The organism is Lentzea kentuckyensis (assembly GCF_002150765.1).
Classification (GTDB): domain Bacteria; phylum Actinomycetota; class Actinomycetes; order Mycobacteriales; family Pseudonocardiaceae; genus Lentzea; species Lentzea kentuckyensis.
In genome coordinates this window covers 1-49527 of the sequence record NZ_MUYM01000059.1, presented here as the reverse complement: position 1 = coordinate 49527, position 49527 = coordinate 1, and the positions used below count along the sequence as shown (strand labels likewise).

Genomic DNA, 49527 nt, shown 5'->3' with positions numbered 1-49527 from the left:
TCGTCGATCCCAGCGCCCGGCCCAGCCATGTTCGGCAACTGACGAACATGTTGGGTGTAGTTGGCGGCGATTTGATCAAGAGTTGGTGGTACTTGCAGACGCCCACCAGCAGAAACGACTTTGCCGGGGCCTTGCCTCGACCCGGGAACCCCTACATCTCAACGTACTCACACCCCGACAAGATCGAAACCCAAACCGAAACCCCTCGTAAGCCCCCGTAAGCCCCACGTAACCCCACAAAGGGAACACCACCCACCCCAAAGTGGTTGGATCGGATCGTGAGGCACTTCGACCTGGTCATCATCGGCACCGGCTCCGGCAACTCCATCCCCAACGACGCGATGGCGGACTGGAAGATCGCCATCCTCGAAAAGGGAACCTTCGGAGGCACCTGCCTGAACGTGGGCTGCATCCCCACCAAGATGTTCGTCCACACCGCGGACCAGGCCGCAGCCCCGGCCAACGCCAAGAAACTGGGCGTGGACGCGCACACAGACGCCGTCCACTGGCCGGAAATCCGCGACCGCATCTTCAACCGCATCGACCCGATCGCCGAAGGCGGCCGGAACTGGCGCGCGAACGAGAACGCGAACGTCACGGTCTACGAAGGCACGGCCAAGTTCATCGACGCGCACACGATCGACACGGGCACCGGCGAGACCATCACCGCCGACCGGATCGTGATCGCCGCGGGCAGCCGGCCCACCGTCCCGGACATCGCCGACCTGGAGACCACCGGTTTCCACACCAGCGACAGCATCATGCGCCTCGACGAGCTTCCCGAGAACCTGATCATCCTGGGCAGCGGTTTCATCGCCTCCGAGTTCGCGCACGTGTTCAGCAGCTTCGGCGTCAAGGTCACCCTGATCGCCCGCTCGAACCTCCTGCTCCGGCACGAGGACCTGGAGATCGCCGAGCGCTTCACCGAGGTCGCGAAGCAGAAGTGGGACGTCCGCCTGCAGCGCAAGACGATCCGCGCGGAGAAGACCGCGTCCGGCGTCAAGCTGCACATGGAGGGACCCGACGGCGAGGAAACCGTTGAGGCGGCCCAGCTTCTCGTCGCCGTGGGCCGGCAGCCGAACACGGACCTGCTCGAAGTGAACAACGCCGGCGTCGAGACCCACCCGGACGGCCGCGTCAAGGTCGACGAGTACCAGCGCACCAGTCAGCAGCACATCCTCGCGTTGGGCGACATCAGCTCGGACTACCAGCTCAAGCACGTCGCCAACCACGAGAGCCGCGTCGTGCAGCACAACCTGCTCAACCCCGACGACCAGATGAAGAGCGACCACCGGTTCGTGCCGGCAGCCGTGTTCTCCAGCCCGCAGATCGCCACCGTCGGGCTCACCGAGGAGCAGGCCAAGGCCAAGGACATCCGGTACGTCACCGCGAGCCAGGCCTACGCGAGCATCGCGTACGGCTGGGCCATGGAGGACACGACCGGTTTCGCGAAGCTGCTGGCGGACCCGGCCACCGGACAGCTCATCGGCGCGCACATCATCGGCCCGCAGGCCTCGACGGTGATCCAGCCGCTCATCCAGGCGATGAGCTTCGGGCTGGACGCGAAGTCCGTGGCACGTGGGCAGTACTGGATCCACCCGGCGATGCCCGAACTGGTCGAGAACGCGCTCCTCAACCTGCCGCTGGACTGAAGGCCTTAAACGACAGGGCCTTCCGCAACTGCCGGAAACCCGAACTACCAACCACGATGCAGCGATGACTGACAGAGTCCTCGTCGCGTACACCTCGAAAATCGCCGCCACCGACGAGATCGCCGAGATCATCGGCACCGAACTCGCGGGCTGCGGGTTGAGAGTCACCGTGCTCTCGGTCGCCGCCGCGGACACGCTGCACGGGTTCGGTGCCGTGATCATGGGCGACGCCGCGGCGCGTGACGCGCATCGGTTTGTCCGGCGGCACAAAGCTTCCCTCAAACACACGCCGATGTGGTTGTTCCACCGCGGCGCTCCACCCGTGCCGAACGACGTCACGCGCATGGTGCGCAGGCTCGGCGCCATCGGGCCGGTGAGTTTCGGCGGTGCCGCACCGGACTGGGATCGGGCGAAGGCCTGGGCCCGGTACCTCGCCGACCAGCTCACGGTGCTGCACCGCGGATTCGCCTCGAACTGACGTGAACCAGTGCCGCACTAGGCCTGGATGATGCGGACGTTGTTGCCGGCCGGGTCGCGGAACACGCAGTCACGCGCGCCCCACGGCTGATCGGTCGGCTCCTGCACGACGTCAGCGCCACTCGCCTGCAGCTTGTCGAACACGCCTTCGAGATCAGGCGTGGACAGCTGGATGTACCCGTACGAGCCACCGTCGATCATCTCGGCGACAGCGGTCTTCTGCACGTCCGTGAGCCCCTCGGCCATGGCCGGCGGTTCGAGCACGAGCGCGGAGCCCGAACCCACGGGTGCGACGGTGATCCAGCGCATCGTGCCCTGGCCGACGTCGGCGCGGACCTCCCAGCCGAGCAGGTCGCGGTAGAAGGCCAGCGAGGCGTCGGGGTCGGTGTGCGGGAGGAACGTGGCGTGAATGTTGATGTCCATGCCGGCAACGCTAGAAGCAGCGCAAACGCACCGCTTCTCGATTCCTGACCAGCTTGAGCGGAGCTGGCGGCTGGTCACGCCACTAGACGTAGCGCGGACGGCCCGCGATCACGCCCAGCACGGTCAGCGCGGCGAGCAACGTCAGCTGCAGCACGAGCGACACGGTCCACGTGCCGGTGGCCTCGCGCAGCACACCGAACGCGAACGGGCCGGAGGCCGCGATCAGGTAGCCGAGGCTCTGCGCCATCGCGGACAGCCGCGCGGTGTCCGAAGTGGACTTCGTGCGCAGCGACATGATGAGCAGCGCCAGCGGGAACATGCCCATGCCGAACCCGATCAGCACCACCCACAGGCCGGGCGCGGCGGCAGGCGCCACCAGCATGCCCAGGATGCCCGCGAACGACAGCGCGCCGAGAGCCAGCACCATCGGGCCCTGGTTGGAGAACCGCGCGGCGATCGGCGGTACGAACAGGCTCACCGGGACGCCGAGCAGCATCGACACCGCGAGCAGCATGCCGGCGGTGTTCCGGTCGACCCCGGCGTCCACCAGCATCGCGGGCAGCCAGCCCATCACGGTGTAGGCGAACAGCGACTGCAGGCCGAAGAACACGGTGATGACCCACGCCAGCGGGCTGCGCAGCAACGAACGCTTCTCGGCCGGCGCGGCCGAGCGGACCACGGTCGACGAGGAACCGTGCCGCGCACCGGCGAACCACACGATCACCGCACCGGCCGACAGCAGCGCCCACGCGCCGACGGCGAGCCGCCACGAGCCGAGGTAGTCCTCCAGCCGGGGCGTGAGAGCGGCGGCCACCGCCGCGCCCGCGGCGAGCGTTCCCGTGTAGACACCGGTCAGCAGGCCGACCTTGTTCGGGAAGGACGCCTTCACCACGACCGGGATCAGCACGTTGGACACGGCGATGCCCGCACAGGCGATGAAAGTGCCGCCCAGCACGACCCACGGACCGTCGATCACGCGCAGCACCAGGCCGAGCGTGAGCACCCCCAGGGAAAGTCCGATCGCACGGGCCATGCCGAGGCGGCGGCCGAGCCACGGCGCCGCGAACGCCGCGAAGCCGAAACAAAGCGCCGGAACGGCCGTCAACGCACTGGTCCAAGCGGCCGAAACCCCAAGGGCGGCGCGGACATCGCCGAGCACCGAGGCCAGACTGGTCACCGCAGGGCGGAGATTCGCCGCCGCGAGGGCGACCCCGATCGCGAGCAGCGTGGACCCGACCAGCGGAACGTGACGATTCTTGACGACAGTCACCCTGCGACCTGGATCGGTGGCAGTCTGTGCGACATAAGTCGTCTGCTGAATCGTCATGCGCACCACTATCGCAGACGTAGGATGTTCGGATGAAAGGATGACGCTGTGCCGTTGGCCACTACCCGACGGGCGGGCCTCGTCGACCAGGTGATCGAGCAGATGCGCAGCGCGATCACGACTGGTGAATGGCCCGTCGGGCAGCGCATCCCGCCCGAGCCCGAGCTGGTCACCGCGCTCGGGGTGGGTCGGAACACGGTCCGGGAGGCCGTGCGCGCGCTCTCCCACGCCGGACTGCTGGAGGTGCGGCAGGGCGACGGCACGTTCGTCCGCGCGACCAGCGAGATCTCCGGCGCGGTCCGCCGCATGTGCGGGACAGAACTGAAGGAAGTCCTCCAGGTCCGCCGCACCCTGGAGATGGAGGGCGCGCGTCTCGCCGCCAAGCACCGCACCGACGCCGAACTGGCGCGCCTCACCGAGTTGCTGCACAAGCGCGACGCGGCGATGGAGGCCGAGCAGTGGGCCGAGGTGATCGAGCACGACACCGCGTTCCACGTGCTGCTCGTGCAGTGCTCGCACAACACGCTGCTGGCGGAGCTCTACCAGGGCTTGACCGAGGCGGTCAAAGCTTCGGTGGCGGCATCTGTCGACACCAGCCAGCCGGGGACCGACCAGGTGTCGCACACCGGCCTGCTGCACGCGGTCAGGGATGGAGACCAGGAGAAGGCGGCGATCGAGGCGGGCGGGTTCTTCGAGGAGTTGATCGAGAAGTTCTGCTGATCGCGAACCAACGCGGACCGAACCTGTCCGCATGAGCTCATAGCGTGGGGGCCATGGAGATCACGCCGTTTCGCATCGAGATCCCGCAGGCGGAGGTCGACGACCTCCGCGCCCGCCTGACCGGCACGCGGTGGCCGGAGGAGGACATGCCGGGCGTCGGCTGGTCCTACGGCATCCCGCTGAGCTATCTCCGCCCGCTCGCCGAGTACTGGGCGACCGGGTTCGACTGGCGCGCGCAGGAGGAGCGGCTCAACTCCTACCCGCAGTTCACGACCGAGATCAGCGGGCAGCGCATCCACTTCCTGCACGTCCGCTCGCAGAACCCGGACGCGGTGCCGCTGCTGCTGATCCACGGCTGGCCCGGCTCGTTCGTCGAGTTCCTGAACGTGATCGAGCCGCTGTCGGAGAACTTCCACCTGGTGATCCCGTCGATCCCCGGTTTCGGCTTCTCCGGGCCGGTCAAACGGCCCGGCTGGAACGTGCTGCGCGTCGCGTGGGCGTTCGCGAAGCTGATGGAGGGTCTGGGCTACGACCGCTACGGCACGCAGGGCGGCGACTGGGGTTCTGGCATCGCGCAGGAGATCGGCCGGGTCTTCCCCGAGCAGGTCATCGGCGTGCACGTGAACATGCTGCTGACGTTCCGGCCCCAGGGCGTCAACGACCTGGCGCCGGAAGAACTCCGGGCGCTGGAGACGCTGGACCACTACCAGAAGGAACTCTCCGGCTACATGCACATCCAGCGCACCCGGCCGCGGACGCTCGGGTACGGGCTGACCGACTCGCCGGCCGGGCAGCTGGCGTGGATCGTGGAGAAGTTCCACGACTGGACCGACAACGACGGCGTGCCCGAGGACGCGGTGGACCGCGACCAGATGCTGACCAACGTGTCCATCTACTGGTTCACCGGCACGGCGGGTTCCTCCGCACAGCTCTACAAGGAGCAGTCGGCGTCGTGGGGCCAGCAGCAGCCGACCACCGTGCCGACCGGGGTCGCGGTCTTCCCGCACGACATCGGCACGCCGGTGCGATCGCTGGCGGACAAGCTGATCCCGACGATCGTGCACTGGACGGAGTTCGACCGCGGCGGCCACTTCGCCGCGATGGAGGAGCCGGACCTGCTGGTCCAGGACATCAGGAAGTTCTTCGGATCGCTGTGAGCACAACACTTTCGAACCGCACCCTCAACCGCACGCTGCTGGCGCGGCAGATGCTGTTGCAGCGCACGTCCATGCCGATCGTGCAGGCCGTCGAACACCTCGGCGGCCTGCAGGCCCAGGCACCGATCCCGCCGTACCTGGCGCTGTGGACCCGGCTCGAGGCGTTCCAGGTCGACGCGCTGAGCAGGCTGATCATCGACCGCTCGCTGGTGCGGATGACGCTGTGGCGCGGTACGTTGCACCTGATCTCGGCGGACGACGTGTTCCTGATGCGCACGGCGTTGCAGCCGGAGCTGACCAAGTGGGCGCGCAACGTGATGCCGCCGGCCACCAGGGTCGAGATCGACCTGGACGCGCTGGCGCGGATCACCCGCGAGTACGTCGACTCCGAACCGCGCACCGTCGCGGAGGTCAACGCGCACCTGGAACAGCACTTCCCCGGGGCGACCGGGCTGTCGACGCAGGCGCAGATGCTGGTGCCGATGGTCCAGGTGCCGCCACGCGGGATCTGGGGCGTCGGCGGGGTGCCGCAGAACATCGCGCTGGCCACGTGGCTCGGGCGGGACCTGCCGGCGCAGGCCGCGGTGCCCGAGCTGATCACGCGGTACCTGCGGGCGTTCGGGCCGTCGACGCTGGCGGACGTGCAGGCCTGGTCGCGGCTGACCGGGTTGAAGGAGCACGCGGCCGGCCTCGATCTGGTGCGGTACCGCAACGAGGACGGCAAGGTGCTGCTGGACGTGCCGGACGGCGTCATCGTGTCCGAGGACGTACCGGCGCCCGCACGGCTGTTGCCGGCGTTCGACAACGTGTTGCTGGGGCACGCGGACCGGACGCGGATCATGAACGAGGACGCGCGGTCGCGGTGGGGTGCGGTGCGCAACGGCGTGTTCCCGCCGACGTTCCTCGTGGACGGGTTTCTGCACGGCACGTGGAACGTCGTGGAAACCAAGGACACCGCGACGCTGAGGATCGAGCCCTACTTCAAGACCATGAAGAAGGACCTGGCGGGCGTGGTCCGCGAGGCCCAGGCGGTGCTGAAGGTGATGGCGCCGAAGAAGGACCACGTGATCACTGCCCCATAGGGCAGTTTTTCGTGCCCTCAAGGGTGCCTCGCGGTCGTTTTCCACGCGTAGTGGGTCGATCAGGCTCGGTCCATGGTCGTCGCACGCCGGTCAGCCGACGCCGAGGTCACGGGCGCTCTCACCGACGCCAAACGGAAGACGGGTCCCGGTCCCGCCGTCGGCCCGCACGCCCTGCTCGCGCTGCAACGCGACGCGGGCAACGCCGCCGTGGGCGCACTGATGGCGGCCAAGCAGAAGCAGCCGGACGCGGCGCACGTCGACGCGGCGCTGAAGGAGGTCCGGCGCGGCGAGCCGGACATCGACGTGGTCGAGAAAGGCCTCAGGGAAGCGCAGTCGGCGGGCGTGCCGGTGACGCTGGAAGGCCCGAAGCCGCCCGCGTCCGCGCTGGCCGTGACGACGACCGGGTTCGGCCCGAACGCGGTGCAGCCCAAGAAACCGACGCCGCCCGCGAAACCGGTGCCCGCGAAGTCGAAACTCGGCACGGCGGGCGCTCGTCCCGCGGCGAAGTCCGGTGGTGCGCAGGCGAAACCCGCCGCGGCGCCGGCCGTTCCCGCGCCTGCCGCGGCCGACCCGGCGTTCACGCAGGTCACCGAGAAGGTCAAGGGGTTCGCCGCGGCCAAGAAGGCGCATCCGCCCGCCGCGGCGAAGGCCAAGGAGGCGCAGGACGCCGCGCAGGCGCCGGCGGACGACCTGGCCGGGCAGGCGAAGGCCTCGAAGGTCGACTCGATGGACGCGCAACAGGCGGGTTCGTTCGACAAGCAGGCGTTCATCGCGGCGGTGAAGACGGCGATCGAGGCGAAGTCGCCCAAGACGCTGCAGGAGGGCACCTCACCGCAGGGCAAGGCCGACGGGGTCGCCACCGAAGTGAAAGGCATGGTGTCCCAAGGCAAAGAGGGCCAGGCCAAGGACATCACCGCCGCCACCGACGCGCCGCCGGACCAGTCGAAGGCGGTGCCGAAGCCGGTCACGCCGATGGCGCAGGAGAACCCCGGCGCCGCCGTGACGATCCCGGCCGCGGGCGCCGCGCCGAAGCCCGCGCCGCCGTCGCAGACCGATCTGAGCGCGGGCAAGCAGCAGGTCGCGCAGGAACAGGGCGACGTCACCGACGAACAGATGCGGCAGTCCAACGAGCCGCAGTTCCAACAGGCGTTGGACGCCAAGCAGACCGCCGCCGCCCACGCCGACACGGCACCGGGCCAGTTCCGCGCGCAGGAACAGCAGGTGCTCGGCCAGGCCAAGGCCGACGCGGGCGCCGTCACGGCCGAGGGTGTCGCGGGGATGCAGGGCGCCAAGGGTGCGGCACTGGCGAAGCTGGTGGCGGACAAGGGAAAGACGAAGAGCAAGGACGAGACCAAGCGCGCCGAGGTGACGACGAGGATCCAGGGCATCTTCGCGGCCACCGAGGCCGAGGTGAAGAAGATCCTCGACGGCATCGACCCGAAGGTCGAGCAGGAGTTCACGAAGGGAGAAGGCGAGGCGCGCAAGGCGTTCGAGTCCTTCGTGGCCGCCAAGGTGAACGCCTACAAGCAGGACCGCTACAGCGGCTGGCTCGGCGGCTACCGCTGGCTCAAGGACAAGGTCCTGAGCATGCCGGACAAGGTGAACGAGTTCTACACCGCCGGCCGCGAGCTGTACCTGAAGCAGATGGACGGCGTGATCTCCCGCGTCGCCGACATCGTGGGCGGCGACCTCTCCCTGGCCAAGCAGAAGATCGCGTCCGGCAAGGCGGAGATCGCCGCGTTCGTCAAAACCCTCTCACCGGATCTCGCGAAGGTCGGCGCCGAAGCGTCCGCCGAGATCAACGAGAAGTTCGACCAGCTCGAAAGCGACGTCACCGACAAGCAGAACTCGGTCGTGGACACGCTGGCCACCAAGTACGTCGAGGCACGCCAAGCCGTCGACGAACGCATCGAGGCGTTGCAGGCCGAGAACAAGGGCTTCGTCGACGCCGCGATCGACGCGGTCAAGGGCGTCGTCAACACGATCCGCGAGCTCGCCGCGATGCTGCGCGACGTGCTGTCCCGCGCCGCCGGGGTGGTCGGCGACATCATCAAGAAGCCCGTCGAGTTCCTCGGCAACCTGATCGCCGGCGTGAAGGGCGGCATCCTCAAGTTCAAGGACAACATCCTCGACCACCTGCGCAAGGGCCTGATGGGCTGGCTGTTCGGCGCGCTGGCCGAGGCCGGCATCGAACTGCCGGAGAAGTTCGACCTGCGCGGCATCATCAAACTGCTGGCGTCGATCTTCGGCCTCACCTGGGCGAACATTCGCAACCGACTGGTGATGCAGATCGGCGAAACGGCCATGGCGGCGGCCGAGAAGGGCGTGGAGATCTTCCAGGTCCTCACGTCCCAGGGCGTCGCGGGCCTGTGGCAGATGCTGATGGACAAGCTCGGCGACATCAAGGAGACGATCCTCGCCCAGGTGAAGGACTTCGTGATCACGAAGATCATCACCGCCGGCATCACCTGGCTCATCGGACTCCTGAACCCCGCCGCCGCGTTCATCAAGGCCTGCAAGCTGATCTACGACGTCGTGATGTTCTTCGTGAACAACGGCAGTCGCATCATGAAGTTCGTCAACACCGTCATCGACTCCGTGGCGGACATCGTGCGCGGCAACGTGAGCGGCGTCGTCGACAAGATCAACGACGTGCTCGGCCAGATGGTCCCGATCATCATCGGCTTCCTCGCGAGCGCCATCGGGCTGGGCGGCATCGGCGCGAAGATCCGGTCGATCATCGAGACCCTGCAGAAGCCGGTGAACAAGGCGCTCGACTGGGTGATCAAGAAGGGGCTGACGCTGGCCGCGCCGCTCATCAAGGCCGCCAAGGGGATCAGCGGCAAGGTGAAGGCGAAGGTGGCCGCGGGCAAGGCCTGGGTGAAGGGCAAGGTCGACGCGGGCAAGAAATGGGTCAAGGGCAAGGCGGCCGCGGTCAAGGCGAAGGTCACCGGCGAGCCCGCCGACCCGAAGGAGGCCGCGATCAAGGCCGCCGGGAAGGCGCTGCGGGCCAGCAAGTCGCACGCCGACGCGGAAAGTCGCCTCGCCAAGATCCGCAACAAGTACAACGTGCCGCTCAACCTCGTCGTGGAACGCAAGGAGTCGAAGTCCGAGCACGTGCACGTGCAGACCATGAAAACGGACAGCTACGACATCCCCGCCGAGGAGGAAGAGGACGCGGAGGCCGCGGCCAGCCTGTTTGAGTCCACGGCAGCCCGGACCATGAAGGATTACCTGAACAACTTCGCCAACTGGAAGAGCCCGAAGCCCGGCCAGGAGATGGGCCAGGTGAGAGCTGTACCGGTGCACCTGTCAGATCACGCGGTCGGGTTCAACCGGCGAGCCGTGGACAGGGCCGTGAACGAAAGCACGGCATCTGCGACTCGCAAGAACAACGCGACCAGAGATGCCAACGCGCGCATCGACAGTGCGGCAGCTTCTCAGGAAGAAGCCTCCGTGTACCGGTATCTGCGCGCGGCGGCCTCAAAGCTCCAGAACCTCCACGGTGGACGCAAGAAGTACGGTCTGGACGTCGAGCACCTCACCGAGGTGGGACGACACCCCGCCGTCTTCGTTCGCAGCAAGATCAGTCGCATGTACAGCGCGATCGTCGACCGCATTCGCAAGAACAAGCCCGCAGCCGGCACTGCGGAAGTCGAGATCGCCAACATGAAGGCGCCCATGGCTCACAAGCGCGAAGTCGCCCGCTTGTACGCCGAATCGATCGTCGAGGACATGATCGACGACGTCGGCGAGGTGAGAGCCGACCAGGAGCCCGTCGAGATCGACCTGCTCATCATCTCGCAGGAGGCACACGCCGCGCTGACCACCCGGCGCGCCCGCGACCGTGCCGCAGGCGTCTACGACGAGGGTGAGGACATCTGATCGGCAACGGACTGTTTGATCACGTCCAGCGCGGCCGTGATCGCCGGCCGCCTCGAAGCCTGGGTGCGCCACACCGCGTACAGCCGCCGCGTCGGGGTGGGCCGCAACGGCAGGACACGCACGGTGTCCGGCACCTCTCCCCTGCCGAGCCGCGGGATCAGGGCCACCCCGATCCCCTTGTCCAGCAGCGCGATCTGCGTCCGGTACTCGCTGATGCGGTACGCCACCACCGGTTCGATGCCCGCGCCGTGGAACGTCCGCTCCAGCCAGTCGTAGCAGATCGACCCTTCCGTCTGGCAGATCCACCGCTCGCCGGCCAGGTCGGCGGGTTCGAGGAACTCCCGGCGGGACAACGGGTTCGTGGCGGGTACCAGGACCTCGGCGACGTCCTCGACGATGAACGCGCGGGACAGCGACTCCGGCACCGGCAGTGGCGTGTTCGCCCAGTCGTGCACGATCGCCATGTCGAGCTCGCCGCGCGCGACCGCCTCGGTGGCGTGGGGCGGGTCGATCTCCGTCAGCCGCACGTCGAGGGCGGGGTGCTGCTCGGCCAGCCTCGCCAGGACCTCCGGCAGAAGGCCGCGCGCCGCCGTGGCGAAGGAGCCGACGCAGAGGCGGCCGATCGCGGCGCCGCGTTGTTCCTCCAGGGCGACCTCGGCCTCTTCGACGAGCTTCAGCACCTGGCCCGCGGTGTCGGCCAGCAGGCGGGCGGCGTCGGTGAGGCGGACGCCCCGGCCGCGGCGTTCCAGCAGCGTGGTGCGGGTCTCGCGTTCGAGCTTGGCGATCTGCTGCGAGACCGCGGACGGCGTGTAGCCGAGCACCTCGGCCGCGGCGCCGACGGTGCCGTGGATGGCGATGGCGTGCAGGGCCTTCAGTCTGCCGAGATCGAGCATGTAGCGATGCTAAACCAACGACCGTAGTAAGCGGAACTAGTGCTAAATAGTTAGCACGTGCAAGCTTAGTGGCATGAGTCCCCGCCACGTTCTGCTCGCCGTGCTGGTCGCCGCCATCTGGGGCTTCAACTTCGTCGTGCTCAAGATCGGTCTCGACGAGTTCCCGCCGATCCTGTTCTCGGCGCTGCGGTTCCTCGCGGCGGCGGTGCCCGCGATCTTCTTCGTCGGACGGCCGTCGGTGGCGTGGAAGTGGGTCATCGCGGTCGGGCTCGTGCTCGGCGTCGCGAAGTTCAGCTTCCTGTTCATCGGCCTCAAGGTGGGCATGCCGGCCGGGCTGTCGTCGCTCGTGCTGCAGAGCCAGGTGATCTTCACGACCGTGTTCGCCGCCGCTGTCCTGCGGGAACGGCCGAAGCCGGTGCAGATCACCGGGATCGCGCTCGCCGTCGCGGGCATCGGGGTGATCGCGTGGGACTACGGGCTGAGCTCGCCGCTGCTCGGGTTCCTGCTGCTGGTCGGGGCGGGGGCGTGCTGGGGCGTGTCGAACGTGCTCATGCGGTACGCGAGGCCTGCGGACACGCTGCGGTTCATGGTGTGGGTGAGCGCGGTGGCGGTGCTGCCGTTGTTCGGGCTGGCGTTGCTGACCGAGGACGTGTCGGCGCTGGGCCGGCTGAACTGGGCCGGTGCGGGCGCCGTCGGGTACGTCGCGTGGATCTCGACGCTGCTCGGGTTCGCCATCTGGGGATTCCTGCTGCGCCAGTACGAGTCCTCGGTCGTGGCGCCGTTCTCGTTGCTGGTGCCGGTGTTCGGGATGTTCTCGGCGTGGGCGTTCCTCGGCGAGGACCTGAGCGTGCTGCAGGCGGCGGCCGGCGGGATCGTGCTGCTGGGGCTCGCTATCCCGCAGTTGGTGGGGCGCCGGGCGGCACGAACGGAAGTCCGGCCGGAGCTCCTCGTTCCAGCAGGTCGATGACGGCCTTGGTGTCGAGGTTCTCCGCCACCAGGTCGCCCAGCAGGTCCAACTGGGCCTCGCGGGCGGCCTGGAAGCTCACCTCGCCCGGTTCGAAGTCCCGGCCCGCGCACGACGCGGCCCAGCGCAGGAACTTGCGGCGGAACGCGTCGTTCTCCAGCAGGCCGTGCCAGTGGGTGCCGAGGACGCGGTCGGTCGCCGCGCCTTCGTCACCGACGAACGGGTTCTCGGTGCTGCGGACGACCTGACCGTGGTGGATCTCGTAGCCGGTGACGGGCTCGTCCCACGCGGTGCTCGACGGATTGGCGAGGGTCTTCCGCGCCTGGAAGCGGATGTCGACGTCGAGCAGACCGAGTCCTTCCGTCACCCCGCACCCGGACTCGACGTCGTCCTCGATGCGCTTCGAGAGCATCTGGAACCCGCCGCAGATGCCGAGCACCGGACCGTCGAACCGCCCGATCGCGGTCGCCAGGCCGGTTTCGCGCAGCCACGCGAGGTCGGAGACGGTGGCCTTGGAGCCGGGCAGCACGACCAGGTCCGCGTCCGCCAGCCGCGACGGCTCGGTCACGAACCGCACGGAAACGCCAGGCTCGCAGGCCAGCGCCTCGACGTCGGTGGCGTTGGAGATGCGCGGCAACCGGATCACGGCGACCCGCAGCCAGTCCCTGACCGGCGGACTGGGCCTCCCGATCACACCATCGGCGTTGTAGGACAACGAGTCCTCGGCGTCGAGCCACAGTTCCTCACGCCACGGCAGCACACCGAGCACGGGTCGTCCGGTCAGCGCCTTGAGCTGGTGCAGGCCCGGTTCGAGCAGGCGCTGGTCGCCGCGGAACTTGTTGATGACGAACCCCGAGACCAACGCCTGGTCCGCCGCGTCCAGCACCGCCACCGTGCCGAAGAGGTGCGCGAACACCCCGCCGCGGTCGATGTCGCCGATGACGAGCACCGGGAGGTTCGCCCGCGTCGCCAGGCCCATGTTCGCGATGTCGTTGGGACGCAGGTTGATCTCGGCCGGTGAGCCAGCACCCTCGCAGATGACGACCTCGTGGTCGCGCCGCAGCGAGTCCAAAGTGGACAACACAGTGTCGAGCAGCTGCTGCTTGCGTTCGCGGTAGCTCAGCGCGGAGACCTCGCCGACCGCCTTGCCCAGCACGACGACCTGGGACGTGCGGTCGCTGCCCGGCTTCAACAGCACCGGGTTGAACCGCACGCTCGGCTCCTTGAACGCCGCCCGCGCCTGCAACGCCTGGGCTCGCCCGATCTCACCGCCGTCGAGTGTGACGAACGAGTTGTTCGACATGTTCTGCGCCTTGAACGGCACGACGTCGACGCCCTGGCGAGCCAGAAACCGGCACATACCGGCGACCAGGACGCTCTTGCCCGCGTCCGAGGTCGTCCCACAGATCAACATCGCGCCCCGCATGGACGCCAATGCTGCCATCATCACGGGCATGCCCACCGTCGTGCTCATGCACAGCCCGTTCCTCGGCCCGTCGAGCATGCGTCCGCTCGCCGACGAACTGGCCTCCGACGGGGTGGACGTGCTCCTGGTCGACCTGCAGATGACCATCAACGAGGCACCGGTGCACCAACGGCTGATAGGCGCGTTCGCGGACGCCCTGGAGGACGCCGGGGTCGACGGGCAGCTCGTGCTCGTCGGCCACAGCGGCGCCGGGCCGTTGCTGCCGGCGTTCGCCGACGCGCTGGAACTGGACGTGGCCGGACTGGTGTTCCTCGACTCCAACCTGCCGACACCGGGCAGGGCGTGGCGCGAGACCGTCGATCCCGCGCTGGTCAGCCAGGTCAAGGCCTCGGTGCGGGACGGCAGGCTGCCGCGCTGGGACCGGTGGTTCGACTCGGACCCGCTGAAGCTGGTGCCCGCCGAACTGCGCGAGGAGATGCGCGACGAGGCACCGGAGGTGCCGTGGGAGTTCCTGAAGGAACAGCGCCCGGTCGTCGAGTGGTCCGGGCCGTGCGGGTACGTGCTGCTGTCGTCGGCCTACGACGACGCGGCGGCCAAAGCCGAGGAGCTGGGCTGGCCCGTCGAACGCGTCGAGTCGCACCACCTGGCGGCCGCGACGTCGCCCTCGACGGTCGCGGCCGCACTGAAAGCCGTGGTCAGCAGACTGTGAGGATCTCCGAGCCGGTGTCGGTGATGACGATGGTGTGCTCGAACTGAGCGGTCCAGCTCTTGTCCTGGGTGGTGACGGTCCAGCCGTCGTCCCACATGTCGTGCTCGTAGCCGCCGAGCGTGATCATCGGCTCGATCGTGAACGTCATGCCGGGTTCGAGCACCGTCTTCATCGACGGCTCGTCGTAGTGCAAGACCACGAGGCCGCTGTGGAAGTCGCGGCCGATGCCGTGGCCGGTGAAGTCGCGGACGACGCCGTAGCCGAAGCGGTTCGCGTACGCCTCGATGACGCGGCCGATGACGTTGATCTCACGGCCGGGCTTCGCGGCCTTGATCGCGCGCATGGTCGCCTCGTGCGTGCGCTCGACCAGCAGCCTGTTCTCCTCGGAGACGTTGCCCGCGAGGAACGTGGCGTTCGTGTCGCCGTGCACGCCACCGATGAACGCGGTGACGTCGATGTTCACGATGTCGCCGTCCTCCACCACCGTGGAGTCCGGGATGCCGTGGCAGATCACCTCGTTCAGCGAGGTGCAGCACGACTTCGGGAAGCCCCGGTAGCCGAGCGTCGACGGGTACGCGCCGTTGTCGCACAGGAACTCGTGCGCCACCGCGTCGATCTCGTCCGTCGTGACGCCGGGAACGACGACCTTGCCGGCCTCCTGCAACGCCTGGGCGGCGAGACGGCCCGCGATCCGCATGGCCTCGATGATCTCCGGCGTCTGCACCCACGGGTCGTTGCCGCGCGTCGGTGCGGGCTTGTCCACGTACTCGGGACGCACGATGCGCGACGGCACCTGACGACGCGGTGACTGCACACCGGGTTGCAACACAGAACGAACGGCCATGCTCCCCAGATTAGCCGTCCGCGCCGGGTGCCAAGGTGAGGAGTCCTACCTCGTCAGCGGCGGCGAGCAGACGCTTGTCGTAGGCCACGAACGCATCCAGCACGTCACGCAGCCGCATCGCGGACGCCAAGTGGATCGCGTCCAACGAACGCACCGGCTGCGGCAGGGCGCCTGCGGCATCGAGGAGATCGAAGGTCATCGGCACCTGATCGAACTCGACCAGGATCGCGGCGGCCTGGCGCTTCTCCGCCTCGCCGTCCTCACGAACCGCACGCATGAGCTCCGCCCGCGTGAGGGAGCTGGTGACGAAGTCCGTGCGGTCACCGAGCCACGCGACAAGCTCATCCGTCTCCGCCTCGGTCCTCACCAGCTTCACGAGTGCCGACGTGTCGAGGTAGATCACCAGCGCTCCTCGTCACGCATCTGCTGGAGCTTCTCCGAGAGCTGGACACCATCGCGCGGCGGCAGCGGGCGTGGCAACTGCCGGCCTCGCCCCCGCACGAGCTGTCCACTGGCTGCCAGCATCAGACGCACGTTCGCCGGGTCACTCGGCGGACCCATCTCGGCGACCACCCGGCCCCGGTCAGTGATCGCGATCCGTTCACCTGCCTCCGCGCGGCGGACATACTCGGCCGCGTGATGCCGGAGGTCGCGAAGGCCGACCGATTCCGTTTCAGTCTCCATGTTTCACAATGTATCACATACATGCTCCGCGCGTTGCCGCCGCAGCTCGGCCGAGACGTCGACATCGAACTCGACCGGAGCCGGCAAGTCCCTCACACCACGCTGCGCGGGCAGCAGGACGCCGCCCGGATCAGGCGTTCCCGCATCGTCATGTCCTTGGTCCTGCTCATCACGGCACCGCCTTGAGGAACCTCGCTGCCACATCCACGGCCGGGGTCGAAGTGTCCGACGCGAGCACCAAGGTCGCGAACGCGAGATCGCCCCGGTAGCCCATGAACCACCCGTGTGAGTGCACGCCGTCACCGAACTGCGCGGTACCAGTCTTGCCGCGCACATCGCCGTACGGCTTGAGTTGCGGTGCAGTGCCGTAGTCGACGACCTCGCGCATCATCTGCCGCACCGGGTCGAGCACGGCGGCCGTCGGCGGGGTGGGCTGTTTGTCCGCTTTGGTCTCCTTGCCGCGCACCAGCTGCGGCACCGGCATGGAGCCCTTCGCGATGGACGCGCTGACCAGGGCCATGCCGAACGGCGAGGCCAGCACCTTGCCCTGACCGAACGCGTCCTCCGCCCGTTCCACGACGTCGGTCGCGGGCGGCACGGAGCCGGTGATCGTGGTCAGGCCGGCGATGTCGAAGTCGGCGCCGAGACCGAGCGACAGCGCGCTGTTCGTCAGCAGGTCCGGCGGCATGTCGACGGCGAGCTGCGCGAACGTGGTGTTGCAGGAGAACGCGAAGGCGCTCCGGAGAGGAATCGTGCCCTTGTCGAACTCGTTGGAGTTCGGCACGATCCGCCGCCCGTCGATGGTGGTCTTGCCTGGGCACGGCAGCGGGGTGTCGGCGGTGACCTTGCCGGACTGGAGCGCGGCCACCGCGGTCACGGCCTTCATCGTCGAGCCCGGCGGGAACCGTCCGGTCAGCGAGATGGCGCCCTGGGCGTCGGCCAGGTCGTTCTGCGCGACGGCGAGGATGTCGCCGGTCGACGGCTGGATCGCCACCAGCACGGTGGGCTGCGTCATCGGCTCGACGGCGTCCTCGGCGGCGGTCTGGATCGCCCGCGACAGCGCGATGTTCACGGCCTTGGCGGGCTCGGGGGCCTTCGAGGTCAGCTCGTCGACCTCGGTGCCCTGCGCGTCGACGGTGGCCACCCGGAAGCCCTCGTGGCCCGCGATGTCGGCCTCGACCAGCTTGCGCACGGCGGGCAGCACCTGGGAGCCGAAGGTGCGGCTCGGCGCCAGCAGTGACGTCTGCGAGCTGAACCGCACACCGGGCAGTTCGTAGATCTTCGGCTTGACCGCCTGGTAGTCCGGGTCCCGCAGCGCCGCGACCTGGTAGGCCTGGCCTTCGGGGGTCTTGCCGACGCCCTCGGTGATCGTCTGCTGGGTGATGGCCTTGTCCAGCGGGTTCAGCGCGTCCGCGAGGGCCTTCGTGACGGCCGGGACGTCACCGGCCTCCTTCGCGACGAGCAGCACCGACACGACGCGTTCGGGGGCGAGCAGCGGCGTGCTGTCGCGGTCGAGCACCGGTGCCGGGTCGGGCTTGAGCTCGGTGACCTTGATGGACTGCTGCGGCGTGAGCTTGGGATGCGCCACCGACGACGCCCAGTGGACCTTCCACGTGTCGCCTTCCTTGCGCACGTCGAACTTGGTCGGATAGGTCCAGTGGCGGTTCTTGCCGAGGTCCCAGTCGAGGCTCACGCTCGCCTCGGAGGCCGTGTCACCGTTCTTGCGGATCTGGTCGACCTTGCTGGAGAGCCCCTCCGGCTTCAACGCGCCCCGGAACTTCTCCAGGGTCTCCTTGGCGTCGTTCGGGTTGTCGGTCAGCCCGGCGGCACCCTGCACGTCACCGGACGCGAGCTTCGCCAGGAATTCGTTGGTGATCTCCGGCGCTCCTGGTTCGGACTTGAACAGGCCGCAGCCGCTCACCGTCACCAGCACCACCGTGATCGTCGCGAGAAGTCGCACCCGCGCGAGTATGCCCGTTCAGAAGAGCACAGTGGCGTATTGGCCGACCTGTTCGAACCCGATTCGGCGGTAGGCGGCCTGCGCGACGTGGTTGTAGCCGTTGACGTAAAGGCTGGCCGTGCGGTTGAGGACGCGGGTGAGCCGGTCCGCCACGGCCGCCGTGCCCGCGGTGCCGATGCCCTCGCCGCGGCGGTCCGGTCGCACCCAGACGCCCTGGATCTGGCCGACCCGGGACGACATCGCGCCGATCTCCGCCTTGAAGACGACCTCGCCGTGTTCGAACCTGGCGAACGCCCTGCCTGCGGCGATCAGCTCGGAGACCCTGGCCCGGTAGCCCGCGCCGCCGTCCTCCGCGCACGGGTCGATGCCGACCTCCTCGACGAACATCGAGATGGCGGCCGGCAGGTACCGGCTGAGCTCGCTCGGCCGGACCTGGCGGACCAGCGGGTCCGGGGTGACCTTCGGGCTGCTGGAGATCGCCATCAACGGCTGGTCGCCGCGCACCTCGCGGGCCGGGCCCCAGTCGGGCTGGAGCTCGTCCCACAGCGTCAGGACCTGCTCGGCGGGGCCGACCAGGCTGGAGCACATCCGGCCGCGGCGCCTCGCTCGATCAGCGAACATGCGCATCGCCGAGGCATTGCCCTTGAGCGGGATCAGGTTCGGGCCGGAGAAGCACAGGCCGTCCACCCGGCCTCTGATGGGCCTGGAGTCCGAGCCCCACATCTCGCCGCCCAACCGCCACGGGTCGAGGCCGGCCACTTCCACCCTGGCCGCGACCATGCACGCGGCTACGGGGTCGTTGTCGAAGACCCCGCGCACGTCGATCAGGTCGCGCTCGTCGAGTACGCGCGCTCCGGCAAGCCTCAGCACGTCACCTAGCGTGCCAGATAAGACGTACGTGTGGCATCAGCCAACAGTGCCTACCGCCCGTGACGATCCGCACCTGCTGAAGTGCACGCGGGGAGCTTTCGTTCACTCAGACCGCACGAAGGCGCCCCGCGTGCATTCCGAACAGGGTTAGCCGACGGTTACGGCCGGGGCGCCGCCCTCGACCGGCTCCATCTCCTCGGCGAGGCGCATGGCCTCCTCGATGAGGGTTTCCACGATCGCGTGCTCGGGCACGGTCTTGATGACCTTGCCCTTCACGAAGATCTGGCCCTTGCCGTTGCCGGAGGCGACGCCCAGGTCGGCCTCGCGGGCCTCGCCGGGGCCGTTCACGACGCAGCCCATGACGGCGACGCGCAGCGGCACCTCCATGCCCTCCAGACCGGCCGTGACCTGCTCGGCGAGCGTGTACACGTCGACCTGGGCGCGGCCGCAGGACGGGCAGGACACGATCTCCAGCTTGCGCGGGCGCAGGTTGAGCGACTGGAGGATCTGGTGGCCGACCTTGATCTCCTCGACCGGCGGGGCGGACAGCGACACGCGGATCGTGTCGCCGATGCCCTGGCGGAGCAGCGCCCCGAAGGCCACCGCGGACTTGATGGTGCCCTGGAAGGCCGGGCCGGCCTCCGTGACACCGAGGTGCAGCGGGTAGTCGCACTGCTCGGCCAGCAGTTCGTACGCGCGCACCATGACCACCGGGTCGTTGTGCTTCACCGAGATCTTGATGTCGTGGAAGTCGTGCTCCGCGAAGAGCGAGGCCTCCCACATCGCGCTCTCGGCCAGGGCCTCCGGGGTGGCCTTGCCGTACTTCTGCAGCAGCCGCGGGTCCAGCGAACCCGCGTTGACGCCGATGCGGATCGGCGTGCCGTGATCGCGGGCGGCGGCCGCGATCTCCTTGACCTGGTCGTCGAACTTGCGGATGTTGCCGGGGTTCACCCGGACTGCCGCGCAACCAGCCTCGATCGCGGCGAAGACGTACTTCGGCTGGAAGTGGATGTCGGCGATCACCGGGATCTGGGACTTCCTGGCGATCGCGGGCAGCGCGTCCGCGTCGTCCTGCGAGGGGCAGGCGACCCGGACGATGTCGCAGCCGGCCGCGGTGAGTTCCGCGATCTGCTGCAGCGTCGCGTTGACGTCCGACGTCAGGGTCGTCGTCATCGACTGGACGGAGACGGGGAACTCGCTGCCGACACCGACGTTGCCCACCATCAGCTGCCTGGTCTTGCGACGTTCCGACAGCACCGGCGGCGGCAGTGCCGGCATTCCGAGCATCACGCCGTCACTCATGGGTTGTGCACCTTTCCGTAAATCACTACTGCAACCTGATCGGGTTGACGATGTCGGCGGTCACGGTCAGCAGCGTGATGGCGCCGCCGATGAAGATGACCACGTAGGTGAGCGGCAACAGGCGCATGTAGTTGACCGGGGCGCCGGCGGGCTTGCCGCGCAGCTTCCGAATCCAGTCTCGCACCCGTTCGTAGAGGTTGACGGCGATGTGACCACCGTCAAGCGGGAGCAGCGGCAGGAGGTTGAACACACCGACGAAGAAGTTCAGGCCCGCCAGCATGAGGATGAAGAACGCCCACAGCCCGCGCTCCGCGGCGTCACCGCCCAGGCGCGACGCACCCACGACGGAGATCGGGGTGTCGAGGTCGCGCTCGCCGCCGCCGATGGCCTTGACCACGGCCGGGATGCGCTCCGGGAAGCGCATGAGGCCCTTCCAGGTGTTCACGAACATGTCGCCGGTGAACGCCAGCGAGGCCGGGATCGCCTCGATGGGGTTGTAGGTGAAGTTCTGCTGCCAGGTGACGCCGATGGCGCCGACCTTCTTGACCTCGCGGCCGCCCTTGCCGTCGGTGACCTCGCGGGTGACCTGCGGCACGTTCACCGTGAGCGCGACCTCCTTGCCGTCGCGCAGCACCTTGAACTCGGTGGGGCCGCTCAGGTCGCGGGTGATCCGGAGCATGTCCGACCACGTCGAGATGGACTTGCCCGCGATGGAGGTGACCTGGTCGCCCGCCTGCAGACCGGCGTCCTTGGCCGGGGCCGGGGCACCGGGCGCGCACGGCGCGTCGAGGCCGACGGTGTGGTCCTGCACGCACGGCGTGATCTGGGCGAGAACCGGCAGGTCCTTGTTGTTCGGCAGGCCCAGCGACATCGCGAGGATCAGCAGGATGATGAAACCGAGGATGAAGTGCGTGATCGAGCCCGCCGAGAGCACGACGACGCGCTTCCAGACCTTCTGGTTGTAGAAGGCGCGCGGCCGGTCGTCCGGGTGCACGTCCTCCAGCGCCGTCATGCCGGTGATCTCGCAGAAGCCGCCGGCCGGGATCGCCTTCAGGCCGTACTCGGTCTCGCCCTTGCGGAACGAGAAGAGCTTCGGGCCGAAGCCGATGAAGTAGCGGGTGACCTTCATGCCGTAGAACTTCGCGGTCAGCAGGTGCCCGAACTCGTGCAGCGCGATGGACACCGCGATGCCGAACGCGAACAGCAGCACCCCGAGGAAGTTGACGAATGTGTTCACGAGACGTTCAGTTCCTTCCAACCAGCTCGCGGGCACGTGCGCGTGCCCAGTCCTCGGCGGCAAGGACCTCCGCCACATCGGCGGGATCCTTCTGCCAAACGTTTGCCTCGCCGAGAACCTGGCCGATGGTGTCCACGATCGACAGGAACGACGTGTCGCCGGCGACGAAGGAGGCAAGTGCCTCCTCGTTCGCGGCGTTGTAGATCGCGGGCAGGCAACCACCCGCGGTACCAGCCTGCCGCGCCAGCTCGACCGCCGGGAACGTGACGCTGTCCAGCGGTTCGAACGTCCACGAGGTGGCGGTGTCAAAGGTACAGGCGGCCGCGGCACCGGCGACGCGCTCGGGCCATCCGAGGCCCAGTGAGATGGGCAGCCGCATGTCCGGCGGCGACGCCTGGGCCAGCGTCGAGCCGTCGGTGAAGGTCACCATCGAGTGAATGATGGACTGCGGGTGCACCACGACGTCGACGCGGTCGTACGGCACCCCGAACAGCAGGTGCGCCTCGATCAGTTCGAGGCCCTTGTTCACCAGGTTCGCCGAGTTGATGGTGACGACCTGCCCCATCGACCACGTCGGATGTGCCATCGCCTGCTGCACGGTGACGGCTTCGAGGTCTTTCCTGCTCCTGCCGCGAAACGGCCCGCCGGACGCCGTGAGCACCAGCTTGTGCACCTCGTGCGACGCACCGCCCCGCAGACACTGCGCGAGCGCCGAGTGCTCCGAGTCGACCGGCACGATCTGGTCGGGCTTGGCCGCCTTCAGCACGAGCGGCCCGCCCGCGATGAGCGACTCCTTGTTGGCGAGCGCGAGCGTGGCACCGGACTCCAGCGCCTTCAACGACGGCTCGAGGCCGCGCGACCCGTCCATGCCGTTCAGGACGACGTCCGCCGGCGCCGCCTCGATCAGGTCGACCATGCTGGTCAACGTCTTGACGCCGGGTACCTCGGCGCCGTTCGCGACAGCCACTACGGGCACGTCGAACTCGGCTGCCTGCTGCTTGAGCAGGTCCAGCTGACGCCCGCCCGCGCCGAGCCCGACGACCTGGAAGCGATCGCGGTTGCGCCGGATGACGTCGAGCGCCTGGGTGCCGACCGAACCGGTCGATCCCAGGATCAGGACAGTGCGTGGAGTACTCATCGCCCCTCATTGTTCCGGAGAGTGCCTGAGAGCCCGGCACAGCCCGCTACTTTGATAACGGAGCGGTTTTGGAGGCGTGAAGTCGCCACTTTGGGGGCATTCCATCCTCGACAAGTCGATGGAAGGAGACTCTCCGTGGGCATCCTCGGTTGGATCGTGCTCGGCTTGCTGGCCGGCGCCATCGCCAAGGCAATCATGCCTGGTAACGACCCCGGCGGCTTCATCATCACGATGCTGCTCGGCATCGTCGGCGCGATTCTCGGTGGTTTCATCGGATCCGCGCTCTTCGCGACTGATCTGGGTTCGTTCTTCGACCTGCGGACGTGGCTGCTCGCCATCGTCGGCTCGCTGATCTTGCTGGGCATCTACCGCCTGGTAACGGGCAGGCGAACCCACGCTTAGCCGCATGAGACGGTTGAGGCCGTTCGGGTGTCACCCGAACGGCCTCTCTCGTGTGTGCTGAGTGCACGCGGGGAGCTTTCGTGCACTCAGCGCGCACGCGAGGCCCCCGCGTGCGGCAAAGCGAGCTAGGTGGCCAGGCCCGCGTCTCGGGCGAGCAAGGCTGCTTGGACGCGGTTCGTCAGCCCCAGTTTCGCCAGCAACCGCGACACGTACGTCTTCACCGTCGCCTCGGACATGTGCAGCTTCGCCCCGACGTCCGCGTTCGACATGCCCTGCCCGAGCAGCGCCAGCACCTCGACCTCGCGCTCGGTCAGCCCCGCGACGGCCTTCTGCGCCTCCTGCCGCTTCGGCTGCCCGGACGTCGCCACCATGCCGACCACCCGCGAGGTGACCATCGGCGACAGGTAGGCCTCGCCGTTGTTGACCGCGCGCACCGCCCGCAGCAGTTCCTCGGGCGCGGAGTCCTTCAGCAGGAACCCGGCGGCGCCGTCGGACAGGGCGCGCACGATGTTCTCGTCCTCGCCGAACGTCGTCAGCATCACGACCCGGACCGAGGGCGCGACGGTGCGCAGTTCGCGAGCGCACGCCAGGCCGTCCATCCGCGGCATGCGGATGTCCAGCACGGCCACGTCGACGCGGCGCTCGCGGACGATCTGCAGCGCCTCGCGGCCGTCGCCTGCCTCCGCCACCAGCTCGATGTCGTCAGCGGTGCCGAGGATGGCCTTGATGCCCGCGCGCATCAGCGGCTCGTCGTCGGCGATGAGCACCCGGATCATGAACCAGTCCTCTGCACGTGGATCTTCTTCTCGACCAGCTTGCCGTCCCGGAAGCAGAAACGCACCACTCGGGTGCCCTTGGCGAGGTACGACTGCTCGTCGGTGATGTGGTAGACGCAGCGCGCGCCCGGTGGTTCGGGAGAGGCCTGCGACTTGCGTTCGCCGTCAGCCACCAGGGGTTCGTCGCCGACGGGCAGCAGCTTCAGCACGTCGGCCTCCGACTGCCCTTCCTGGATCTTGTCGAGGTTCTCCTGCGACACCACCTCGGTCACCGGCTGCGCGCCGAGGTAGGTGAAGCCGCCGATGATGACGGCCAGCACGATCGACGCGCCCGCGATCGAGCCGACCCCCGCCCACTTGCGGATCCGCCGCGGCGACACGGTCTCGTCCTGCTCGTCCTCTGGCTCGTCCGGCAGCGGGGTCTCCTCGTAGGGCAGCACCGCCGCGATCCGGAAGCCGCCCGACGGCAACGCGCCGACGTGCAGGATGCCGCCCGCCACCCGCACGCGCTCGGTCAGGCCGATCAGGCCGACACCCGGTTCACTCGCCGCCGAACCATTGCGCGACGGGTTGTTCCGCACCTCCACGACCAGCGCGTCCGGTTCGTACTTCACGGTGACCTGCACCGCCGCCCCCGGCGCGTGCTTGGACGCGTTGGTCAGCCCCTCCTGCGCGACCCGGTACGCCGCGTGCGACACCCTCGACGGCAACGGGTGCGCCTGCCCACCACGCACCAACGACACCAGTACACCGGCCTTGCGCGCGTCGCCGACCAACGAGTCGATGGACTCCACGGTCCGTGTCGCGGGGTCGTCGTCGGGACCGTCCTCGGCCCGCAGCACGCCGATGATCGCGCGCAGTTCCTCCATCCCGGTCAACGCGGCCGAGCGCAGCACCCCGATCGCCTCGCGCTGCTTGTCCGCCAGCGACGGGTCGAGCGCCAGCGCGCCCGCGTGCACCGAGATCAGCGAGAGCCGGTGCCCGAGGCTGTCGTGCATGTCCTGGGCGATGCGGCTGCGCTCCCGCAGGCGGACCTGCCGGGAGATCATCTTGTTCTCGCCGTGCATCCGGATCTCACGGTCCTGCATCGCCTGCACCAGCGCCTCGCGTTGCGCCAGGTACCTGCCCACGAGGAACGGCAGCGCCACGCCGACGCCGAAGATCGTGATCAGGATGAGCATCCCGTAGACCGGTTCGATGTCGAGCGGCCGCGCGTCCCAGTCCCACAGCAGCACCACGACGACGAACGTGAGCGTGGTCGACACCACCGCCTTGACCCACGACTCGATCCGGCGGCCGGCCGTGTAGCTCAGCACGACCACCAACGCGGGTCCGGCGAACGGAATCGCCGCTCCGGCGATCATGACCGTCGCCGGCAGCACGTGCCGCAACGGCATCAGCACCAGATAGGCGGCGACGTACGCCACCAGCGCCCAGCCCGACGGCTTCGTCTCGGCCCACGGCCCTGGCCAGAGGTCCAGCAGGATCGCGGCGAGCACCACGATCACGTCGCCGACGACGCGCACGGGGGTCAGCGCGGTGAGCCGGGACCGGGTGTCGGCGAGCAGCGCCTCAGCCCTGGTCCGTCCAGCAGTAATCACGCTCTCAAGCTAACGAGAGGTCCCATGTGCGCGCGGCACGCTGGAGTATCGAATTCGCGCGACGAAAGTTGACGCCTAAACCAGCTGAGCGGTGGATCCGGCCTTCCTCGCACGCCAGGAGGCGACGACCACGCCGATGATCAACAGCAGCGCGGTCGCCGTCACCATCAACGTCGACAGCGCCACGATCTCCGGCGAGATGCCGCGCTTCGACGCCTGCGCGTAGACGAACACCGGCAACGTCGTCGACCCGACACCGGTCAGGTACGACGAGATCACCACGTCGTCGAACGACAGCAGGAACGCGAACGCCGCACCGGCCGCCACGGCGGGCGCCACCAGCGGCAGCGTCACGGTCCGGAAGGCCACGAACGGCGAGGCCCCGAGGTCGGCGGCGGCCTCCTCCAGCCGAACGTCCATTCCGGACACCCGCGACCGCACGACGACGACCACGAAGCTCAGCGAGAACGCCACGTGCGCGAACAGCAGAGCGCCGAACCCGAGTGGAACGCCGGCGAGCTTCACGAAGAACCCCAGCATCGCCACGCCCACGACGACCTCGGGCACCACCAGCGGCAGCGACAACAGCACGGTCCACAGCCCGCGACCGGGGAACGACCGCCGCAGCCCGAACGCCGCCAGCGTCCCGATCACCGTCGAGATCACCGCGGACGCCAGCGCCAGTTGCAGGGTCAGCTCCAGCGACCGGAGCACGCGCGTGTCGTCGAACAGCTCGACGTACCACTGTGTCGAAAAACCGCTGATACGGCTGAGGGACCGCGAGGAGTTGAACGACGCGAGGGCCAGCCACGCGATCGGTGCGTAGAGGAACAGGAAGACCAGCGCGACAACGAGCCCGAGTGCCCACGGACGGCGGTTCACAGCACGTCCTCCCCACGCCGCCCGCGCAGGAGGAGCACGAGCACCACCAGCACGAGCAGCAGCACGGCCATCGCCGAGCCCAGCGGCCAGTTGTTGCCGCCGCGGAACTGGTCGTCGATCACCGACCCGAACGTCGACTGGCCGACGCCGCCGAGCAGCTTCGGCGTCACGAAGTCACCCGCCGCGGGCACCAGCACCAGCAACGACCCGGCCAGCACGCCGGTGAACACACCCGGCAGCACGATCCGGAAGAACGTCGACACCCGCCCGTGGCCGAGGTCGAACGACGCCTCCACGAGCCGGAAGTCGAAACGCTCGCACGCCACGTACAGCGGCAACACCATGAACGGCAAGAAGCCGTACGTCAGCCCGAGGATCACCGCTCCGTGCGTGAGCAGGAAACCGCCGTCATGGCCCAACCCGACCCACCCGAGCATGGTGTTGACGAGGCCTTCACCGTCCAACAGGGCTTTCCACGCGTAGATGCGCGCGAGATAGCTCGACCAGAACGGGATGAGGACGGCCGCGAGCAGCACGGTCCGAAAACGGCCGCCGTACCGTGCGATGAACCACGCGAGAGGGAATCCCAGCAGCAGACAGGCGACCGTCGTCGCCACCGCGTAGACCAGGGTCCGGCCGAAGATCGGCAGGAACGCCGGATCGAGCGCGGTCAGGTAGGCCTGCGCCGTCCACGGCAGCACCGCGCGGGCGACACCGGTGTCCCGCGTGGCGAAGCTGAACTGGACGACGACCCACAACGGCGCGATCAGGAAAATCCCCAGCCACAACCCGGTGGGCGTGAGCAGGGCGTTGGCCTTCAGCCAGCGTCGCGACACGAGATCAGATGATGCCATGCGACGGGTGAAACGCTTTCCAGAAGCGGAACGGGACCTCGCATCGCACGCCCGCATCCCTACGCTGGACCAGAGAGTCTTCGAGGGGGTAGCAAATGCTGGAGCAACTGACCGGACATGAAGACCCGCATCCGATCTACGACCGGCTACGCGCGCAGGGCCCGCTGACGCAGGACGGGGGCATGTGGGTGACGACGAGCCACCCGCTGGCCAGCAAGATCCTGCGCGACCGGCGGTTCGGCAACAAGTACTCGGACGACAGCTACTGGGGCGGCCGCGACCGGCTGCTGCCCGAGTCGTTCGTCGAGCTCGACCCGCCGGACCACACGCGGCTGCGCAGGATCGCCACGCCCGCGTTCAGCCCGAAGAAGATCGACGAGTACCGGGAGCGCGTCGAGAAGGTGGCGGAGGCGTTGCTCTCCCCGGAGAACCCGAATGCCGAGGAGTTCGACCTCATCGCGGACTTCGCGGCGCCGCTGCCGATCTCGGTGATCAGCGACCTGCTGGGCATCCCCGACGACGAGACCGCCGAGTTCGCCGAGTTCGGTGCGCTCGTCGCCCGATCGTTCGACACGGGCGTCACCGCGGAGATGGCGGGCGCCAACGAGAAGTTGCTCGCGCTGTTCGACCGGCTCATCGCCGAGCGTCGCCGGACGCCGGGCGACGACGTGATCAGCTCGCTGGTCGCCGCCGAGGCCGAGCAGCGGCTGACGGCCCAGGAGATGGTCGGCACGCTGGCGTTGCTGCTGGTCGCGGGCTTCGAGACCACGGTGAACCTGATCGGCAACGGCACCCGCGCGCTGCTCGACCACCCGTCGCAGTGGAAGCTCTTCAAGGCCAACCCCGAACTCGCGTCCGCGGTCGTCGAGGAGACGCTGCGGTGGGCGGCGCCGGTGCAGCTGACCAGTCGCGTCGCGCAGGAGCAGGTCGACCGGATCGGCAAGGACGAGCCGGTGATGGTGCTCATCGGTGCCGCGAACCGCGATCCCGAGGTCTACCCCGAGGCGCACAAGTTCGACGTGATGCGCGTGCACAAGCCCGAGCACCTCGCGTTCTCCGGCGGCATTCACTACTGCCTGGGCGCGACGCTCGCGCGCATGGAGGGCGAGGTGGCGTTCCGCGCGCTGGCTCGTCACCTGCCCGAACTGCGGCAGAGCGGCCCGGTGACGTTCCGCGACTCGGTGTCGATCAGGGGGCTGAAGAGCTTCCCGGTCAGCCGGTCTTGACCTTGGTCCACGCGTCGGCGTAGCGCGCCTCGACGTCGCCGCCGAGGTCCTTGGTGAACGGGAGCTTGCTGAGCTGCTCCTCCGGTGGGTAGACCAGCGGGTCGTTCAGCAGGTCCTTGTCGATCAACGGCTTCGCGGCGGCGTTCGGGCTGCCGTACCGCACCGCGTTGGACAGCGCCGCACCCGCTTCCGCGCCCAGGACGTAGTCGATGAACCTGTGCGCGTTTCCGGCGTGCGGCGCGTCCTTCGGGATGACGAGCAGGTCCACGTAGGACAGTCCGCCCTCGGCCGGGATGGCGTAGCCGACGTCCTCGCTGGTCTCGCGGGCCTGGAACGCGTCACCGGAGTACGCCTGCGCGAGCCGGACCTGGCCCGAGGTCAGCGGTTCGATCACGTCGGAGGTGATCTGCCCGAGCTTCTTCTTCAACGACAGCAGGAAGTTCGCCGCGTCGTCGATCTGCTTCACGTCGGTGGTGTTCGGGTCGTGGCCGAGCTTGAGCAGGCCGATCGCCATGCCGTCGCGCGCCTCGTCGAGGATCGAGCTGCGGCCCTGCGCGTTCGGCAGGTCGTAGGCGTCGAAGCCGGTGACGTCGCCGCCGATCTGCGACTTCGAGTACGCGAGTCCCGTGGTGCCCCAGGCCCAGGGCACGGAATACCTGTTGCCGGCGTCGTACTCGGCCTCGACGAACCGTTGTTCCAGGTTCGCGAGGTTCGGGATCGCGTCGTGGTCCAGCGGCTGGAGCAGGCCCGACCGCAGGAACCGGCGGAGGAAGTTGTCGCTCGGCACGACCAGGTCGTAGCCCGCCTGGCCGGACGCGATCTTGGCTTCCATCTCGTCGTTGGTGGAGAAGTTGTCGTAGGTGACCTCGATGCCGGTGATCTGCTGGAAGCCCGGCAGCGTCTCCGGCGCGATGTAGTCGGTCCAGTTGTAGAAGTTGAGCTTGGGCTCGTCCGTCAGGTTCGTGGCCTTGGCCGTGCCGCTCGCACCACCGTTGTTGGCCGGCGCCGGCCCGACAGCACACGCCGCGAGGGCGAAGAACGCCATCGAGCCCAGCATCGTGCGCCGGGTCACCCGTGGGCTGTCGACGTCCCACAGCCGGGCGATCCGGACGTTGGCATCAGCCATCGGAGTGGTCCAGCAGCACGGTGAACTCGGGGTCCCACGCCATCCGCACCGGCTGGCCCGGCGCGCCCGCGTCGTCGATGCGCTGGGCGTTCTGCACGAACGCCACGAGCTCGCCGCCGGGGGTGTCGACCACGAACTGCGTGGAAACGCCCGTGTAGACGACGTCGTGGACGACGCCCTGCAGCACGCACCAGCCGGTCGGCGGCTCGGCGGTCTCGTTGAACAGGTGCACCTTCTCCGGACGCACGGTCGCGGCGACCTTCTTGCCGTGACTGACGCTTCCGGAGAACTTGGCGCGCAGGTTGGTGGCACCTGGTGCGGTCAGGGCGACCATCTCACCGTCCACACCGGACACCTCGGCGTCCAGGATGTTCGACGTGCCGATGAAGCCGGCGACGAACCGGGTCGCGGGACGTTCGTAGACGTCCTCGGGGTAGCCGACCTGCTCGATCTTGCCCGCGTTCATCACGGCGATGCGGTGTGAGAGGACCAGCGCCTCTTCCTGGTCGTGCGTGACGTACAGGAACGTCGTGCCGACCTCGCGTTGGATGCGCATCAGCTCGATCTGCAGTTCCTTGCGGAGCTTGGCGTCGAGCGCACCTAGTGGTTCGTCCAGCAGAAGCAACTGTGGGCCCGCCGCGAGCGCACGGGCGATGGCGACGCGCTGCTGCTGTCCGCCGCTCAGTTGCGTTGGCCTGCGTTTGGCGAACTGCGACAACCGCACGAGTTCGAGGTGCTCCCCGACGCGCTTTTTCAGCTCGTCGCCGCGGACCTTCTTGCGCTTGAGGCCGTACGCGACGTTGTCCCACACGGACATGTGCGGGAACAGCGCGTACGACTGGAAGACGGTGTTGACGTCCCGCCGGTACGGAGGGACGCCCACCATGTCGTTGCCGTCGAGCTCGATGCGGCCCTCGTCCGGGTCGACGAACCCGGCGATCATGCGCAGGACCGTGGTCTTGCCGCAGCCGGACGGGCCGAGCACCGAGAAGAACTCGCCCTCGTGGACGTTCAGCGAGATGCCGTCGACCGCCACCTGGTCGGAGAAGCTCTTGCGCACCCCGTGCAGGCCGATCTCGACGGGGGCGAACGTGTCCGGGGTGGAGGCCTCAGCGGGAGAGAAGCCGGTCAAGTCGAGGCGCCTTCGCAAGATCGGACGGGTGTGGCCACGCCGAGCGTATCGGCGCCCGACCTCGCCCGTAAGTCGTGCGCGCCCGACCTCACACCTCCGTGCTCATCATCATGTGCGACGATGACCTCGTAATCCGGATGAGCAGTGGAGGAAACCGTGGCTTCGTCCTCGGAACTGGACAAGCGTCCTGCCGTCGACCCTCACGAGGAGCCGTCGCACGAGTGGGGCTGGCACGGCACGTTCCCCAAGGGCACGCGCATCGCCGGCTGGCTCTCCGCGGGCTTCTGCTTCCTGATGCTGATCGGCAACCACCACGGCAAGACCGAGGACATCTTCCTCGTCGCCACCGGGGTCACGATCATCGCTTTCCTGGTGTGGGACACGGCTCGCCGCCGGACGTCCTGGCGCCGTTAGAGAGCTTCCAGCACGATCTTGCCCTGGGTGCGGCCCGTCTCGCCCAGGGCATGTGCTTTTCCGGCGTCCGCCAGCGGGAACGTCGCGTCGACGTGCACCCGCAGCTCACCGGACTCGACCAGCGCGGTGATCGCCTCCAGACCCGCGCGGTCCGGTTCGACCAGGATCGAGCTGATCCTGATGTCGTCACGGCGCACGCTGTCCACTCCGGACGGCACGCCGACGAACAGCCCGCCGCCGCGCACCGAGGCCGGTGACGCGCCGCCGACCAGGTCGACGAACACGTCGACGTCGGTGCCCTCGTAGTCGCCCTGCGTGTAGTCGATCACTTCGTCGGCGCCGAGGTCCTTCAGGAACGCGTGCTTGGCCGCGCGTGCCGTACCGATCACGTACGCGCCGTGTGCCTTCGCGATCTGCACGGCGAGATGGCCGACCCCTCCCGCTGCCGCCGTGACCAGCACCTTCTGCCCCGGCTGCAGGTCAGCGGTGTCGATCAGGACCTGCCACGCGGTGAGCCCGGCCAGCGGCAGTCCGGCCGCCTCGACGTGGCTGAGGCCCTGGGGCTTCTTCGCGAAGTGGCGGGACGGGGCGGTGACGTACTCGGCGTAGGCGCTCGCGGCGTGCGGGAAGCGCGGCATGCCGTAGACCTCGTCGCCGGGCTTGAGGGTCGTGACGCCGAAGCCGACCTCCTCGACGACACCGGAGACGTCCCAGCCGTTGATGAACGGGAAGGTCTGCAGCCCGGCCATGCCACTGCCCGCGCGGGTCTTCCAGTCGACCGGGTTCACGCCGGCCGCGTGCACCCTGACCAGCACCTCCGTCGGGAGGGGCGCGGGCTGGGGGACGTCGGTGAGGGTGATCGGGCCGCTGGACTCGTGCTGGATGATCGCTCGCATGGTCACCAGTTTCGGAGACCAGGTCTCTTCTGGCAATCAGGCACTATCTTGTGCACTAGGTACCTGATAGAAACTAGCTGTGATCAGGGACGTTTACCTCAAGATGTGCCCGTGCCGCGACCTGCTGGACATGGTCGCGTCCAAGTGGACGGCGCTGGTGATCGGCGACCTCGAGAACGGGCCCAAGCGGTTCGGTGAGCTCAAACGCCGGTTGGAGGGCATCAGTCAGAAGATGCTCACACAGACGTTGCGCACGTTGGAGCGCGATGGGCTCGTCACGCGCACGGTCTACCCCTCGGTGCCGTTGCGCGTCGAGTACGAGCTGACCGAGCTGGGGCGCAGCGTCACCGAGCCGCTGGCCGCGCTGCGGTTGTGGGCGCAGAAGAACTACGAGTCGGTCGCCGAGGCGCGGGAGACGTTCGACACCGCGGACCCCGTCGGCCTGGAACCCGCGGGTCTCACGCGATGACCCAGCCGTGCATGAACTCGTTCTTGTACTGGTCGCCCTCGCAGTTGGTCACCACCGAGTCGAAGTGGTGGCCGCCCGCGTTGCAGCGGTAGAGCGGTAGCACGTTCACGTCCGCCGGCTTGACGGTGAAGACGTAGCCGAGCGGGCGCACGTCGTAGACGCGCTGGCCCTCGCAGTCGGTCGACGACGAGGTCATCCGGTCCTCGGAGTTGTTGATCTGGCAGCTGTACAACGGTTTCGTGTTCGCCTCGGCGTTCGCGAGGAGCTTGCCGAGGCCGCCGGTGTTCTCCACGGTGAAGCCCGCCGGGACCGGAATGCTCGACGTGCCGCTGTAGTGCCAGCCGCCTCCGTTGCGGTAGCGGGAGAACGCGAGCGTTTGCCGCTGCGGCTTCGGTTGCGTGGTCGTCGGCGCCGGCTGGTTCGGTTGCGTGGCCTGAGTGGGCTTCGCGGCGCTCGACTGACTGCTCGGCGCCGCGCTGCTGCTGGACGCCGGAGCACTGCTGCTGGACGCGCTGGAGGCGGTGCTGCTCTGCGACGTCGGTGGTTCGCTGGAGCTGGGCCCCTGCTGCGCCGACGCCCTGCCGGGGGTTTCGGGCTTGAACACGAAGATCGCGGCGAGGGCGATCACGACCACCGCGGCCGCGGCACCGGCGAACACGCCGATCTTCTTGCGGGACTTGGGTTTCTCGTCGTTCCACTCGTCGTCGCGCGTGGGTTGCGGCGCCACGAAGGTCGTGACGGGCTCGATGACGACGGTCTCTTCGGACCGAGTGGGCGTGACGACCTTGGTGCGATCGCTCAGCCGTTCGCGCAACTGGGCCGCGGTGAGGCGCTGGGCGTCGTTCTGGGTGAGCAGCGCCATGATCGTGGCGGCGAGCGGGCCCTTGGTGCGCTGCAGCACCGGCTCCTCGTACATGATCGCGTGCATGGTGGCCGCGGTCGTGTCGCGGTGGAACGGCGCGCGGCCTTCCGAGGCGTGGAACATGGTGGCGCCCAGGGCCCAGAGGTCGCTGGACGGCGAGGGAGGCTTGCCGGCGAACAGCTCCGGCGCCATGTAACCGGGCGAGCCCATGATGCCGCCGGTGGCCGTGAGACCGGGGTCGTCCATCGCGCGGGCGATGCCGAAGTCGGCGAGCTTCACGCGTCCGTCGGGCAACACCATGATGTTGCTGGGCTTGACGTCCCGGTGCACGATGCCCGCCGCGTGCGCCGCCTCCAGCGCGTTGAGCGTCTGCAGGCCGATGTCCGCGACCTCGTCCTCGGTGAGGTGCCTGCCGGCCATGACCTCGGACAGCGTCGGGGCCTCGACGAGTTCCATGACCAGGTAGGTGACGCCGTCCTCGACGATGACGTCGTAGATGCCGACGACGTTCGGGCTGTTCAGCCGCCCCGCGGTGCGGGCTTCGCGGAGCACGCGCTCGGTCTCGGTGGTCCGCAGCTCCTTGAGCGCGACCTGCCGGCCGATGACCCGGTCCTCGGCCAGCCAGACGATCCCCATGCCGCCCCGGCCGAGCTCTCTGATCGTCGCGTATCTGCCCGCGACCAGCCTTGTCGCTTCCCCCACGCGCGGCATGGTAGCCGCCCGGCCGGACCGGCCGGTTTCCTGGCGGCGCTAAACGCACATCCAGCAGTACAGGCGTTCCCCCTTGCTGACCGCCTTCTTCGCCAGCACCTGAAGTTCGCCCAGAACCCCCGCCAGCTGCTGAGGGTCACGCCCGCTCAACTCCTCGGCCTGCGCCCAGGCCGAGGCGATCTCGGTCAACCCGCTCGCTTTCCCAAGCCCGTCTCTCAGGTCGTCGGTGATGGTGAGCACCACCACCTCGCCGTAACCCTTCATCGCCAGCGCCTGCGCACACCGCTCGTCGTCGAGCACGTCGTCGCGAGCCCGCCCGGTGAGCAACAACTCCAGCTTCACCATCATCCCAGCGGGGTCGAGCCACTCGGTCCGCACCGGCTCGAGGTGTGCCGGCCCGCCATCGAGCACAGCAGCCGCCACCTCGTCCGACGGCGCGGCGAAGTAGTCGTACCTCACTCCCACAACCAACATCCCCTCAGGCGTGCACGCGATGTTCGCCGCAGTACATCACGTGCATCCACTCCCACTCCTGCTCCACCGAAATCTCGGCGCAGCAATGCGTTCCGGGGTTCTCGTGCATGTGCCGCGGACACTCCTCGACCAACGCCCGCAAGGCGTTCCCCTCCAGCGCCAACGCCTTACGACTGCCCGAGATGAACACCGTGTCCGCCGCAACGTGGTGCCGCAACGCCTCTTTCTCGTACCGCGTGCACTCCACCTCTGGCAGCCCTTGGGTCTGAACGGTGTGCGGCCTCCCCTGCCCCAGCCGAGCCCGCACGTCCTTCCACCGCGACGCCGGAAACGCCAAACTGTCGTGCATCAGCACAAGATCCTGCAGCGCCTCGGTCCCATCCCCGTACCCACGGCACGCGGACTGGTTGTGCCGCAACGGCAAGTAGACCAACGTCCGCGCCGACCTGATCGCGAACGCCCACGCCATCGCCAACTCCCGCGCCGAGGCCTTGTCCACGATCATCTGAACCCCGCGCCCGCTGAAGTACATCGGCGCATGCGTCAACGGCCTAGCCGGCCGCACCACCCGGTACTCGTCCCGCCCCAGCCGCACCGTGCTGACGAGCGTGCGCCAGCGTTCCCCCTCAAGTTTCATCGCGGAGGAACGGTAGGGGCCACAGCCGGGCCTGAGCGACCTATTTCCCGCCCAGCTCACAATGCGTCCACACACCCACCCAGCAAGATCGTGTGCAGGAAATCCCGATGACAGCACACCTAGGCCAGGTCCATGAATCGGAGGAAGACGCCGCAGGAGAAGAAGCGGCTGAGCTATGCCAAGGACCACAGGAACGTCTACGGCGAGAACGACAAAGCGTCACGGAAGAACCTCCCGCGCACGCGCGCTCGGGTACACCGCGCGAATCGACACCGAGCACATCAGATCCTGCTCGGCGCCACGGTTTCCATCGACACCGCGATCGACACGGCGACGGCCGACGCGGTCGAACAGAAGCTGTCTGGCCGACGTCCGCACACGTTCCGCAAATCGCCGGACCTCGCACTCGGCGAATACGTGCGGTGGAAGCGCGCGAGGCGCGCTGCTCAGCCCTCAGCAGCGAGCTGACCGCAGGCGGCCGCGATCTCCTGACCCCGAGTGTCCCGCACGGTGCACTCGACACCCTGCTCCCGCACCCGCCGCACGAACTCCCGCTCCACCGGCTTCGGCGACGCGTCCCACTTCGACCCCGGCGTGGGGTTCAACGGGATCAGGTTCACGTGCACCAACTGCCCGAGGTGCTTGCGCAGCTTCTTGCCGAGCAGATCGGCCCGCCACCCCTGGTCGTTGATGTCCCGGATCAGCGCGTACTCGATCGACACCCGCCGCCCGGTCTGATCGGCGTACCCGCGGGCGGCCTCCAGCACCTCGGCGACGTCCCACCGCGTGTTGACCGGCACCAACGTGTTGCGCAGCTCGTCGTCCGGCGTGTGCAGCGACACCGCCAGCCGCACCTGCAGCTTCTCCTCGGTCAGCTTCCGGATCGCCGGCACCAAGCCGACCGTCGACACGGTGACCGTGCGCTGCGAAATCCCCAGCCCATCGGGAGCGGGCGCGGTGATGCGATGCACAGCCTCGATCACGCGCTTGTAGTTGGCCAGTGGCTCGCCCATGCCCATGAACACGATGTTCGACAGACGGCCGGGGCCACCGGGGATGTCGCCGTCGCGCATCGCCGCGGCACCCAACCGCACTTGGTCCACGATCTCCGCGGTCGACAGGTTGCGCTGCAGGCCGCCCTGGCCGGTCGCGCAGAACGGGCACGCCATGCCGCAGCCGGCCTGCGAGGAGATGCACAGCGTCGCGCGGTCCGGGTAGCGCATCAGGACCGACTCGATGAGCGTGCCGTCGTGCGCGCGCAGCAGCGTCTTCGCCGTGGTGCCCTCGTCGGTTGTGACCTTGCGCACGACCGTGAAAAGCGGCGGCATCAGGTCGGCAACGAGCTTGTCGCGCGTGGCCGCCGGGATGTCGGTCATCTCGGCCGGGTCGACGGTCAGGCGGCTGAAGTAGTGGTTCGACAGCTGCTTGGCGCGGAACGGCTTCTCACCAAGGGCGGCAACGGCTTCGGCACGTTCGGCAGGCGACAGGTCGACGAGGTGGCGCGGCGGCAGGCCGCGCTTGGGCGCGTCGAAGACAAGGGGAAGCGAGGTCATAGCACATCTAGTGTCCCACGAACTTCGACACCACAAGACCGTTGCATCGCGATAGATTCCGATATATCGTTAATGACATGATGATGCAGCCACACCACAGAGAGCAACACCACAGGCATCGCCACGGGCCCTTCGGGGGCGGCCGTGGCGGAGGCAGGGGCGGCCGCCAGAGGCGCGGCAACGTCCGGGCGGCCGTGCTGTCCTTGCTGGCAGAACGGCCGATGCACGGTTACGAGATCATTCAGGAGATCGCCGGGCGCACCGGCGGCGTGTGGAGCCCGAGCCCCGGCTCGGTCTACCCGACGCTGCAGATGCTCGCCGACGAAGGCCTCATCTCCGCCGCGGAAGAAGGAGGCAAGAAGCTGTTCACCCTCACCGAGCACGGCAGGACGGAGCACCCGGCCCCGCCCTGGCGCGACATCGACATCCAGCTCGACCCGGCCGACGGCGAGCTGCGGACCGCGGTCCGGCTGCTCGGCAGCGCGATGGAGCAGATCTCCCACGCGGGCACGCCCGAGCAGAAGACACGCGCCGCCGAGCTCTACAACGAGTTGCGACGCAAGCTGTACGCCATCCTCGCCGAGGAGTGACCTACCACCGGTCGTGCACGTGCGGCCGGATCAGTTCGTCGTAAACAGCACTGACGGCCGCCGAATCGACCGGCTCCAGCGCGGCGGCCCCCGAGTTCGCGGCAGCCTGCGCCACGTTGCGCGCACCGGGGATCACGACCGTGACACCGGGCTGGTCGATGATCCAGCGCAACGCGAACTGCGCCATCGTGGCACCTTCCGGCACCAGCGGCCGCAACCGCTCGACGGCCTCCAGGCCGACCTCGTAGGGGACCCCGGAGAAGGTCTCGCCGACGTCGAACGCCTCGCCGTTGCGGTTGTAGTTGCGGTGATCGTCCGCGCTGAAAGTCGTTGCCGCCGTGTACTTGCCGGACAACAGGCCGGACGCGAGCGGCACCCGCGCGATGATCGCGACACCCGCCTCGGCCGCCGCGGGAAGCACCTGTTCGAGGGGCTTGAGCCGGAACGCGTTCAGGATGATCTGCACACTGGCCACGTGCGGACGCCTGATCGCCGCCAGCGCCTCCTCGACCTTCTCCACCGACACGCCGTAGGCAGCGATCCGTTGCTGCTCGACCATTTCGTCCAAGGTGTCGAACACCTCGTCACGGCTGTACGTCGGCGTGGGCGGACAGTGCAGCTGCACGAGGTCCAGCGTGTCGACACCCAGATTGCGGCGGCTCCGGTCGTTCCACGCGAGGAAGTTCTCCCGGTTGTACCCCTCCGTGGTCTGCGCCGGCAGCCGCCGCCCCATCTTCGTCGCCACGAAGACGCCGTCGCCGCGTTCCTTCAGGAATCGGCCGACGAGCGTCTCACTGCGACCGTCGCCGTACACGTCGGCGGTGTCGAAGAAGTCGACACCCGTGTCGGCCGCGGTGTGCAGCAGCGCGAGCGCCTCGCTCTCGTCCACCTCGCCCCAGTCGGCGCCGAGTTGCCAGCAACCCAGCCCCACGACGCCGACCTCGCGGTTCAACCTGCCTGCGATTCGCTTCTCCACGAACCGAAGCCTAATGCGCTAGTAGCAGTTCTGCGTATTGCCGTAGGGCCCGAGGTAACCACCCCAGTACAGGTTCGCCTGTGTTTCGAAGACATTCGCCTGCCAGGCGTTGCCCGCGACCTTCCACGAGTAGCCGGACGCGATCGCGTAGGAGCTCAGGAACGATCCGTACGACGAGAAGAACGTCGTCTGCCACGTGTGCACGGCCTCGTGCTTGAGCAACTGGTGCGAGTAGTTTTCGGCCGTTCCCGTGCCGAACCGACCGCGGAGGCTTATCTTCTGCTCCGCTTCGCACGTGGTGAGCCGGTTGAGCCTCTCCTTGTCCTGTGGGAAGAAGAAGTAGTCACCGATCGTGATGGGCTGGCCGGTGGGCGCCGGGGTGAAGCCGAAGCACACCCGCTGACGGTTGCTCGTCGCGCATTCCAGGCCGAACTTCTGCACCAGCAGGTACGCGGCGCCGTTCGAGCCGTTGCCGATGTTCTGCCAGTTGTACTGGAAATCCGGCATCCACACGTTGGACACCGCACTCGCGACCGGTGAGTACACCTTGCCGGCCATGTTGGACATGGAGACGCGGAACTCCCACTTCACCCCGACCGGCCGCTGGTGCAGGTAGTCACTCGTGCGGTTGGTGGTGGACATCGGGTACCACGGGCCGTTGTCGGACGCGTTGCGGTACTCGAGCGAGTAGAGGACGCCCGCTGTCGGGCTCGCACCCCACGAGATGTTCACTTTCGGGGTGTCGCGCTCGGGCGCGGCGGAGATCCACGAGGGTGCGACCGGGAGCGGCGGCAGGGGTTTCACCGTCACGGTGTTCGACGGGTTGCCCTGCCCTGCCTCGTTCGCCCCGCGCACGTAGAACGAGTAGTTGTAGCCGTTGAGCAAGCCGGTGGCGTTGAACGACGTGCCGTGCACCGGGTTCGGGAAGTAGAACCAGCTCGTCTGCCCCTGTGGCTGGAAGTAGACCCAGTAGTAGTCGGCTCCACTGCTCGGGTTCCAGCTGAGCTGCGCACGCCCGTCCCCGGCGCTCGCCGACAGCCCGCTCGGCGCGGAAGGCAAGGGCTGGAACGGTTTCGCACTGACCACGTTGGACGGTGGACTCTGCCCGCCGAGGTTCGCCGCCGTCACCCGGAACTCGTAGTTGAACCCGTTGAGCAGACCGGTCGCGGTGAACGACGTACCGCTCGCCGGGTACTGGAAGTAGTACCACTGGCTGTGGCCCTGCGGCCGGAAGTACACCCAGTAGTACACCGGACCACTCGGGCTCGCGTTCCAGGTCAGCGTCACCTTCTTGTCGCCCGCGACGGCACGCAGGTTCGACGGAGCGGCCGGCGGTGGTGGCACCGGCGTTGCCGCCACCACGTTCGACGCACCGCTCTCCCCCGCGACGTTGCCGGAGATCACCCGGAACTCGTAACGGTGACCGTTCGCGAGCGGCTTCACGGTGTGCGCCCACGCCTGCACGGGCAGCGGAAGTCGTTGCCACCCGGCCTGTCCCGCGGTCGTGTCGCGGTACTCGACCCAGAAGTACGTGGCGTGCTCGACCGCGTTCCAGCCGAGGCCCACCTCGCCGTTGCCCGCGATCGCCGTCAACGAAGCGGCAGCAGGTCGCGGCGGCAACGGCCGTGCGCTCACAACCGGGGTCGCCTTGCTGTCACCGGCCGAGTTCGTCGCGGACACCTTGAACTCGTAGGTGTGCCCGTTGGTCAACGGCTCCAGCGTCGCCGTAGGCGATCCGAACGGCACGTCGAGCTTGCGGAAGCCCTCACCGATCGACGCGTCGCGGTAGTAGACCCAGTAGTAGACACTCCCCGACGGCGACGCGGTCCAGTTCAGCACCACCCTGCCGTTGCCGGGTGACGCCGTCAGGTTCGTTGGCGGAGCAGGCAGTCCACCGCGCGACGTGATGCTGACGGTGTTGGAGACGGGCCCGAGCCCAGCCGCGTTCTCCGCGCGCACCTGGAATTCGTAGACGTGGCTGTCGCGCAGCCCTTCCCAGCTCATCGTGGTCTGGTCGGTCGGGTAGGTGGCGCGCGTGAACGCGGTCTCGCCCGCCGTCACGTCCCGCCGGTAGACCCAGTAGTAGAGGTTCGGCCCGGCCGAGTCCCACTGCAGGTCGATGCTGCCGTCACCGGCCGCTCCGCCCTTCAGGTTGGCGGGAGCGGCGGGCAGCGCGTAGCTCGCGGTGGCCGACCGGACGTCGGAGGCGGGACCGTCACCGGCGAGGTTGGTCGCCGCGATCTTGAACTCGTAGACGTGCCCGTGCGTCAGCCCACCGGCGGTGAACTTCGCCTCACCCGCCGGGTAGGGCAGCTTGGTGAAGCCCTGTCCAGCGGTGACGTCCCGCTGGTAGATCCAGTAGTAGACGCTCGGCAACGCGGTCCAGCCGAGTTCGATCTCACCGGACGGCTTCGGCGTCGCGGTGAGGCCGGTGACCTTGGCGGGCAGCGGCGGCATCGGCTTCGCGGACACCACCGCGCTCGCCGCGCCCTCGCCGCCGTTGGTGATCGCGGAGACCTTGAACTCGTAGGTGTGACCGTTGGCGAGCAGACCCGCCGTGAACGACGCACCGGTCGTGATCGGGTACTCCAGCTTGGTGAAGTTCTCCTCGCCGGCTGTCACGTCGCGCTGGTAGATCCAGTACCATGCGTTGGGCACGGCGCTCCAGTTCAACGCGACCGTGCCGTCGCCCGGTGTGGCGGTCAGGCCGACGGGCGCGGCCGGTGCGTCGTACCGGGCCGTCGCCTGCACAACAGCGCTCGCCGGACCCTCACCGCCCGCGTTGATCCCGCTCACCTTGAACTCGTAGACGTGGTCCTTCAGCAGCAGACCCGGCTGGAAGCTCGCGCCGTCGGTGATCGGGTACTCCAGCTTGATGAAGCTCTCACCCGCCGTCACGTCCCGCTGATACACCCAGTACCAGAGGTTCTCGCCGGCAGAGTTCCACTGCAGCTTCACGCTTCCATCGGACTGCGCGACCGCGGTCAGGCCGGTGGGCGCGGCAGGCTTGTCCCAGCGAGCCGTCACGGACACGACTGCCGACCGTCCCGACTCGACGTTGAACCGGTTGATCGAGCTGACCGCGAATTCGTAGACGTGCCCGTTCTGCAGCAGGCCCGGCTGCGCGGTGGTGCCGTCCGCGACCGGGTACGTGAGCCGTTTGAAGTCGGTCTCGCCGGCCGTCACATCGCGCTGATAGACCCAGTACCAGAGGCCATCTCCCGCGGACGCCCACTGGAGCTTCACGCTGCCGTCGGACTGCGCGGCGGCGGTCAGACCGGTCGGCACGGGCGGTGGCGCGACCCGCACGACGGCCTGGACGACGTTGGACGGGCCGCTCTGGCCACCGCCGTTGCGTGCCAGGACCTTGAACTCGTAGGTGTGACCGGGGACGAGGTCGGTCACGGTGAAGCTGGTGTTGCTCGGGCTCGGGAACCACACCTCGCTGAAGTCGGCGTCGTTCGCGGTGACGTCCCGCTTGTAGATCTGGTACTGCGCGTTGCCGGTCACGGCGTCCCATTGCAGCGCCACGTCCGCGTCCGAACCCGGGGTGGCGCGGAGGTTCGTCGGTGCGGGCGGCGGCGTGACGTGTGCGGTGACGCTGACCGTCGAGGAGAAAGCGCCTTCGCCGTTCGCGTTGGTCGCGGACACCTTGAACTCGTAGGTGTGCCCGTCCCGCAGCCCGCCGAGGCCGTGCTCACCGGCGGCGTCCTGGTTGGGAGAGCGCGCGAAGTGCGTCTGCCCGGCCGTGACGTCCCGCTGGTAGACCCAGTACTTCAGGCCGTTCTGGGCGTTCCAGGTGACCTTGCCGCCGCCCTCGCTGTTGGTCGTCGCCGCGACTCCGGACGGTGCGCCGGGCACGGTCGACGGGTCCGGCGTCGCGGGTGGCCACGGCATGTCGACGAACCGGGGCCGGTAGATCCGCGCGTCGGTGTAGTTGTCCTCGTTGTTGAGGCTGTTGTTGTTGTAAGACACCAGAAGCGTGCCTGGGCTCGCTTGTTCCTGGTGCAGCTGCACGTCGTAGGGGAACTGCCAGCTGGTGCTGCTCTCCGGCTCCGGCGCCTTGTACAGGTACGTAGGCCCGGTGAACGGTCCGGTCGGACTGGGCGCGGTGTACGCGGCGAGCCACGGACCGAAGGGCGTGTTGCCGTCGTGCGTGGCGAGCACGAACTGATTGCCGTTGCGCACCACGGAGAACGCGGTGCCGGCGCCCGAAAGCAGGCGTGCGGACTGGCTCTCGTCAGCGACGAACGTGGTGCCGTTCCAGAACTGCCACGCGCCGCCGAGGCCCGTCGTCCTGGCGACGTGGGCGAACTTGTAGCCGTCGACGTCCTCAGTGCCGTAGACGTAGTCGTATCCGCCGTCCGACACGATCGCCGAGCCCCAGCCGACCTTCTTGTCCAGGGTCAGGTCGGTGACGCTGGTGACGGCGAGCGCGGGCAGCGAGAACGTCACCAGCGCGGTGCCGACCCTGGCGAAGCCGAGCGGACCTTCGCCGGCCTTGCTGTAGCGCCCGTACAGCGCTTTCAGCACGCCGTCCTGCACCTTGGCCGCGCCGATCCAGTAGAACTCGTCCGGGTTGGTGGCGTTGACCAGCGAGGTGGGACTCGCCGCCGTGCCGCCGTGCAGGGTCTGCACGAGCTGGTTGCCCTGCTGCACGACGATCGAGTTGTGGATGAAGGGCGCGGACTTCGGCCGTGAGTGGTCCGCGTTGACCGTGCCGAGGAACGTGTCGGAGAACAGCCACGCGACGCGGCCGTCGGGCAGTTGCACCGAGACCGTGCTGTCGGCGCCGGTCCAGTGCCCGCCTTGATCGCCATAGGTGTTGAACATGGCGTTGAGGTCGGACGCCGGTGGCGCGGCATGGCTCGGTGGCACCACGAGCACGCCCAGCATCAGCAAAAGCGACAGCAGGAACCGACGTCTCATGGCGTACCCCCAGGTCACCGACGAAGCTGAGGGACTGTACATACGAGACGAGCGCGGGCGACAGCGCCCGAACGGTCCTATCGCGGGTGGATCAAGGCGCGATCAGCCCAGTCGGCTTGCGGCGCACGTGCAGCCGGTAGCCGACCGGAAAGCTCAGCCCGCCGACCGACGCGATCGCGCGCTCGGCGACCGCGGCCGAGAACTCGATGCGCAGCACCGATTCCAGGTCCGCCCGACTCTCGAAGCGCCACTCGGTGGTGACGCGGGTGAGCGAGAACCCGTTGTCCGCGAAGAACTTCTCGACGGCGGCGGGGTTGTAGCGCGGTTCGTCGGCCCGCAGCCACGGCCCGTACGGATCGGCCGCGCCGTCCAGGTCGACGATCGCGAGCGCGCCACCGGGCCGCAGCACCCGGTCCGCCTCGCGCAGCCCCGGTTCGCAGCCAGGCCCGAAGAAGTAGGCGGTGCGGGCGTGCACCAGATCGGCGGAGGCGTCGTCGAGCGGCAGGCCCTGCGCGGGACCGGAGACGACGCGGGCGTTCGGCAGCTGGGCGACCCGGTGCCGGGCGCGCACGACGAGCGGCGGATGTGGTTCGACGCCCGTGACGGACTTCGCGGTGCGGGCGAAGATCGGCAGGTGGAAGCCGTCGCCGCAGCCGACGTCCACGACATCGAGATTGCCGAACGGACACTCGTCACTGATCGCCGTCCAGATCGCGCCGTGCACGTCCTGCGCGCGATTCTCGACCTCGTAGACGTCAGGCCAATGCCAGATGTTCGGGCTCGGCACGACCTCTGCCGGACGCACCGCGTTCAGCGCCGCCCGCACGAATCCCCTCACCAAGACACTGTAGAGCCTCGTTTTGCCGGTTACCGTTCGAATTCGTCCAACTACGGCGTAGCGTTGATCGCATCTCTCCCCTGCAGGAGGCGGCAGTGTCGATCGCGCCCAACACACCCCAGCTCGCGCCGTTGCTGTCCGGAAGTCCGTGCTGGGCCGAGCGGGCCGTCGACGACCTCAAGGCCGCGATCGAGTTCTACACCGGCCTGTTCGGCTGGCACTACGCCGACGACGCCGGCTACACCGTGGCGATGGTCGACGGCATCCCCGTCGCCGGACTGCCGCAGGGCGAGCCGGAACCGTGGCGGCTGTACCTGGTCACGCCCCACGCGCGCGCCACCGCGGAGAAGGCGTTCCACCTCGGCGGCTCCGTGCTGCGCAATCCCGAGGACGCCGCCGACCACACCCAGAGCACCGTGATCGCCGACCCGACCGGCGCCGTCGTCGGGTTCCGGCACGTGCCACCGGACTGGCGGTTCGGGACGGGTGGGCACGGCGCCTACGCGTGGGCAGAGCTGAACACCCGCGACGGCGCGGCGGCCGACGAGTTCTTCGGCGAGCTCTGCCACTACGACATCACGCAGATCGGCGACGGCCACCGGCTGGACTACGCGTCGTGGTCCGTCGAGGGCACCGAGGTGATCGGCCGCCAGAAGATGGGCCGCGAGTTCCCGTACGCGGAGCGGTCGCACTGGATGGTGTACTTCAACGCCGCGCCCGAGATCGGCACCGACTCGGTGGCGTACCGGGTGCTGGAGCTCGGCGGCCGGGTGACCGTCGAGCCCTACGACACCCCGTACGGGCGCATCACCGTCGTCGAGGACCACGCGGGTGCGGCGTTCTCGGTGATCGACCAGTCACGCGTGATCGAGGCCGGGCCGCGCATCGAGGCGGACGACCCGTACGACGACTGACGGGCGTTGCTACTGCACGAACAGGTGCAGCAGCAGCCAGGACGCGACGGCGGACGGCAGGAGCGAGTCCATCCGGTCCATGATCCCGCCGTGGCCGGGCAGCAGCGTGCCCATGTCCTTGATGCCGAGGTCGCGCTTGATCAGCGACTCGACCAGGTCGCCCGCGGTGGCCGTGACGACGAGCGCGGCGCCGAACAGCACGCCGTGCCACCACTGGCCGTCGAGCAGCGTGGTGACCGTGACCGCGCCACCGGCCATGCCCGCGATCAACGACCCGGCGAAGCCCTCCCAGGACTTCTTCGGGCTGATCGTCGGAGCCATCGGGTGCTTGCCGAGGAAGACACCGGCCGCGTAACCGCCGACGTCCGACAGCACGACGCCGATGAGGAACGCGAACGCGCGCCCCGCGCCGTCCTTCTCCGGCACGACGAGCATGGCCGCGAACGCCGCCATCAACGGCACGTACGCGATGGCGAAGACGGACGCGCTGAGGTCGCGCAGGTAGCCGTCGGAACCACCGCGGAACCGCCAGGCCATGCACACCAGGATGGTGATCACGAACGCCGTCGTGATGCCCGCGCGTTCGAACGGCCAGGAGAGCCAGATGATCGCCTGGCCACCGATCAACGCCGGCCACAGCGCGACGTTGTAGTCCTTCTTCTTCAGCTCGGTCGCGAGTTCCCACGTCGCCACCGCCGCGGCTGCCGCGACGATGGCGATGAAGGTCTGCCGGACGGTCAGCAACGACGCGATGACCACGGCGCCGAGCCCGACGCCGACCAGGATCGCCGAGCGCAGGTCACGGCCCGCGCGCGACGGCTTCGACGCGGGCACCTCCGCGGGACCGCCTGCCACCTGTGCTCCCATCACGACCTCCGCCCGGCCAGGGCACTCACGCCTGCGGCGCGAACTCGGCCGGGCGAATCCAACAGGAACATCAGACTTCGAGAAGCTCGGCTTCCTTGTGCTTCACCAGCTCGTCGACCTGCGCGGTGTACTTGTGGGTCAGAGCGTCGAGCTCCTTCTCACCACGCGCGCCGTCGTCCTCGCCGACCTCGCCGTCCTTGACGAGCTTGTCGATCTCTTCCTTCGCCTTGCGACGGACACCGCGGACGGAGACGCGCGCGTCCTCGCCCTTCTGCTTCGCGACCTTGACCATGTCCCGGCGGCGCTCCTCGGAGAGCTGCGGGATGACGATGCGGATGATCGTGCCGTCGTTGCTGGGGTTGACGCCCAGGTCGGAGTCCCGGATCGCCTTCTCGATCGCGTTCAGCTGGCTCGTGTCGTACGGCTTCACGACCGCCATGCGCGCCTCGGGGACCGTGATGCTGGCCATCTGGTTCAGCGGCGTCATCGAGCCGTAGTAGTCGATGTGAATGCGGTTGAACATCGAGGGAGTCGCACGACCGGTTCGGACGGAGGAGAGGTTCTCCTTCGCGACCGAAACCGCCTTTTCCATCTTCTCCTCGGCGTCGAGGAGGGTCTCGTCGATCACGACTGCTCCTTGCTCTGCGTGTACGTGCCCGAATCCCGGTCTGGTCTGAGATCCCACCAGGTCTAGAAGGCCGGACGGCCACCGGGGGTGCTCACCAGGGTGCCGATCTTCTCACCACGCACCGCGCGCGCGATGTTCCCCTCGGTGAGGAGGTTGAAGACGAGGATCGGCATGTTGTTGTCCATGCAGAGGCTGAAGGCCGTGGCATCGGCGACGTTGAGGCCGCGCTCCAGCACCTCGCGGTGGGTGATGTTGTCGAACATCAGCGCGTCCGGGTCGATCTTGGGGTCGGCCGTGTAGACACCGTCGACGGCCTTGGCCATCAGGACGATCTCGCAACCGATCTCCAGCGCGCGCTGGGCGGCGGTGGTGTCCGTGGAGAAGTACGGCAGGCCGGCGCCGCCACCGAAGATCACGACGCGGCCCTTGTCCAGGTGGCGCATCGCACGGCGGGGGATGTAGGACTCGGCGACCTGCGTCATCTGGATGGACGTCTGCACGCGGGTGTCGATGCCGTGCTCGCGTTCCAGGAAGTCCTGCAGGGCGAGGCAGTTCATGACCGTGCCGAGCATGCCCATGTAGTCGGCGCGCGACCGGTCCATGCCGCGTTGCTGGAGCTCGGCCCCGCGGAAGAAGTTGCCGCCACCGATCACGACGGCAACCTGCACGCCGGAGCGGACGACGGCCGCGATCTGCTTGGCGACCGTCTGGACGACGTCGGGATCAACACCGACGCCACCGCCGCCGAACATCTCGCCACCGAGCTTGAGCATCACCCGGTTGTAGCCGTGGCTACCTTCTTCGCTCACTGGTCCCTCACCTCGCGCGATTGGGAAGTCTTGGACACGCCAAGGGCGGGGTCGCTGGTGCCTGCAACCCCGCCCTCATGCGAATCAGCTCTGGCCGACCTCGAACCGAGCGAAACGGGTAACCGTCACGCCGGCCTCGTCCAGAAGAGCCTTGACCGTCTTCTTGCTGTCCGTCACGGAAGCCTGCTCGAGGAGCACGACGTCCTTGAAGAAGCCGTTGACGCGACCCTCGACGATCTTGGGGAGCGCGCCCTCGGGCCTGCCCTCCTCGCGAGCGGTCTCCTCGGCGATGCGACGCTCGTTGGCGACGAGCTCCTCGGGAACCTCGTCACGGGTGACGAACTTCGGGCGCATCGCGGCGATCTGCATCGCGGCACCCTTGGCGACCTCGGCGTTGTCACCGGTGTACTCGACCAGCACGCCGACGGCGGGCGGCAGGTCGGCGGCGCGCTTGTGCAGGTAGACCGAGACGGTCCCGTCGAAGTCGACGGCCTTCGCCAGCTCGAGCTTCTCGCCGATCTTGGCGGAGAACTCCTGGACCAGCGCGTCCACGGTCTTGCCGTCGACCTCGATGGCCTTGAGGGCCTCGACGTCGGCGACCTTGTTGGCCTTGGCGATCGCGACGATCTCGTCCGCGAGGGCGATGAAGTCGGCGTTCTTGGCGACGAAGTCGGTCTCGCAACGCAGCTCGACCATCGCGCCGTCCTGCACGGCGACGAGGCCGTTGGACGTGGTGCGCTCGGCGCGCTTGCCGACGTCCTTGGCGCCCTTGATGCGCAGGATCTCGACGGCCTTGTCGAAGTCGCCGTCGGCCTCGTCCAGCGCCTTCTTGCAGTCCATCATGCCGGCGGCGGTCAGCTCGCGGAGCTTCTTGACGTCCGCGGTGGTGTAGTTCGCCATCGTTTTCCTTCTGCGATGTACGCGCTTAGGTCACGCGGCGCCCGCTGGTGTGCGGGCGCCGCGTGGGGGAGATCAGGACTGGACGGGCTGCTCGGCCGGGGCCTCGGCCGAGGTGTTGGTCAGGAGCTCCTGCTCCCACTCCGCCAGCGGCTCGTCGCTCGCGACCTCGGGCTTGTCCTGGCCCTCGGCGGCGTCGCGGCGGGCACCGGAGCGCTGCATCAGACCGGCGGCGGCGGCCTCGGCCACGACCTTGGTCAGCAGGGCCGCGGAACGGATCGCGTCGTCGTTACCCGGAATCGGGTAGTCGACCTCGTCCGGGTCGCAGTTGGTGTCGAGGATCGCGACGATCGGGATGTTCAGCTTGCGAGCCTCACCGACCGCGATGTGCTCCTTCTTGGTGTCCACGATCCACACGGCGCTGGGCACCTTGGACATGTCGCGGATACCGCCGAGCGTGCGCTCCAGCTTGTCCTTCTCGCGGTTCATCATCAGGATTTCCTTCTTGGTGAAACCCTGGAAACCGCCGGTCTGCTCCATCGACTCCAGCTCCTTGAGCCGCTGAAGCCTCTTGTGCACCGTCGTGAAGTTGGTGAGCATGCCGCCCAGCCAGCGCTGGTTGACGTAGGGCATGCCGACGCGGAGCGCCTCGTTGGCGATGGCCTCCTGCGCCTGCTTCTTGGTGCCGATGAACAGGATCGACCCGCCGTGCGCGACCGTTTCCTTGACGAACTCGAAAGCCCGGTCGATGTAGGTCAGCGTCTGCTGCAGGTCGATGATGTAGATGCCGTTGCGCTCGGTGAAGATGTAGCGCTTCATCTTCGGGTTCCAGCGCCGGGTCTGGTGCCCGAAGTGCACGCCGCTGTCAAGCAGCTGCTTCATGGTTACGACGGCCATGGCCGGTTCGCACCTCATCTGTCGGACGCGCCAGGTCTCGCCTTTGCGCGTCGGTTCGGTTTGTGCCTCCGGCCGGGTCGGCCTTCAGCCCTGGTGCCGTGGCCGCCGTCCGCACCCGCGGAGCATCTCTGCACCGTCAGGACCGTCGGACGTCGTGACTCGACCCTGCTGGGATCAGCCGGTCGGATCTGCGTTGGCACGCGAAGTCGTCCCGCGCACAGACGGGACGCGCCCAAAAGTCTACTCCCCAACCCCGACAAACTTCGAATCGCCCCTCAAGCGCAGGTGGCAGTTGTCCACAACCGGCGAGTAATCCACAGTTCCCCGATCACCGCTGGTCCCCAGGGTGTCCCTTGGCCGACCGTTGACCCATGCCCCTCCTCCCCACCGCCCTGCTGCTCACGACCCTCCTGACCC

46 protein-coding genes are annotated in these 49527 nt (G+C 68.3%); 15 read left to right on the top strand and 31 right to left on the bottom strand.

The features are described from left to right. The first annotated feature begins 278 nt into the window (after nucleotides 1-278). Both B0F77_RS26395 and B0F77_RS26390 read left to right on the top strand, forming a co-directional pair. Nucleotides 279-1652 carry a mycothione reductase gene (locus B0F77_RS26395; RefSeq protein WP_086665721.1) on the top strand — a complete coding sequence of 458 codons (1374 nt, stop codon included), beginning with the start codon at nucleotides 279-281 and terminating at the stop codon, nucleotides 1650-1652. A 64-nt stretch (nucleotides 1653-1716) separates the two neighbouring features. Further along, nucleotides 1717-2130, top strand: coding sequence for an NADPH-dependent FMN reductase family protein (locus tag B0F77_RS26390; protein ID WP_086665674.1), 414 nt, complete (start codon nucleotides 1717-1719; stop codon nucleotides 2128-2130). Between the two features lie 17 nt (nucleotides 2131-2147). On the opposite strand, the gene B0F77_RS26385 is transcribed toward B0F77_RS26390, so the two are convergent. Both B0F77_RS26385 and B0F77_RS26380 read right to left on the bottom strand, forming a co-directional pair. Beyond that, nucleotides 2148-2552 (bottom strand): VOC family protein, encoded by a 405-nt coding sequence (locus tag B0F77_RS26385; protein ID WP_086665673.1) that lies wholly within the window; start codon nucleotides 2550-2552, stop codon nucleotides 2148-2150. A gap of 82 nt (nucleotides 2553-2634) precedes the next feature. Beyond that, on the bottom strand, nucleotides 2635-3822 hold the full coding sequence (locus B0F77_RS26380; protein WP_245848656.1) for an MFS transporter: 1188 nt from the start codon (nucleotides 3820-3822) through the stop codon (nucleotides 2635-2637). A 105-nt stretch (nucleotides 3823-3927) separates the two neighbouring features. Here B0F77_RS26380 and B0F77_RS26375 point away from each other — a divergent pair, with 105 nt between their 5' ends. The 4 genes from B0F77_RS26375 to B0F77_RS26360 all read left to right on the top strand — a co-directional run bounded on the left by B0F77_RS26375 (nucleotide 3928) and on the right by B0F77_RS26360 (nucleotide 10723). Beyond that, entirely contained in the window at nucleotides 3928-4599 is a 672-nt protein-coding gene (locus B0F77_RS26375) for a FadR/GntR family transcriptional regulator (protein WP_086665671.1), read from the top strand. A gap of 53 nt (nucleotides 4600-4652) precedes the next feature. Next, a complete protein-coding gene (locus B0F77_RS26370) occupies nucleotides 4653-5756 on the top strand; it encodes an epoxide hydrolase family protein (protein WP_211294032.1) in 1104 nt (367 codons plus the stop codon). Continuing rightward, nucleotides 5753-6838: a winged helix DNA-binding domain-containing protein gene (locus B0F77_RS26365; RefSeq protein WP_086665670.1), complete on the top strand. Its 1086-nt coding sequence runs from the start codon at nucleotides 5753-5755 to the stop codon at nucleotides 6836-6838. The genes B0F77_RS26370 and B0F77_RS26365 overlap by 4 nt, the downstream gene beginning before the upstream one ends. A gap of 72 nt (nucleotides 6839-6910) precedes the next feature. Continuing rightward, nucleotides 6911-10723 (top strand): phage tail protein, encoded by a 3813-nt coding sequence (locus B0F77_RS26360; protein ID WP_211294030.1) that lies wholly within the window; start codon nucleotides 6911-6913, stop codon nucleotides 10721-10723. Here the strand turns inward: B0F77_RS26360 and B0F77_RS26355 are convergent. Then, nucleotides 10699-11616: a LysR family transcriptional regulator gene (locus B0F77_RS26355; RefSeq protein ID WP_086665669.1), complete on the bottom strand. Its 918-nt coding sequence runs from the start codon at nucleotides 11614-11616 to the stop codon at nucleotides 10699-10701. The two genes, B0F77_RS26360 and B0F77_RS26355, sit on opposite strands and share 25 nt — an antisense overlap. 73 nt (nucleotides 11617-11689) lie before the next feature. On the opposite strand from B0F77_RS26355, the gene B0F77_RS26350 reads away from it, so the two are divergent. Then, a complete protein-coding gene (locus B0F77_RS26350) occupies nucleotides 11690-12583 on the top strand; it encodes an EamA family transporter (protein WP_086665668.1) in 894 nt (297 codons plus the stop codon). Here the strand turns inward: B0F77_RS26350 and B0F77_RS26345 are convergent. Beyond that, complete coding sequence (locus tag B0F77_RS26345; protein WP_086665667.1) at nucleotides 12507-14006, bottom strand: cobyric acid synthase; 1500 nt, start codon at nucleotides 14004-14006, stop codon at nucleotides 12507-12509. The genes B0F77_RS26350 and B0F77_RS26345 overlap by 77 nt on opposite strands. Nucleotides 14007-14034: 28 nt before the next feature. Here B0F77_RS26345 and B0F77_RS26340 point away from each other — a divergent pair, with 28 nt between their 5' ends. Further along, entirely contained in the window at nucleotides 14035-14715 is a 681-nt protein-coding gene (locus B0F77_RS26340; protein ID WP_086665719.1) for an alpha/beta fold hydrolase, read from the top strand. Here the strand turns inward: B0F77_RS26340 and map are convergent. The 8 genes from map to dxr form a co-directional block, all read right to left on the bottom strand. Beyond that, on the bottom strand, nucleotides 14702-15559 hold the full coding sequence (gene map, locus B0F77_RS26335; protein ID WP_086665666.1) for a type I methionyl aminopeptidase: 858 nt from the start codon (nucleotides 15557-15559) through the stop codon (nucleotides 14702-14704). The two genes, B0F77_RS26340 and map, sit on opposite strands and share 14 nt — an antisense overlap. A gap of 10 nt (nucleotides 15560-15569) precedes the next feature. After that, nucleotides 15570-15962, bottom strand: a complete 393-nt coding sequence (locus tag B0F77_RS26330) for a type II toxin-antitoxin system VapC family toxin (protein WP_086665665.1) — start codon at nucleotides 15960-15962, stop codon at nucleotides 15570-15572. Continuing rightward, nucleotides 15959-16243, bottom strand: a complete 285-nt coding sequence (locus B0F77_RS26325; RefSeq protein ID WP_086665664.1) for a type II toxin-antitoxin system Phd/YefM family antitoxin — start codon at nucleotides 16241-16243, stop codon at nucleotides 15959-15961. Before B0F77_RS26325 ends, B0F77_RS26330 begins: the two co-directional genes overlap by 4 nt. A gap of 169 nt (nucleotides 16244-16412) precedes the next feature. Then, on the bottom strand, nucleotides 16413-18203 hold the full coding sequence (locus tag B0F77_RS26320) for a penicillin-binding transpeptidase domain-containing protein (RefSeq protein ID WP_211294028.1): 1791 nt from the start codon (nucleotides 18201-18203) through the stop codon (nucleotides 16413-16415). Between the two features lie 18 nt (nucleotides 18204-18221). Next, the gene (locus B0F77_RS26315) at nucleotides 18222-19073 is read right to left on the bottom strand and encodes a GNAT family N-acetyltransferase (protein WP_169730986.1); all 852 of its coding nucleotides are present in this window, start codon (nucleotides 19071-19073) and stop codon (nucleotides 18222-18224) included. A 147-nt stretch (nucleotides 19074-19220) separates the two neighbouring features. Beyond that, on the bottom strand, nucleotides 19221-20351 hold the full coding sequence (gene ispG / locus B0F77_RS26310; protein WP_086665717.1) for a flavodoxin-dependent (E)-4-hydroxy-3-methylbut-2-enyl-diphosphate synthase: 1131 nt from the start codon (nucleotides 20349-20351) through the stop codon (nucleotides 19221-19223). A gap of 49 nt (nucleotides 20352-20400) precedes the next feature. Continuing rightward, nucleotides 20401-21612 (bottom strand): M50 family metallopeptidase, encoded by a 1212-nt coding sequence (locus tag B0F77_RS26305; protein ID WP_245848655.1) that lies wholly within the window; start codon nucleotides 21610-21612, stop codon nucleotides 20401-20403. Between the two features lie 7 nt (nucleotides 21613-21619). Then, the gene (gene dxr / locus B0F77_RS26300; protein ID WP_086665661.1) at nucleotides 21620-22750 is read right to left on the bottom strand and encodes a 1-deoxy-D-xylulose-5-phosphate reductoisomerase; all 1131 of its coding nucleotides are present in this window, start codon (nucleotides 22748-22750) and stop codon (nucleotides 21620-21622) included. Between the two features lie 135 nt (nucleotides 22751-22885). Here dxr and B0F77_RS26295 point away from each other — a divergent pair, with 135 nt between their 5' ends. Further along, a complete protein-coding gene (locus B0F77_RS26295; protein WP_086665660.1) occupies nucleotides 22886-23152 on the top strand; it encodes a GlsB/YeaQ/YmgE family stress response membrane protein in 267 nt (88 codons plus the stop codon). 125 nt (nucleotides 23153-23277) lie between these two features. Here B0F77_RS26295 and B0F77_RS26290 read toward each other — a convergent pair whose 3' ends face one another. From B0F77_RS26290 to B0F77_RS26275, 4 genes are all read right to left on the bottom strand, one after another. Further along, a complete protein-coding gene (locus tag B0F77_RS26290; RefSeq protein ID WP_086665659.1) occupies nucleotides 23278-23928 on the bottom strand; it encodes a response regulator in 651 nt (216 codons plus the stop codon). Next, complete coding sequence (locus B0F77_RS26285) at nucleotides 23925-25529, bottom strand: sensor histidine kinase (RefSeq protein ID WP_143466917.1); 1605 nt, start codon at nucleotides 25527-25529, stop codon at nucleotides 23925-23927. The genes B0F77_RS26290 and B0F77_RS26285 overlap by 4 nt, the downstream gene beginning before the upstream one ends. 75 nt (nucleotides 25530-25604) lie before the next feature. Further along, nucleotides 25605-26411 (bottom strand): ABC transporter permease, encoded by an 807-nt coding sequence (locus B0F77_RS26280; RefSeq protein WP_086665657.1) that lies wholly within the window; start codon nucleotides 26409-26411, stop codon nucleotides 25605-25607. Further along, a complete protein-coding gene (locus B0F77_RS26275; RefSeq protein WP_245848653.1) occupies nucleotides 26408-27247 on the bottom strand; it encodes an ABC transporter permease in 840 nt (279 codons plus the stop codon). The genes B0F77_RS26280 and B0F77_RS26275 overlap by 4 nt, the downstream gene beginning before the upstream one ends. A gap of 113 nt (nucleotides 27248-27360) precedes the next feature. Between B0F77_RS26275 and B0F77_RS26270 the strand changes: the two genes are divergently transcribed. Then, complete coding sequence (locus tag B0F77_RS26270) at nucleotides 27361-28491, top strand: cytochrome P450 (protein WP_086665655.1); 1131 nt, start codon at nucleotides 27361-27363, stop codon at nucleotides 28489-28491. Here the strand turns inward: B0F77_RS26270 and B0F77_RS26265 are convergent. Together B0F77_RS26265 and B0F77_RS26260 are read right to left on the bottom strand one after the other, a co-directional pair. Continuing rightward, nucleotides 28478-29617, bottom strand: a complete 1140-nt coding sequence (locus B0F77_RS26265; protein WP_086665654.1) for an ABC transporter substrate-binding protein — start codon at nucleotides 29615-29617, stop codon at nucleotides 28478-28480. The two genes, B0F77_RS26270 and B0F77_RS26265, sit on opposite strands and share 14 nt — an antisense overlap. Further along, entirely contained in the window at nucleotides 29610-30749 is a 1140-nt protein-coding gene (locus B0F77_RS26260; protein ID WP_086665653.1) for an ABC transporter ATP-binding protein, read from the bottom strand. Before B0F77_RS26260 ends, B0F77_RS26265 begins: the two co-directional genes overlap by 8 nt. Before the next feature lie 156 nt (nucleotides 30750-30905). On the opposite strand from B0F77_RS26260, the gene B0F77_RS26255 reads away from it, so the two are divergent. Continuing rightward, nucleotides 30906-31163 (top strand): DUF2631 domain-containing protein, encoded by a 258-nt coding sequence (locus tag B0F77_RS26255; RefSeq protein WP_086665716.1) that lies wholly within the window; start codon nucleotides 30906-30908, stop codon nucleotides 31161-31163. On the opposite strand, the gene B0F77_RS26250 is transcribed toward B0F77_RS26255, so the two are convergent. Beyond that, complete coding sequence (locus B0F77_RS26250; RefSeq protein WP_086665715.1) at nucleotides 31160-32059, bottom strand: NADP-dependent oxidoreductase; 900 nt, start codon at nucleotides 32057-32059, stop codon at nucleotides 31160-31162. The genes B0F77_RS26255 and B0F77_RS26250 overlap by 4 nt on opposite strands. Nucleotides 32060-32162: 103 nt before the next feature. On the opposite strand from B0F77_RS26250, the gene B0F77_RS26245 reads away from it, so the two are divergent. Next, complete coding sequence (locus tag B0F77_RS26245) at nucleotides 32163-32528, top strand: winged helix-turn-helix transcriptional regulator (RefSeq protein WP_086665714.1); 366 nt, start codon at nucleotides 32163-32165, stop codon at nucleotides 32526-32528. On the opposite strand, the gene B0F77_RS26240 is transcribed toward B0F77_RS26245, so the two are convergent. From B0F77_RS26240 to B0F77_RS26230, 3 genes are read right to left on the bottom strand one after another with little or no spacing between them, the layout of a single operon-like run. Continuing rightward, the gene (locus B0F77_RS26240) at nucleotides 32518-34092 is read right to left on the bottom strand and encodes a serine/threonine-protein kinase (RefSeq protein ID WP_245848650.1); all 1575 of its coding nucleotides are present in this window, start codon (nucleotides 34090-34092) and stop codon (nucleotides 32518-32520) included. The two genes, B0F77_RS26245 and B0F77_RS26240, sit on opposite strands and share 11 nt — an antisense overlap. A 48-nt stretch (nucleotides 34093-34140) precedes the next feature. Then, the gene (locus B0F77_RS26235) at nucleotides 34141-34560 is read right to left on the bottom strand and encodes a hypothetical protein (RefSeq protein WP_143466916.1); all 420 of its coding nucleotides are present in this window, start codon (nucleotides 34558-34560) and stop codon (nucleotides 34141-34143) included. 19 nt (nucleotides 34561-34579) lie between these two features. Then, the gene (locus B0F77_RS26230; protein ID WP_086665650.1) at nucleotides 34580-35212 is read right to left on the bottom strand and encodes a hypothetical protein; all 633 of its coding nucleotides are present in this window, start codon (nucleotides 35210-35212) and stop codon (nucleotides 34580-34582) included. Nucleotides 35213-35344: 132 nt separating this feature from the next. Here B0F77_RS26230 and B0F77_RS26225 point away from each other — a divergent pair, with 132 nt between their 5' ends. Further along, a complete protein-coding gene (locus tag B0F77_RS26225) occupies nucleotides 35345-35680 on the top strand; it encodes a hypothetical protein (RefSeq protein WP_086665649.1) in 336 nt (111 codons plus the stop codon). Here B0F77_RS26225 and rlmN read toward each other — a convergent pair. Further along, the gene (gene rlmN, locus B0F77_RS26220) at nucleotides 35659-36765 is read right to left on the bottom strand and encodes a dual-specificity RNA methyltransferase RlmN (RefSeq protein ID WP_086665648.1); all 1107 of its coding nucleotides are present in this window, start codon (nucleotides 36763-36765) and stop codon (nucleotides 35659-35661) included. The two genes, B0F77_RS26225 and rlmN, sit on opposite strands and share 22 nt — an antisense overlap. A gap of 194 nt (nucleotides 36766-36959) precedes the next feature. On the opposite strand from rlmN, the gene B0F77_RS26215 reads away from it, so the two are divergent. Then, nucleotides 36960-37355 (top strand): PadR family transcriptional regulator, encoded by a 396-nt coding sequence (locus B0F77_RS26215; protein ID WP_245848648.1) that lies wholly within the window; start codon nucleotides 36960-36962, stop codon nucleotides 37353-37355. A 1-nt stretch (nucleotide 37356) separates the two neighbouring features. Here B0F77_RS26215 and B0F77_RS26210 read toward each other — a convergent pair whose 3' ends face one another. From B0F77_RS26210 to B0F77_RS26200, 3 genes are all read right to left on the bottom strand, one after another. Then, nucleotides 37357-38331 (bottom strand): aldo/keto reductase, encoded by a 975-nt coding sequence (locus B0F77_RS26210; protein ID WP_086665646.1) that lies wholly within the window; start codon nucleotides 38329-38331, stop codon nucleotides 37357-37359. 18 nt (nucleotides 38332-38349) lie between these two features. Then, nucleotides 38350-43260 (bottom strand): fibronectin type III domain-containing protein, encoded by a 4911-nt coding sequence (locus B0F77_RS26205; protein ID WP_158102826.1) that lies wholly within the window; start codon nucleotides 43258-43260, stop codon nucleotides 38350-38352. 91 nt (nucleotides 43261-43351) lie between these two features. Beyond that, nucleotides 43352-44098, bottom strand: coding sequence for a class I SAM-dependent methyltransferase (locus B0F77_RS26200; RefSeq protein WP_086665713.1), 747 nt, complete (start codon nucleotides 44096-44098; stop codon nucleotides 43352-43354). A gap of 95 nt (nucleotides 44099-44193) precedes the next feature. On the opposite strand from B0F77_RS26200, the gene B0F77_RS26195 reads away from it, so the two are divergent. Further along, entirely contained in the window at nucleotides 44194-45012 is an 819-nt protein-coding gene (locus B0F77_RS26195; protein ID WP_086665644.1) for a VOC family protein, read from the top strand. Nucleotides 45013-45021: 9 nt separating this feature from the next. Here B0F77_RS26195 and B0F77_RS26190 read toward each other — a convergent pair whose 3' ends face one another. The 5 genes from B0F77_RS26190 to rpsB all read right to left on the bottom strand — a co-directional run bounded on the left by B0F77_RS26190 (nucleotide 45022) and on the right by rpsB (nucleotide 49110). After that, nucleotides 45022-45879, bottom strand: a complete 858-nt coding sequence (locus B0F77_RS26190; protein ID WP_086665643.1) for a phosphatidate cytidylyltransferase — start codon at nucleotides 45877-45879, stop codon at nucleotides 45022-45024. 70 nt (nucleotides 45880-45949) lie between these two features. Continuing rightward, nucleotides 45950-46507, bottom strand: coding sequence for a ribosome recycling factor (gene frr / locus B0F77_RS26185; RefSeq protein ID WP_086665642.1), 558 nt, complete (start codon nucleotides 46505-46507; stop codon nucleotides 45950-45952). Nucleotides 46508-46569: 62 nt separating this feature from the next. Further along, nucleotides 46570-47280, bottom strand: coding sequence for a UMP kinase (gene pyrH / locus B0F77_RS26180; protein WP_207310670.1), 711 nt, complete (start codon nucleotides 47278-47280; stop codon nucleotides 46570-46572). Nucleotides 47281-47400: 120 nt separating this feature from the next. Further along, on the bottom strand, nucleotides 47401-48216 hold the full coding sequence (tsf, locus tag B0F77_RS26175) for a translation elongation factor Ts (protein WP_086665640.1): 816 nt from the start codon (nucleotides 48214-48216) through the stop codon (nucleotides 47401-47403). Nucleotides 48217-48288: 72 nt separating this feature from the next. After that, entirely contained in the window at nucleotides 48289-49110 is an 822-nt protein-coding gene (gene rpsB / locus B0F77_RS26170) for a 30S ribosomal protein S2 (RefSeq protein WP_086665639.1), read from the bottom strand. Nucleotides 49111-49527 lie beyond the last annotated feature (417 nt).

Excerpts from the sequence above, each read along its gene's own strand:
- B0F77_RS26390 (WP_086665674.1), top strand. The coding sequence starts at position 1,717 with ATGACTGACAGAGTCCTCGTCGCGTACACCTCGAAAATCGCCGCCACC.
- B0F77_RS26385 (WP_086665673.1), bottom strand. The coding sequence starts at position 2,552 with ATGGACATCAACATTCACGCCACGTTCCTCCCGCACACCGACCCCGAC.
- B0F77_RS26370 (WP_211294032.1), top strand. The coding sequence starts at position 4,653 with ATGGAGATCACGCCGTTTCGCATCGAGATCCCGCAGGCGGAGGTCGAC.
- B0F77_RS26360 (WP_211294030.1), top strand. The coding sequence starts at position 6,911 with ATGGTCGTCGCACGCCGGTCAGCCGACGCCGAGGTCACGGGCGCTCTC.
- B0F77_RS26355 (WP_086665669.1), bottom strand. The coding sequence starts at position 11,616 with ATGCTCGATCTCGGCAGACTGAAGGCCCTGCACGCCATCGCCATCCAC.
- B0F77_RS26350 (WP_086665668.1), top strand. The coding sequence starts at position 11,690 with ATGAGTCCCCGCCACGTTCTGCTCGCCGTGCTGGTCGCCGCCATCTGG.
- B0F77_RS26345 (WP_086665667.1), bottom strand. The coding sequence starts at position 14,006 with ATGCGGGGCGCGATGTTGATCTGTGGGACGACCTCGGACGCGGGCAAG.
- B0F77_RS26340 (WP_086665719.1), top strand. The coding sequence starts at position 14,035 with ATGCCCACCGTCGTGCTCATGCACAGCCCGTTCCTCGGCCCGTCGAGC.
- map (WP_086665666.1), bottom strand. The coding sequence starts at position 15,559 with ATGGCCGTTCGTTCTGTGTTGCAACCCGGTGTGCAGTCACCGCGTCGT.
- B0F77_RS26325 (WP_086665664.1), bottom strand. The coding sequence starts at position 16,243 with ATGGAGACTGAAACGGAATCGGTCGGCCTTCGCGACCTCCGGCATCAC.
- ispG (WP_086665717.1), bottom strand. The coding sequence starts at position 20,351 with ATGCCGGCACTGCCGCCGCCGGTGCTGTCGGAACGTCGCAAGACCAGG.
- dxr (WP_086665661.1), bottom strand. The coding sequence starts at position 22,750 with ATGAGTACTCCACGCACTGTCCTGATCCTGGGATCGACCGGTTCGGTC.
- B0F77_RS26290 (WP_086665659.1), bottom strand. The coding sequence starts at position 23,928 with ATGATCCGGGTGCTCATCGCCGACGACGAGCCGCTGATGCGCGCGGGC.
- B0F77_RS26270 (WP_086665655.1), top strand. The coding sequence starts at position 27,361 with ATGCTGGAGCAACTGACCGGACATGAAGACCCGCATCCGATCTACGAC.
- B0F77_RS26265 (WP_086665654.1), bottom strand. The coding sequence starts at position 29,617 with ATGGCTGATGCCAACGTCCGGATCGCCCGGCTGTGGGACGTCGACAGC.
- B0F77_RS26250 (WP_086665715.1), bottom strand. The coding sequence starts at position 32,059 with ATGCGAGCGATCATCCAGCACGAGTCCAGCGGCCCGATCACCCTCACC.
- B0F77_RS26245 (WP_086665714.1), top strand. The coding sequence starts at position 32,163 with ATGTGCCCGTGCCGCGACCTGCTGGACATGGTCGCGTCCAAGTGGACG.
- B0F77_RS26230 (WP_086665650.1), bottom strand. The coding sequence starts at position 35,212 with ATGAAACTTGAGGGGGAACGCTGGCGCACGCTCGTCAGCACGGTGCGG.
- B0F77_RS26225 (WP_086665649.1), top strand. The coding sequence starts at position 35,345 with ATGAATCGGAGGAAGACGCCGCAGGAGAAGAAGCGGCTGAGCTATGCC.
- rlmN (WP_086665648.1), bottom strand. The coding sequence starts at position 36,765 with ATGACCTCGCTTCCCCTTGTCTTCGACGCGCCCAAGCGCGGCCTGCCG.
- B0F77_RS26205 (WP_158102826.1), bottom strand. The coding sequence starts at position 43,260 with ATGAGACGTCGGTTCCTGCTGTCGCTTTTGCTGATGCTGGGCGTGCTC.
- B0F77_RS26190 (WP_086665643.1), bottom strand. The coding sequence starts at position 45,879 with ATGGGAGCACAGGTGGCAGGCGGTCCCGCGGAGGTGCCCGCGTCGAAG.
- pyrH (WP_207310670.1), bottom strand. The coding sequence starts at position 47,280 with ATGCTCAAGCTCGGTGGCGAGATGTTCGGCGGCGGTGGCGTCGGTGTT.
- tsf (WP_086665640.1), bottom strand. The coding sequence starts at position 48,216 with ATGGCGAACTACACCACCGCGGACGTCAAGAAGCTCCGCGAGCTGACC.
- rpsB (WP_086665639.1), bottom strand. The coding sequence starts at position 49,110 with ATGGCCGTCGTAACCATGAAGCAGCTGCTTGACAGCGGCGTGCACTTC.